This is a genomic window from Klebsiella sp. 2-CIP_Kleb., from assembly GCF_050378715.1.
In the GTDB taxonomy this organism is placed as follows: domain Bacteria; phylum Pseudomonadota; class Gammaproteobacteria; order Enterobacterales; family Enterobacteriaceae; genus Klebsiella; species Klebsiella quasipneumoniae.
Window position 1 is genome coordinate 226,688 of record NZ_JBNRLG010000004.1, and the last position, 55,729, is coordinate 282,416.

Annotated in this window: 55 protein-coding genes and 1 riboswitch (1 of these 56 only partly in view); of the genes, 30 read left to right on the top strand and 25 right to left on the bottom strand. The window is 58.5% G+C overall.

The annotated features are described in order from the left end of the window. The 5 genes from ACQUTP_RS16175 to ACQUTP_RS16195 all read right to left on the bottom strand — a co-directional run. Positions 1–677 carry the 5' portion of a sigma-54-dependent Fis family transcriptional regulator gene (locus tag ACQUTP_RS16175; RefSeq protein ID WP_004204938.1) on the bottom strand. Its footprint begins 1,207 nt before the window's first position, so the window shows 677 of its 1,884 coding nt (coding positions 1–677); its start codon is at positions 675–677; its stop codon lies beyond the left edge, outside the window. A gap of 141 nt (positions 678–818) precedes the next feature. Then, a complete protein-coding gene (locus tag ACQUTP_RS16180) occupies positions 819–1,982 on the bottom strand; it encodes a metallo-dependent hydrolase (RefSeq protein ID WP_012540369.1) in 1,164 nt (387 codons plus the stop codon). A gap of 12 nt (positions 1,983–1,994) precedes the next feature. Continuing rightward, on the bottom strand, positions 1,995–3,389 hold the full coding sequence (locus ACQUTP_RS16185; protein WP_025999215.1) for a DASS family sodium-coupled anion symporter: 1,395 nt from the start codon (positions 3,387–3,389) through the stop codon (positions 1,995–1,997). Positions 3,390–3,453: 64 nt separating this feature from the next. Further along, the gene (locus tag ACQUTP_RS16190; RefSeq protein WP_004204935.1) at positions 3,454–4,152 is read right to left on the bottom strand and encodes a dimethylmenaquinone methyltransferase; all 699 of its coding nucleotides are present in this window, start codon (positions 4,150–4,152) and stop codon (positions 3,454–3,456) included. A 10-nt stretch (positions 4,153–4,162) separates the two neighbouring features. Then, on the bottom strand, positions 4,163–5,116 hold the full coding sequence (locus tag ACQUTP_RS16195) for a hydroxyacid dehydrogenase (protein ID WP_004204934.1): 954 nt from the start codon (positions 5,114–5,116) through the stop codon (positions 4,163–4,165). 336 nt (positions 5,117–5,452) lie between these two features. On the opposite strand from ACQUTP_RS16195, the gene ACQUTP_RS16200 reads away from it, so the two are divergent. Further along, positions 5,453–5,728: a LysR family transcriptional regulator gene (locus ACQUTP_RS16200; RefSeq protein ID WP_135712122.1), complete on the top strand. Its 276-nt coding sequence runs from the start codon at positions 5,453–5,455 to the stop codon at positions 5,726–5,728. A gap of 34 nt (positions 5,729–5,762) precedes the next feature. Here ACQUTP_RS16200 and ACQUTP_RS16205 read toward each other — a convergent pair whose 3' ends face one another. From ACQUTP_RS16205 to ACQUTP_RS16240, 8 genes are all read right to left on the bottom strand, one after another. Then, positions 5,763–6,776: a magnesium transporter gene (locus ACQUTP_RS16205; protein WP_017899992.1), complete on the bottom strand. Its 1,014-nt coding sequence runs from the start codon at positions 6,774–6,776 to the stop codon at positions 5,763–5,765. 56 nt (positions 6,777–6,832) lie between these two features. Further along, positions 6,833–7,014: riboswitch (M-box (ykoK) riboswitch) on the bottom strand. A 98-nt stretch (positions 7,015–7,112) separates the two neighbouring features. Next, complete coding sequence (gene nikR, locus ACQUTP_RS16210; RefSeq protein WP_004202063.1) at positions 7,113–7,511, bottom strand: nickel-responsive transcriptional regulator NikR; 399 nt, start codon at positions 7,509–7,511, stop codon at positions 7,113–7,115. Beyond that, positions 7,499–8,290 carry a nickel import ATP-binding protein NikE gene (nikE, locus tag ACQUTP_RS16215; protein WP_135712121.1) on the bottom strand — a complete coding sequence of 264 codons (792 nt, stop codon included), beginning with the start codon at positions 8,288–8,290 and terminating at the stop codon, positions 7,499–7,501. Before nikE ends, nikR begins: the two co-directional genes overlap by 13 nt. Next, positions 8,287–9,051, bottom strand: a complete 765-nt coding sequence (nikD, locus tag ACQUTP_RS16220; protein ID WP_428902440.1) for a nickel import ATP-binding protein NikD — start codon at positions 9,049–9,051, stop codon at positions 8,287–8,289. The genes nikE and nikD overlap by 4 nt, the downstream gene beginning before the upstream one ends. Next, complete coding sequence (gene nikC, locus ACQUTP_RS16225) at positions 9,051–9,884, bottom strand: nickel ABC transporter permease subunit NikC (protein WP_004202068.1); 834 nt, start codon at positions 9,882–9,884, stop codon at positions 9,051–9,053. The genes nikD and nikC overlap by 1 nt, the downstream gene beginning before the upstream one ends. Beyond that, positions 9,881–10,825, bottom strand: coding sequence for a nickel ABC transporter permease subunit NikB (gene nikB / locus ACQUTP_RS16230; protein WP_004202070.1), 945 nt, complete (start codon positions 10,823–10,825; stop codon positions 9,881–9,883). Before nikB ends, nikC begins: the two co-directional genes overlap by 4 nt. Further along, positions 10,825–12,393, bottom strand: coding sequence for a nickel ABC transporter substrate-binding protein (gene nikA / locus ACQUTP_RS16235; RefSeq protein ID WP_032456700.1), 1,569 nt, complete (start codon positions 12,391–12,393; stop codon positions 10,825–10,827). Before nikA ends, nikB begins: the two co-directional genes overlap by 1 nt. Positions 12,394–12,530: 137 nt before the next feature. Then, the gene (locus tag ACQUTP_RS16240; protein WP_004202072.1) at positions 12,531–13,391 is read right to left on the bottom strand and encodes a LysR family transcriptional regulator; all 861 of its coding nucleotides are present in this window, start codon (positions 13,389–13,391) and stop codon (positions 12,531–12,533) included. A gap of 97 nt (positions 13,392–13,488) precedes the next feature. Between ACQUTP_RS16240 and ACQUTP_RS16245 the strand changes: the two genes are divergently transcribed. The 8 genes from ACQUTP_RS16245 to arnF all read left to right on the top strand — a co-directional run bounded on the left by ACQUTP_RS16245 (position 13,489) and on the right by arnF (position 21,767). Further along, complete coding sequence (locus ACQUTP_RS16245; RefSeq protein ID WP_012540376.1) at positions 13,489–13,995, top strand: phenolic acid decarboxylase; 507 nt, start codon at positions 13,489–13,491, stop codon at positions 13,993–13,995. A 396-nt stretch (positions 13,996–14,391) separates the two neighbouring features. Then, positions 14,392–15,531, top strand: a complete 1,140-nt coding sequence (arnB, locus tag ACQUTP_RS16250) for a UDP-4-amino-4-deoxy-L-arabinose aminotransferase (RefSeq protein ID WP_135712120.1) — start codon at positions 14,392–14,394, stop codon at positions 15,529–15,531. 1 nt (position 15,532) lies between these two features. After that, a complete protein-coding gene (gene arnC, locus ACQUTP_RS16255; protein WP_048295687.1) occupies positions 15,533–16,516 on the top strand; it encodes an undecaprenyl-phosphate 4-deoxy-4-formamido-L-arabinose transferase in 984 nt (327 codons plus the stop codon). After that, positions 16,513–18,498: a bifunctional UDP-4-amino-4-deoxy-L-arabinose formyltransferase/UDP-glucuronic acid oxidase ArnA gene (gene arnA, locus ACQUTP_RS16260; protein ID WP_049004434.1), complete on the top strand. Its 1,986-nt coding sequence runs from the start codon at positions 16,513–16,515 to the stop codon at positions 18,496–18,498. The genes arnC and arnA overlap by 4 nt, the downstream gene beginning before the upstream one ends. Further along, positions 18,495–19,397, top strand: coding sequence for a 4-deoxy-4-formamido-L-arabinose-phosphoundecaprenol deformylase (arnD, locus tag ACQUTP_RS16265; RefSeq protein ID WP_004202080.1), 903 nt, complete (start codon positions 18,495–18,497; stop codon positions 19,395–19,397). The genes arnA and arnD overlap by 4 nt, the downstream gene beginning before the upstream one ends. Further along, positions 19,397–21,052, top strand: coding sequence for a lipid IV(A) 4-amino-4-deoxy-L-arabinosyltransferase (arnT, locus tag ACQUTP_RS16270; protein ID WP_148390294.1), 1,656 nt, complete (start codon positions 19,397–19,399; stop codon positions 21,050–21,052). The genes arnD and arnT overlap by 1 nt, the downstream gene beginning before the upstream one ends. Further along, positions 21,049–21,387, top strand: a complete 339-nt coding sequence (arnE, locus tag ACQUTP_RS16275) for a 4-amino-4-deoxy-L-arabinose-phosphoundecaprenol flippase subunit ArnE (protein ID WP_004202083.1) — start codon at positions 21,049–21,051, stop codon at positions 21,385–21,387. The genes arnT and arnE overlap by 4 nt, the downstream gene beginning before the upstream one ends. Beyond that, positions 21,387–21,767, top strand: coding sequence for a 4-amino-4-deoxy-L-arabinose-phosphoundecaprenol flippase subunit ArnF (arnF, locus tag ACQUTP_RS16280; RefSeq protein ID WP_023319275.1), 381 nt, complete (start codon positions 21,387–21,389; stop codon positions 21,765–21,767). The genes arnE and arnF overlap by 1 nt, the downstream gene beginning before the upstream one ends. Here arnF and ACQUTP_RS16285 read toward each other — a convergent pair. Continuing rightward, positions 21,764–22,813: an AI-2E family transporter gene (locus ACQUTP_RS16285; RefSeq protein WP_004202085.1), complete on the bottom strand. Its 1,050-nt coding sequence runs from the start codon at positions 22,811–22,813 to the stop codon at positions 21,764–21,766. The genes arnF and ACQUTP_RS16285 overlap by 4 nt on opposite strands. A gap of 133 nt (positions 22,814–22,946) precedes the next feature. Here ACQUTP_RS16285 and ACQUTP_RS16290 point away from each other — a divergent pair, with 133 nt between their 5' ends. After that, positions 22,947–24,167: an MFS transporter gene (locus ACQUTP_RS16290; RefSeq protein WP_148390295.1), complete on the top strand. Its 1,221-nt coding sequence runs from the start codon at positions 22,947–22,949 to the stop codon at positions 24,165–24,167. Here ACQUTP_RS16290 and ACQUTP_RS16295 read toward each other — a convergent pair whose 3' ends face one another. Next, on the bottom strand, positions 24,168–24,725 hold the full coding sequence (locus tag ACQUTP_RS16295) for a DcrB family lipoprotein (protein WP_428902441.1): 558 nt from the start codon (positions 24,723–24,725) through the stop codon (positions 24,168–24,170). A 73-nt stretch (positions 24,726–24,798) separates the two neighbouring features. Next, complete coding sequence (locus ACQUTP_RS16300; protein ID WP_032456695.1) at positions 24,799–25,464, bottom strand: 7-cyano-7-deazaguanine/7-aminomethyl-7-deazaguanine transporter; 666 nt, start codon at positions 25,462–25,464, stop codon at positions 24,799–24,801. A 206-nt stretch (positions 25,465–25,670) separates the two neighbouring features. On the opposite strand from ACQUTP_RS16300, the gene tusA reads away from it, so the two are divergent. After that, positions 25,671–25,916, top strand: a complete 246-nt coding sequence (gene tusA, locus ACQUTP_RS16305; protein ID WP_002920858.1) for a sulfurtransferase TusA — start codon at positions 25,671–25,673, stop codon at positions 25,914–25,916. Positions 25,917–26,106: 190 nt separating this feature from the next. On the opposite strand, the gene zntA is transcribed toward tusA, so the two are convergent. Both zntA and ACQUTP_RS16315 read right to left on the bottom strand, forming a co-directional pair. Next, on the bottom strand, positions 26,107–28,317 hold the full coding sequence (gene zntA / locus ACQUTP_RS16310; protein WP_048325942.1) for a Zn(II)/Cd(II)/Pb(II) translocating P-type ATPase ZntA: 2,211 nt from the start codon (positions 28,315–28,317) through the stop codon (positions 26,107–26,109). 78 nt (positions 28,318–28,395) lie between these two features. After that, positions 28,396–29,022 (bottom strand): lysoplasmalogenase, encoded by a 627-nt coding sequence (locus tag ACQUTP_RS16315; protein ID WP_004202090.1) that lies wholly within the window; start codon positions 29,020–29,022, stop codon positions 28,396–28,398. Positions 29,023–29,172: 150 nt separating this feature from the next. On the opposite strand from ACQUTP_RS16315, the gene ACQUTP_RS16320 reads away from it, so the two are divergent. Continuing rightward, positions 29,173–29,523, top strand: coding sequence for a DUF2500 domain-containing protein (locus tag ACQUTP_RS16320; RefSeq protein ID WP_025999214.1), 351 nt, complete (start codon positions 29,173–29,175; stop codon positions 29,521–29,523). Positions 29,524–29,536: 13 nt separating this feature from the next. On the opposite strand, the gene ACQUTP_RS16325 is transcribed toward ACQUTP_RS16320, so the two are convergent. Together ACQUTP_RS16325 and rsmD are read right to left on the bottom strand one after the other, a co-directional pair. Then, positions 29,537–29,812: a DUF1145 family protein gene (locus ACQUTP_RS16325; RefSeq protein WP_004202092.1), complete on the bottom strand. Its 276-nt coding sequence runs from the start codon at positions 29,810–29,812 to the stop codon at positions 29,537–29,539. Further along, positions 29,802–30,398, bottom strand: a complete 597-nt coding sequence (gene rsmD / locus ACQUTP_RS16330) for a 16S rRNA (guanine(966)-N(2))-methyltransferase (protein WP_004202093.1) — start codon at positions 30,396–30,398, stop codon at positions 29,802–29,804. The genes ACQUTP_RS16325 and rsmD overlap by 11 nt, the downstream gene beginning before the upstream one ends. 182 nt (positions 30,399–30,580) lie before the next feature. Here rsmD and ftsY point away from each other — a divergent pair, with 182 nt between their 5' ends. From ftsY to rpoH, 4 genes are all read left to right on the top strand, one after another. Next, complete coding sequence (gene ftsY / locus ACQUTP_RS16335) at positions 30,581–32,104, top strand: signal recognition particle-docking protein FtsY (protein ID WP_148390302.1); 1,524 nt, start codon at positions 30,581–30,583, stop codon at positions 32,102–32,104. A 2-nt stretch (positions 32,105–32,106) separates the two neighbouring features. Next, positions 32,107–32,775, top strand: a complete 669-nt coding sequence (gene ftsE / locus ACQUTP_RS16340) for a cell division ATP-binding protein FtsE (protein WP_004202097.1) — start codon at positions 32,107–32,109, stop codon at positions 32,773–32,775. Beyond that, positions 32,768–33,823, top strand: coding sequence for a permease-like cell division protein FtsX (ftsX, locus tag ACQUTP_RS16345; RefSeq protein ID WP_002920816.1), 1,056 nt, complete (start codon positions 32,768–32,770; stop codon positions 33,821–33,823). The genes ftsE and ftsX overlap by 8 nt, the downstream gene beginning before the upstream one ends. Positions 33,824–34,091: 268 nt before the next feature. Continuing rightward, positions 34,092–34,946 (top strand): RNA polymerase sigma factor RpoH, encoded by an 855-nt coding sequence (gene rpoH, locus ACQUTP_RS16350; RefSeq protein ID WP_002920815.1) that lies wholly within the window; start codon positions 34,092–34,094, stop codon positions 34,944–34,946. 45 nt (positions 34,947–34,991) lie between these two features. On the opposite strand, the gene ACQUTP_RS16355 is transcribed toward rpoH, so the two are convergent. After that, entirely contained in the window at positions 34,992–36,515 is a 1,524-nt protein-coding gene (locus ACQUTP_RS16355; RefSeq protein WP_004202101.1) for a PLP-dependent aminotransferase family protein, read from the bottom strand. A gap of 118 nt (positions 36,516–36,633) precedes the next feature. Here ACQUTP_RS16355 and ACQUTP_RS16360 point away from each other — a divergent pair, with 118 nt between their 5' ends. The 3 genes from ACQUTP_RS16360 (at position 36,634) to livJ (ending at position 40,652) form a co-directional block, all read left to right on the top strand. After that, a complete protein-coding gene (locus tag ACQUTP_RS16360) occupies positions 36,634–37,899 on the top strand; it encodes a 4-aminobutyrate--2-oxoglutarate transaminase (protein ID WP_004202103.1) in 1,266 nt (421 codons plus the stop codon). A gap of 147 nt (positions 37,900–38,046) precedes the next feature. Beyond that, the gene (locus ACQUTP_RS16365; RefSeq protein WP_017899980.1) at positions 38,047–39,291 is read left to right on the top strand and encodes an aromatic amino acid transport family protein; all 1,245 of its coding nucleotides are present in this window, start codon (positions 38,047–38,049) and stop codon (positions 39,289–39,291) included. A gap of 257 nt (positions 39,292–39,548) precedes the next feature. Then, positions 39,549–40,652 (top strand): branched chain amino acid ABC transporter substrate-binding protein LivJ, encoded by a 1,104-nt coding sequence (livJ, locus tag ACQUTP_RS16370; RefSeq protein WP_002920812.1) that lies wholly within the window; start codon positions 39,549–39,551, stop codon positions 40,650–40,652. A gap of 324 nt (positions 40,653–40,976) precedes the next feature. Here livJ and panM read toward each other — a convergent pair whose 3' ends face one another. After that, a complete protein-coding gene (gene panM, locus ACQUTP_RS16375; RefSeq protein WP_004202106.1) occupies positions 40,977–41,360 on the bottom strand; it encodes an aspartate 1-decarboxylase autocleavage activator PanM in 384 nt (127 codons plus the stop codon). A gap of 423 nt (positions 41,361–41,783) precedes the next feature. On the opposite strand from panM, the gene livK reads away from it, so the two are divergent. The 10 genes from livK (at position 41,784) to ugpQ (ending at position 51,867) form a co-directional block, all read left to right on the top strand. Beyond that, positions 41,784–42,893, top strand: coding sequence for a high-affinity branched-chain amino acid ABC transporter substrate-binding protein LivK (gene livK / locus ACQUTP_RS16380; protein WP_002920808.1), 1,110 nt, complete (start codon positions 41,784–41,786; stop codon positions 42,891–42,893). A 61-nt stretch (positions 42,894–42,954) separates the two neighbouring features. Further along, positions 42,955–43,881: a high-affinity branched-chain amino acid ABC transporter permease LivH gene (livH, locus tag ACQUTP_RS16385; protein ID WP_002920807.1), complete on the top strand. Its 927-nt coding sequence runs from the start codon at positions 42,955–42,957 to the stop codon at positions 43,879–43,881. Then, positions 43,878–45,155 (top strand): branched chain amino acid ABC transporter permease LivM, encoded by a 1,278-nt coding sequence (gene livM, locus ACQUTP_RS16390; protein WP_135712312.1) that lies wholly within the window; start codon positions 43,878–43,880, stop codon positions 45,153–45,155. The genes livH and livM overlap by 4 nt, the downstream gene beginning before the upstream one ends. Continuing rightward, complete coding sequence (gene livG, locus ACQUTP_RS16395; protein WP_002920803.1) at positions 45,152–45,919, top strand: high-affinity branched-chain amino acid ABC transporter ATP-binding protein LivG; 768 nt, start codon at positions 45,152–45,154, stop codon at positions 45,917–45,919. The genes livM and livG overlap by 4 nt, the downstream gene beginning before the upstream one ends. 1 nt (position 45,920) lies before the next feature. Then, positions 45,921–46,634, top strand: coding sequence for a high-affinity branched-chain amino acid ABC transporter ATP-binding protein LivF (livF, locus tag ACQUTP_RS16400; protein WP_004145133.1), 714 nt, complete (start codon positions 45,921–45,923; stop codon positions 46,632–46,634). 271 nt (positions 46,635–46,905) lie between these two features. Further along, the gene (gene ugpB, locus ACQUTP_RS16405; RefSeq protein WP_004174008.1) at positions 46,906–48,222 is read left to right on the top strand and encodes a sn-glycerol-3-phosphate ABC transporter substrate-binding protein UgpB; all 1,317 of its coding nucleotides are present in this window, start codon (positions 46,906–46,908) and stop codon (positions 48,220–48,222) included. Positions 48,223–48,328: 106 nt separating this feature from the next. After that, positions 48,329–49,216 carry a sn-glycerol-3-phosphate ABC transporter permease UgpA gene (gene ugpA, locus ACQUTP_RS16410; protein WP_002920792.1) on the top strand — a complete coding sequence of 296 codons (888 nt, stop codon included), beginning with the start codon at positions 48,329–48,331 and terminating at the stop codon, positions 49,214–49,216. Next, positions 49,213–50,058, top strand: coding sequence for a sn-glycerol-3-phosphate ABC transporter permease UgpE (gene ugpE / locus ACQUTP_RS16415; RefSeq protein WP_004202115.1), 846 nt, complete (start codon positions 49,213–49,215; stop codon positions 50,056–50,058). The genes ugpA and ugpE overlap by 4 nt, the downstream gene beginning before the upstream one ends. Before the next feature lies 1 nt (position 50,059). Continuing rightward, positions 50,060–51,130 carry a sn-glycerol-3-phosphate import ATP-binding protein UgpC gene (locus ACQUTP_RS16420; RefSeq protein WP_004150074.1) on the top strand — a complete coding sequence of 357 codons (1,071 nt, stop codon included), beginning with the start codon at positions 50,060–50,062 and terminating at the stop codon, positions 51,128–51,130. Then, entirely contained in the window at positions 51,127–51,867 is a 741-nt protein-coding gene (gene ugpQ, locus ACQUTP_RS16425; RefSeq protein WP_004202117.1) for a glycerophosphodiester phosphodiesterase, read from the top strand. The genes ACQUTP_RS16420 and ugpQ overlap by 4 nt, the downstream gene beginning before the upstream one ends. A 24-nt stretch (positions 51,868–51,891) precedes the next feature. Here the strand turns inward: ugpQ and ACQUTP_RS16430 are convergent, their stop codons facing one another. After that, entirely contained in the window at positions 51,892–52,212 is a 321-nt protein-coding gene (locus ACQUTP_RS16430) for a DUF2756 family protein (RefSeq protein ID WP_004202118.1), read from the bottom strand. Between the two features lie 123 nt (positions 52,213–52,335). Between ACQUTP_RS16430 and ggt the strand changes: the two genes are divergently transcribed. After that, on the top strand, positions 52,336–54,081 hold the full coding sequence (ggt, locus tag ACQUTP_RS16435) for a gamma-glutamyltransferase (protein ID WP_135712311.1): 1,746 nt from the start codon (positions 52,336–52,338) through the stop codon (positions 54,079–54,081). A gap of 89 nt (positions 54,082–54,170) precedes the next feature. On the opposite strand, the gene yhhY is transcribed toward ggt, so the two are convergent. Together yhhY and ACQUTP_RS16445 are read right to left on the bottom strand one after the other, a co-directional pair. Beyond that, positions 54,171–54,647, bottom strand: a complete 477-nt coding sequence (yhhY, locus tag ACQUTP_RS16440; protein ID WP_163620266.1) for an N-acetyltransferase — start codon at positions 54,645–54,647, stop codon at positions 54,171–54,173. 239 nt (positions 54,648–54,886) lie between these two features. Further along, complete coding sequence (locus ACQUTP_RS16445; RefSeq protein WP_285756274.1) at positions 54,887–55,528, bottom strand: bactofilin family protein; 642 nt, start codon at positions 55,526–55,528, stop codon at positions 54,887–54,889. Between the last annotated feature and the right edge of the window lie 201 nt (positions 55,529–55,729).

The window sequence follows — 55,729 nt, forward strand, 5'->3', positions numbered from 1 at the left end:
GTCATGCCGATAGCATTGATATTAATGATTTCACCCAGTTGATCAACACACATAATGCCTTCGCGTGATTGATTCAATGCCGCATGGCTCATGACTAACTTTAAATTTTCCCGATTAATATATTTTAGTAAGCCATGAGCTTCATTAATGGCTTGTTCAATGGAATTATTGTCGGCGTCGCCTTCAATAACGTTGAGATTGTATTTCTTGGCCATTTCGGCGACAGTCAAACCACCAATGACCATATGATAACCATTTTCTGACAGATTTTTTATAACATTTTCAATGTCATGGTGATTGTAGACCTGGCAGATTTTAAACTCGTCGTTGGTCATGCTTTGGTAATGCCGCAGCGCCCGGCAAAACTGAGGGAAACCAATGGCGGCAATTTTCTGTGATTTATTCTTGGCTTCCTGCAGGATGCGGTATACGCCATGAAAATCATGGGCAATTTCGATAACCGGAATAGGGATGTTATTGCGAAGCAGGGCCGCAGTGCCGCCCCGGCTAATAATGATTCTGGTGCCGGACTGGATCATTTCATTAGCTTTGTTGAGAACGTCAGAATAACGAAATTCATAGACGGGGATTTCCAGTTTACGCTCAATAAGAACATTCATTATCCGTTGGGTAATGGTGCTGGAAACTGAGAAGATGACAATTTCATTATTCTTCATACATTATTCACTTATCGGCTCAGGATTGGCTAAAATCATTATAATTTTAAGGCGCAGATAAATAATGACGAAGGTCATAGAAGAGGGGTTTTATCATACCAGCCATACGCCTGGAAAGGCGTATGGCTGGTGGCTTGCGAATTAGAAACGCAGACGGCGATAAACAATCTGTCCGTTACAGATAGTGGCGCAGTTATCGAGGTAGCAATCACCCTCCAGGGTTTTTCCCCGGGTATCTTCAAAGGTGATCTTATCTTTGCGTAATTTCACAATGGAAATATCGGCAATAGCGTTTGCCGCCAGGGTACCAATCTGCCCCTGCATTTTCATCAGGCGAGCCGGCGTGGCGGTCACGGCGCGGATAACGTCAAAGAACGGCATGCCCATATTGAGATATTTCGACATCACATGCAGCAGGCTATAGACCTTATCAGTACGCAAGCTATTGCGCAGGGTTAAATCGGTACTGATGATATCAGGGTAGAATCCCTGCTCCATCGCCGATTGCGCCACCTTGAAATCAAAGTGGGCGACACCGTTTGAACAATCGAAGATCACCCCCCTGGACTGTGCTTCTTTGATGGCGGCATACACCTGCCCTTGTTCGTTGAGAATAGAATGACCGGTACCGTGGAAACAGTGTGCATAGATGTCACCCTCTTCAAAATAGCGGATCAGTTCATCGGCGCACAACAGGGAGTCGGTGACATGCACGCAAATCGAGGTTTCCAGTTTGCGTGCGAGGGCGACCGTGGCTAACAGCGGATCGCTGGCATACTGTTTGCCTCGGGCGATATCCTGGCTATAGCGTAATTTCAAACCCAGGATGTTGTCTCTATTGTCATTCAGCGTCTGGGCAATTTTTTCCTCGTTGTAATTGGCCGGATTGGTATTTTCAAGGTAGCCGGTGGGCCCGCCACCGAGGGTGGAGAGGCCAACATTGACCACGTTTAAATAGCTCTTAATTTTCACCATCGCCGGATGGATCACGCTATTACGAAATAGCGAATAGTTGACCCATCCGCTGCTCCCGGCATCGACCATGCTGGTGACGCCGTTTGGTAAACAGACGATATCAGGGTTAACGCTAATCGCCGTTCCGCCATGGAAAACATGGCCATGAAAATCGATGAGGCCGGGAAGAATGATACAGCCCGACGCATCAATAACGGTTTCAGCCTGCAGGTCGCTATGATGAGAAATATCAACGATGCGGTTACCCTTAATACCAATATCGGCGTTGATATAAGTACGGTTTTCAATATCGGCGATCTGGCCGTTTTTAATGACTATATCCAGTTTCATTTTATGCTCCTGTCAGATGCCGATAAGCTTCCAGTAAGGAATACCGATAAAGAAGAAGATTAACACGTTCACCACAACCATAATGGTGCCGAGCATCCAGAAGGTTTTCTGTGGCACGTAGCCGCTGGAGAACGTAAATACACCAGCCCCATTGCCATAGTGGGTCAATAAAGCGCCATAGCCTGCGGAGAAGGCCAGGGAGAGCGCGACGTACATCGGATGTGCCTGCGTGGTCATACCCAGGGTAAAAAGTACCGGATAGAAAGAGACCACAAAGGCGCTGTTTGAGACGAAGAAATAGCGGACCGCAAGGCTGATAAACACCAGCACGGCAATCGCGCTGATTTCACTCAAATGCGAGAGATCGAGATAATTTTTAATCACGTCGACCAGGTAAACATAGAAGCCCCCTTTTGACAGCGCCACCGCGCAACCGTAGAAGGCGCCGTACCAGACAAAGGTCTGCCAGGCTGATTTTTCGCTGACCACGTCATTCCAGCTCAGGACGCCGAAAAGCAGCAGACAGGCGAGGAAGGCGAGCCCTACCGGAATAAAGGCAATACCGGTGATAGACCCGGTCATCCAGCCTAACACGCCGAGAATAAAGAACACGATCAACAGCTTCTCTTCGCGTTTGACCGGGCCTAATTCATTGAGGCCTTTTTCCGCAATTTCGTTCACGTTCTCAATAACTTTGAGTTCCGGGGCATAGATTTTATACAGGATCCAGGGCGCCAGAATGAGCACCAGTCCCGCCGGGACAACGGCGGCTTTAAACCAGGTCATCCACTCAAGATTGACCTTCATAATTTCATTGGCTAATGAAACGGTGATCGAGTTGGTGGCCATCCCGGTCAGGAACAGGCTGGAGGTCCCCATCGAGACGACGTACATCAGGATAGTCAGATAGGCACCGATTTTGCGGCTACCGTCGTCGGGCTTCGAGCCAAGCGCTTCGGCGATATTCCTGAAAATGGGGTAGGTGATCCCTCCCGAACGCGACATGTTTGAACCGGTCGCCGGGGCCAGTACGGTATCGGTGACCATCATCAGATAGCCGAGCGTCAGGGTATTTTTGCCGTAGCGTTTGAGTAACAGATAAGCAATGCGTTTACCTAACCCGGTAATGACAAATGCTTTGCAAATAATAAAAGCGCTGATAATAAACCATACCATCGGGCTGCCAAATCCAGCGAATAGTGGACCGGGGTCGAGTACCAGAGAGGCGAATCCCAGAATAATCAGCATAATCACCGCGTCGGTAAACGGGCGTAAAACCAAGCCACAGAGCATGGCCAGATAAATGCCAACCATATGCCATGTCGGGGCGGCAACGCCTTCCGGATGCGGTATTATCCAAAATAAAACAGGGAAAAAGATAATCGGCAAGAGTTTTAAATAAAGCATTTTTGTTACCTTTGCTTTAAGGCCACGGCAGATAAACCACCGTGGCTTATATTATTTAATCGAATTAACGATACGTGTCGTCGATAAATTCGACGCCCGTTGCATCCAGCGATTTTTTAACCCATTGACGATTGGCGGTACCGTTTTTGGCGGCGTCCACTTTGCTGGCATCGAATTTGGCGTACTCTTTCGCTTTATCCAGCACCGTTTCTGCATCGCTCAGTGGGATGACAATGACGCCATCCGCATCGCCGACAATTAAATCGCCAGGGCAGACAGCGACGCCGCCCACGGCAATGGGGGTATTCACTTCCCCGGGTCCCATTTTGAAAGGGCCTGCCGGATTCGAGCCTGTGGCATAGAGCGGAAAATCAAGCACCGATAGGGCGTCGATATCGCGAATCGGCCCGTCCAGCACGATACCGGCAATTTTCTTCATGTGATGGGCATACGCCACCATGATTTCGCCCATCAATGCCCGCGAGCGATCCCCTTCGTTGGAGACCACGATGACGTCATTTTCTCCCGCCATATCCAGGGCGGCATGGAGCATCAAATTGTCGCCGGCGCGAGCTTTTACCGTAATGGCGAAGCCGGCCATAATCGGTTTTTGGGGTGAGGAAATACGCTTGATGCCGTTGCCTAATACCGCGATACGGTTCATGGTGTCAGCAATATTTGCCGCCGGCAGGTGCTCATATTCTTTCAGCAGGGCAATATTTCCCACCGGACGTTTTAAAAATACACGGTTACCAATAGTCATCTCTTGCTCCTTAAAAACCTGGGACCGGCCAGGACGGTTTTTTACCCGATAACACTTCGTCAATGCCGATGGCGGAATGAAGAGACGCCCTGTCGGTTGCTTCGATAGTGGCGGCACCGATATGGGGGCCGATGACGATATTGCTCAGCGCGAAAATAGGATCGTTGGCATCGAAGGGTTCTTTCTTCAAAACATCAACACCGGCGCCGGCGATAATTTGCTGGCTTAAGGCGTGATAAAGTGCGCGCTCATCGACGAGTTTGCCGCGGGCGGTATTAATGAAATAGGCGCTGGGCTTCATCATCGAGAACTGTTTTTCGCCGACGAAGTCGGTGGTTTCCGCTGTTGTTGGGCAGTGCAGCGAAACGAAATCACTCTCTTTGAAAATTCGGTCGAAATCGTCAGTCAGTTCGACACCCTCGGGGATCTGCTGCTGCGTTTTATAGGGATCATAGGCAATGACTTTCATATTAAAGCCGTGCAATGCTTTTAACGCGACGCGCGAGCCGATATTTCCTACGCCAATTAAACCCAGGGTTTTACCATCAAGTTCAACTTTCGGGGTGCGCAGTTTTGCCCAGTAATAATCTTCAAGCATTTTTTCTTCGACCAGCTTGAAATTACGTGAGCAGTGCAGCATATAAAATATGGTCAGTTCCGCAACTGACATGCTGTTGGCTATCGGGGCATTTAATACCACAACGCCATGACGTTTGGCGGACTCCAGATCTACGGTATCGTAACCTGCGCCATGGCGGGCCACCACTTTGAGCTTTTTAGCCGCTTCAAAAACGCGGTCGGACATTTTTGACAGGCGCACGATGATACCGTCGCAGTCGCCGATATCGCGGATGATATCTTCCTCTTCCATCCCGGAACCATTAATTAGCTGATAACCCCGGCTTTCCAGATACTCTCTCCCTTCGGCCATGATCTCTTGCGGGAGTAGAATTTTATACGTCATGTCAATTTCTCCAGTGTTGTTTACGTGGAGATAAATGCATGCCCTATGCCACAACTTATTTATAGTGTGATAATTTTTATAATATATTGAAATTAAAATGATTTTTATTTTGTTAATTAATGGTGAATTGTTTTTATGTTGATGAGTATCACAAATTTATATTAGGGGTTATCGTCGGTTTTTTTCATTATGAAATGGCTGGATTGCAAAATTAAATAACGGTGTTATGCATTTCACATTGTTGCTCGACAGGGCATTGGCAGCCAGTGATTGACATTTTGTTTGCGGTTAACTAAAACGATGGCGGAATGAATAAATAAAAAGGGGGTATTGACTATGAATAATGCCCAGATTGAAATGTTCAGTGTTATGGTACAAACGGGGAATATTCATCATACAGCACAACGTTTTGGTATCGATGCCGCGTCCATTACCACCAGTATTTGTGCGCTGGAAAACGAGATTGGTTTTAATCTCATCGTGCGAGGGAAAAATATCAGGAAGGTAATATTAACGGAAAAGGGAAAGGCTTTTTACAAACTCACGCCAGAGATCCTTTGTATCCTGAATGCTATCGCCACGATTCGTTGCGCCGAGAACCTGGTTGAATAAGCCCGGCGCAAATCGGCCGGGCTGTTACGTGATCTTAGTTCAACCCAAGAAAATACTGGGCGATTTTGAAATAGATAATCAGTCCGGTGCCATCGATCAGCGTGGCGATAAACGGCGCGGAAACCACCGCCGGATCGATGCCGATCCGTTTAAGCACCATCGGAATGACCGACGAGACAACTGCGCTCCACAGGGTAATGCAGACCAGCGTCAGGCTGACGATCAGCGTGATTTCCATGCCGATGCCCATCATCCAGGCGCGCAGGCAGCCCGCCAGCCCCAGCGTTAAGGCAATCAGAAACGAGGTCGACACCTCTTTGCGGATCACCCGCCCCATATCGCGCAGCCGTACTTCTCCCAGCGCCATCGAGCGCACCAGCGTCGAGGTGATCTGCGTTCCGCTGTTGCCGCCTGTGCCGATGAGCAACGGAATAAAGAAGGCCAGCGCAATGGCCGACTCCAGCGCCTCTTCGAAATGCTGCAGCACGCTGCTGGTGTAGGCTTCGGCCACGAACAGCAGCAGCAGCCACACCGAGCGTTTCTTCCACAGCGTCCAGGGGCTGATCTCGAGGTACGGTTTTTCCAGCGGCAGCGTCGCCCCCTGCAGCTGAGCGTCCTCGGTGACGTCATCCTCCAGCAGATGGGCGATCTCCTTTTCCATCAGGCAGCCGACCAGCTCGCCTTTATCGACGACGGGAACCAGCTCGAGGCCGCGCTCGTTGAGCTCGGCAATGACCTGCGGGCGTTCATCGTCAGGTTTGACGCGGAACAGGCAGCTGTCCATCAGGTAGCGGATAGACTGCCCGACATCCCCTTCCTGCAGTAGCTTTTTGACCGACAGGCTGCCGCGCAGCTTTTTACCGGCGACAACAAACACCTGGCCGGGAATATCATCGCTGGTGAGCTGCGAGATAAAGTGCTCCCGCGCCTCATGGACGCTGAGATGTTCCTGCAGCGTAATAAAGTCGGTACGCATGTACTGGGCGATGGCATCGCCGTTGAAGCCAGAGGTCGCCTGATGGGCGGCGCAGAGTTGAATGGAAGACATGATTAAAATCCCTATAAAAAATCACTCATAGGGGCGAACAAGACAGGGTTAGCGCAGGCAGATCCCTACGTCCTGGTTTTAGCACTGCATAACGTATCTGAACGGTCATGACCGCCAGAAGTTACCTTGGCAACACCTTGATTCGATGGAAGCCTGTATTTCCCTGAGTGGTCTCTCTCGATACCAACAGGGCGGTAACTTGTATTTATGCAGGAGCCTCGCCATAACGAGATCGTTAAATGAAGCTCCATTATTGGCGAAGCGGGATAATTCACAAAGCGTATAATTTATGTGGTTTATCAACTGTTGATAAACCACCTAAGAATTTTCAAATAGTTAATCATCCGCTAAACACTGCAAATGCCCATGGCGCACGCCGCGCTGGGCAATCACGTCGTCGGCAAAATGCTGTATCTCGACCATGTCTCCCTTCAGCACCGCAATCTCCAGGCAGTCGTCATGACTGATATGCACATGCAGCGTGGCGACGGAGAGATCGTGATGATGATGCTGGGTGGCCACCAGCCGGCTCGCCAGTTCGCGTTTTTCATGCTCGTAGACATATGACAGGACGGCATAACCGCGCCGCGGCTCCGACGGCGCGGGATCCTGGTTGAGGGCGTCTCGCAGAATATCGCGTACCGCCTCCGAACGATTGTGGTAGCCGCGGCGGGCGCTGAGCGCATCGAGAGCGGCCAGCAGGTCATCATCAAGGGTCAGGGTTACGCGCTGCATGGCATGGCCTCGTTAAGCAGAGTGGCAGGAAAAGGTGGCAGCACCGCCTGCTGGAGCGCCTGTCCGGCAGGGGAGCGCAGGCGCAGCGGTAGACTGACCGCTGCGGTTTCGACGATGCGTCCGTGCTCCATCACCAGCACCCGCTGGCAAAAGCGCTCCACCAGCCGCAGGTCGTGAGTGATGAACAGGCAGGCGGTGCCAAACTGGGCCTGCAGGCGTTTCAGCAGGGCGATAATCTCCGCCTGCAGCAGCAGATCGAGATTCGAGACCGCTTCATCCAGAATCAACAGCTGCGGCCGTACCGCCAGGGCGCGAGCCAGGCAGACGCGCTGCAGCTGTCCGCCGCTGAGCTGCGACGGGCGTTTATCGAGTAGCGTCGTGGAAAGGTCGACCGCCTGCAGCATCTCTTCCACCTGACGCGCGCGTTCCTCGCGCGACAAGCGCAACAGATGGCGCAGCGGCTCGCTGACGATCTCGCGCACCGTTTTGCGCGGATTCACCGCGCTGAAGGCGTCCTGAAACACCAGCTGAATATCGCGGCGGAAGGCGCCGACGGCCTCGCCCTTCAGGGCGGTCAGCGGTGTGCCGCGCCAGACAATATCGCCGTGCTGCGGCGTTTCCAGGCCCACCAGCATCCGCGCCAGGGTGCTCTTGCCGCAGCCGCTGCGCCCGAGCAGGGCCACCGTTTCGCCGGGGGCGATGGCGAGTTGGATCTCGTGCAGGACCCTGCCGTGGTGCGGGTAATTGTGGCTCACCCCGGTGACGCTGAGTAAATTCATGCTGTTTTCTCCAGTCCGTACAGCGCCAGATGCGCCGCCAACAGGCGTTGGCTCAGCGGGTGCTGTGGGGCGCTGAACAGCGTATTTACATCGCACTGTTCAACGAGGCGACCGTTCTCCATGACCGCTACGTAATCCGCCAGCCGCGCCACAACGCCCATGTCATGGGTCACCAGCAGCAGCCCCAGACCGCGGCTGGCGACGATATCCGCCAGCAGATTGAGGATCCGCGCCTGGGCGATGGCATCGAGGTCGGTGGTCGGTTCGTCGGCGATGATAAAGGGCGCGCGGCTGAGCAGGGCGAGGGCGACCATCATCCGTTGCAGCATGCCGCCGCTCATCTCAAAGGGGTAGCGTTTCAGCAGCGCCCGCGGATTATCCAGACCCACCTCTTCCATTGCCGCCAGCAGGGCGGCGTCAATTGCTTCGCGGCCCGCCGCCCGGCAGGTTTCCCGGGCGTGGGCGGCCATGGTATGCAGCGGATTAAAGGCGCTGCGTGGGTTCTGCATGATAGTGGCGATAGTCGCGCCGCGCAGCTGTTCGCCGTGCACCGGCATGCCGTCAAGCAACACCCGGCCGGCGGTCTGGTTGACGCCGGGCGGCAGCAGGCCCAGCGCGGCGGCGCAGGTGAGCGATTTCCCGCTGCCGCTGCTGCCGAGCAGCGCCAGTACCTGGCCGCGGCGCAGGGTAAGCGAGACGTCGCTGACCAGCGGGCGGTCGGCGGCAAGGGCGATCTGTTGCAGTTGGATCTTCTGCGGCATCAGTGGCTATGCTCCGCGATCAGGTGAGGATCGAGGCGATCGCGCAGCGCGTCGCCCAGCAGGTTAAAGGCCATCACGCTGATGAACAGCGCCAGCCCCGGCCAGACCATCTGCAGCGGCTGGGTCCAGATATACTGCCGGGCGTCGTTGATCATCACCCCCCATTCCGCCGTCGGCGCGCTGACGCCGAGGCCAAGGAACGACATGCCGGCCACGTGAAGCATCATATGGCCGATATCCAGTGAGGCGAGCACCAGCAGCGAGGGGATCACCGCCCCTGCCAGATGGTCGCTGAACAGCCGCCACTGGCTGGCGCCGCTCAGGCGGGCGGCGAGGATAAATTCGCGCTGGCGCAGGGAGACCACCAGATTACGCACCATTCTGGCGTACCAGGCCCAGTGCGACAGCGCAATGGCGAGGATCACGTTGGTCAGCCCGGTTCCCAACACCCCCACCATAAAGAACGACAGGATCGAGGTCGGAAAGGTCATAAACAGTTCGGCGAGGCGCATCAGGCCGCGGTCGGCGCGGCCGCCCAGCAGCCCGGCGCTGCCGCCAACCGCCAGACCGATCAGCAGCACCAGCAGCAGGCAGGCCATTACCGCCCCCAGCGAGACGCGGGTGGCGGCCAGCAGGCGCGAGAAAATATCCCGTCCAAGATGATCGGTTCCCAGCCAGTGCGCCCCCCCTGGCGGCAGCAGCCGCTGCTGCAGGTTAATCGCCGCCGGATCCCAGGGCAGCCACCAGCCGCTGCCGAGGGCGATGACCGCCAGCAGCGCGATAACCAGCAGGGCCAGTTTCACCGGCCAGCGGAAGTTTCGCAGCCATCTCATACGCTCACCTCCTCATGGCGGCGCAGGCGCGGGTCGAGCGCCGCGTTAAGCACATCCACCGCCAGGTTAGCCAGTACGAACACCGTGACCATCATCAGGGTAAAGCACTGAATCACTGGATAATCGCGATTGAAGATCGCGGAAACCGCGTAGCGGCCAACCCCCGGCCAGGCAAAGATATTTTCGATAATCATCGTGCCGCCGATCAGCTCACCAATGTGCATGCCCATGGCGGTCACCACCGGCAGGGTGGCGTTGCGCAGGATATGCCGCCGCTCCACCTGGCGCGTGCTCAACCCGCGCAGCCGCGCCCATACCACGTGACGCTGGCCGGAGACCTCCAGCATGCTGGCGCGCAGCAGCCGGGCGTTAATCGCCAGCGACATAAAGGCGATGGAGACGGCGGGCAATATCAGGTGCTGCCAGTCGCCGTATCCCATCGCCGGGAGCCACTGCAGATGCACGGAAAAGAGCATGACCAGCAGAAAGGCTAGCCAGAAGTTCGGCATCGACACGCCGAGGAAGGCAATCAGCCGTACAGCAAAATCCGGCAGGCGATCGCGATGGCGCGCCGCCCAGATCCCCAGCGGCAGCGAGGTGACGAGGATCAGCGCCAGCGCCGCGCCGGTGAGCAGCAGGGTGGCCGGCAGGAAGTGCAGCAGGTCGTCCAGCACCGGCCTCCGGGTGGCATAAGAGAGGCCGAAGTCCAGGTGCAGCGCCCGCCACAGCCAGTGCAGATACTGCATCGCCAGCGGCTGGTTGAGCCCCAGCAGTTCGCGGGTCGAGGCGACCATCTCTTCCGTGGGCGGCAAGTTCGACAGGCGCAGATAATCCAGCGCCGGGTCGCCGGTGCCGAGCCGCAGCAGCAGAAAGATGATGGCGGAGGCGGCGAGCAACAGCGGGATCAGCAGCAGCAGGCGGCGTAAAATATAGCGTAGCATTATGGTGTTACCGGTTTAATCTGGTCGAACGGGATCTCGGTGGTCACCGGCGCGAACGGGATCTCGCCGACCTCCTGGCGCGCAACCGACATCAGCGAGACATAGCTGATGGGTAGGTACACCGCGTCCTGATGCAGACGGGTCAGCACATCGTGGTACAGCCGTTTCCGCTGCGCCTCGTCGCTGGTGGTCAGCACCTCGCTAATCTCTTTATCAATCAGCGCTTTGTCGGGCAGGCCGCGCTGGGCCTGATAATCGGCATGCGAGGGCACGCGCATCGAGCTTAAAAAGGCATGCGGATCGTAGGGGGCGCCCCAGGTGCGATTGAAGATCATGCCGAACCGGCCTTCGCGCTGGCGCGCATAGATGCTGCTCTCCTCCTCGCCCACCAGGGTGACGCGGACGCCGACCTCCCGCAGATTGGCCTGAATAATTTCGGCCATCGATTTAGCCAGCGCGTCGGTGCCGATAAACGCCAGCTCAATCGCCAGCGCTTGCCCGGCTTTTTGTCGCCAGGGCTGGCCTTCCGGCTGCTGCCAGCCGGCCTGCGCCAGCAGGGCGCGGGCTTTTGCCGGATCGTAACGGCGCGGCGTCAGATCCTGCGGGGCGTAGGGGACCGAGGGCGCAAACAGGGTGTCGGCAACCTGCTGGGTGCCGTAGAGCACGCTATCGACGAGGGTCTGCTTGTCGACGGCGTAGTTGAGCGCCTCGCGAACCGCCTGCTCGCGGGTCGGGCCCTGGCTGGCGTTCAGCGCTAGCATCACCGTCTCCGTCGGGGCGGAGAGTCGAGCCACGTAGCCGGGGTGATGACGAAAGCGTTCGAAGGTATCCAGCGGTAGCAGCCCTTCGTCGCCGTAGAGCATGTCAATTTCCCCGGTTTCGAACGCTACCGCGCGGCTGGTGGCGTCAGGGATCACTTTGATGGTGATTTGCTGCAGCGCGGGTTTATTACCCCAGTACTGTTCGTTGCGTACCAGCACGTCGCGCTGATTGAGCTGCGAGCTCGCCAGTCGCCACGGCCCGGTGCCGATCGGGGCTTTGATGCCGTTGGCGGTGCCGCCATCGATAAACTGCGAGGGGGCGATAAAGCGGAATGGGCGGGGCAGGGCCAGCTCTTGTAGCAAGGGGGCGTAGGCGCTTTTCAGGGTGATCTGCAGCTCGCTGGCGCTGAGCGCCCGCACGTCGGTTATCTGATTGGCGAGCTCAAGCCAGGCGTGGCGTTGACGGTTGGCGAGCACCGCCTGGAAATTCGCCGCTGCGGCCTGGGCGTTAAAGGGTTCGCCGTTGGAGAAGGTCACATCCTCGCGCAGGGTGAACCACCAGGTTTTACCATCGTCGGAGTGACGCCAGCGGGTCGCCAGCCAGGGCTGCACGCTGCCGTCAGCCTGATACTTCACCAGCGGCTCATAGACCATGCTTTGGGCAAACATCTGGTTGGGGGTATAAAGATGCGGATTCAGCGGGCCGACGTTCACCGGCCAGGCGGTGGTGAGCGAGTGCTGCGCGGCCTGAGCCAGCAGAGGGACGCAGGCGATCAGCGCCAGCAGAGTGAGGCGGAAAATAGACAAGACGGCAATCTCAACGACAGGAAAGTATGACGATTTTAGTGATTCATCATACTTTCGGAGTAACCTGGATCAATATTGCGCCGAAAAGTATAAGTAATCCGTATGATTATGCGCAGGGGCAGGCGCCGCTTTACCCCTCAGGGCGCCCGGAACAACCCCAGCAGCGTGGCCACCTGTTCGTCGATCGGCACCAGATCCCGCTTGACGATCAGATGCAGCGGCGTCGCGCGGCGCGCGCCATGGCTGAGGGGCAGCCGCTTCAGCACGCCCTGATCGAGATGGGAACGAATGCGCTCTTCCGGCAGCCAGCCGAAGCCGACCTGATACATCACCGCATCAATGGCGGCGTCAATGGTGGAGAAAGTCCAGGCGTCACGCGTCGCCTGGCCATCGCCGGTCTGGTCGGCAATGCGCACCAGCGGCCATGGTGCCAGCGCGCTATCCTCCAGCGGACCGTCGAGCGCGGCGAGAGGATGGTCGCGGTGGGCGACGGCGATAAAATCAATATTCATCAGCCACTCTCCGCGGCCGGTAATATCCTGGCGGCGGGTCAGAACCATGACATCGGCTTCCGTTCGCGCCGCGCCCTCGTCATCCATATTTTCCAGCACTTCGGTGAGTCTGACCTGCGTCTGCGGATAACGCTGCTGAAACTGGCGCAAAATGGCGAACAGCCGTTGGCGCGGGAAAATGCTGTCGACCACCAGATCCAGACGGGTGCGCGCCCCATTGCGCAGAGTAGCGGCATGCGTCTCAACGTAGGCGAAGGCCTGTAGCAGCGGTTTGACCTGATTCAGCAGCAGTTCGCCGGCTGGGGTCAGCACCGCCCGCCGCCCGGACGGCGCCAGCAGCGCCACCCCTAAACGCTCCTGCAGCAGCGCGAGGTTATAGCTCACCGAAGACTGGCTGCGATTGGTCTCCTCCGCCGCTCTGGCAAAGCTCCCCAATTCCACTACCTTTTCGAGTAACGCCCACTGCTCCAGGGTTGTCTTGTGCATAATCAATCTAAAATTTGGATGTATTTAATCCAAACATAGCGTTATTCATTCAATTTTTAAAGACGTATGCTGTCCTCAACAACATAGAGGAGAATAAATGATGAGCACTTTCGACAAACATGACCTCAGCGGCTTTATCGGTAAACATCTGGTCTACACCTACGACAACGGCTGGAACTACGAAATTTACGTCAAAAACGGCCACACCCTCGACTACCGTATTCACAGCGGCATCGTCGGCAATCGCTGGGTGAAAGATCAGGAAGCGTACATCGTGCGGGTGGGGGAAAGTATCTACAAAATCTCATGGACCGAACCGACCGGTACCGACGTCAGCCTGATCGTCAACCTGGGCGATAAACTGTTCCACGGCACCATTTTCTTCCCGCGCTGGATCATGAATAACCCGGAAAAAACCGTCTGCTTCCAGAACGATCACATTCCTCTGATGAATTCGTACCGCGATGCCGGCCCGGCCTACCCGACGGAAGTGATTGACGAGTTTGCTACTATCACCTTCATTCGCGACTGTGGCGCGGATAATGACGAGGTTATTAATTGCCCGGCAAGTGAATTGCCAGCTGATTTTCCTGCAAATTTGTAATTAAGCAGAAATAAATGTGTGATCTGCGCTAACTTTTTGTCATCAAGCGTGACAAAGACAGCGTCATTAATTGTTATCTGGTTTAACCCCCGTTTACTTTCCGCGATAGCGTTCCTGTTTGCTTTTCCAGACAGGAACGCTTTTTTGTCAAAATTCTGCCATAAATAAAACCTATCATTCTGTTTCTTAATGATTTATTTGGCTATGCTGAGAAAAGATTAATTTCTTAATATTATCCTAAGCAAGGTCAACTACATTAATAGTGGTCGAAATACCCTGAAATGGAATGCCGCGCTGAACTCACTTCATTTTAATTTCGTTTAAGTCCGCAGGCGCAGGATATTTTATTCTAACGACCCAGGTTTGTGCGTGGGTCATCTACAGAACAGGATGATGATGAGCGATTTTTTGCCTTTTTCGCGCCCGTCGATGGGCGACGCAGAGCTGGCAGCCCTGCGTGAAGTTTTAACGTCGGGCTGGATCACCACCGGACCGAAGAATCAGGCACTTGAAGCGGCATTTTGCCAGCTGACCGGCAACCGCCACGCGATTGCCGTCAGTTCAGCGACCGGCGGGATGCATGTGACCCTGATGGCGCTGGGTATTGGCCCTGGCGATGAAGTCATTACACCGTCCCAGACCTGGGTCTCCACTCTCAATATGATCTGCCTGCTGGGCGCCACGCCGGTGATGATCGATGTCGATAACGACAATCTGATGATCACCCCTGAGGCGGTGGCAGCGGCGATCACCTCGCGTACCAAAGCGATTATTCCTGTGCACTACGCGGGGGCGCCAGCCGATATCGACGCCATTCGCGCGGTGGGCGAGCGCCATGGCATTCCGGTGATCGAAGACGCCGCCCATGCGGCGGGGACCCACTATAAGGGCCGCCACGTAGGCTGGCAGGGGACCGCGATTTTCTCGTTCCACGCGATCAAAAACATGACCTGCGCTGAAGGCGGCCTGATTGTCACCGACGACGACGAGCTGGCCTCCCGTATCCGCAGCCTGAAATTCCATGGCCTTGGCGTGGACGCCTTTGACCGCCAGACCCATGGCCGCGCGCCGCAGGCGGAGGTGATCGCTCCGGGCTTTAAATACAATCTTGCCGACATCAACGCCGCGCTGGCGCTGGTCCAGCTGGAAAAACTGCCTCACGCCAACCAGCGGCGGGCGGAAATTGCCCAGCGCTATCTGCGCGAGCTGGCGGACACGCCGTTTACGCCCCTGACCGTCCCGGCCTGGGATCACCAGCACGCCTGGCATCTGTTTATCATCCGCGTCGATGAGGCTGCCTGCGGCATCAGCCGCGACGCGTTGATGGAAAAGCTAAAGGCGATGGGTATCGGCACCGGTCTGCACTTCCGTGCGGCCCATACGCAAAAATATTACCGCGAGCGCTTCCCGGAGGTTTCCCTGCCGAATACCGAATGGAACAGCGCCCGCATCTGTTCTCTCCCGTTGTTCCCGGACATGACCGATGACGATGTCACTCGCGTCATTTCCGCACTGCGCCAGCTGTCAGGACGTTGATATGCTTACTTACCCTCCCGTGAAGAAGGTCTCGGTGGTTATTCCGGTTTATAACGAACAGGATAGCCTGCCGGAGCTGCTTCGTCGTACGGATACCGCCTGCGCCACGCTGGGGCGGCAATATGAAATTCTGCTGATCGACGATGGCAGCAGCGACGATTCCGCGCGCATGCTCACCGAAGCTGCCGAGGCGGAAGGCAGTCACGTCGTCGCCGTGCTGTTAAACCGTAACTACGGGCAGCACTCGGCGATCATGGCCGGTTTCAGCCATGTAACCGGCGATTTAATCATTACGCTTGACGCCGACCTGCAAAACCCGCCGGAAGAGATCCCGCGGCTGGTGGCGAAGGCGGATGAAGGTTACGACGTGGTGGGCACCGTTCGCCAGAACCGTCAGGACAGCATCTTCCGCAAAACCGCGTCGAAGATGATCAACCGCCTGATCCAGCGCACCACCGGCAAAGCGATGGGCGACTACGGCTGCATGCTGCGCGCTTACCGCCGCCATATCATCGACGCCATGCTCAACTGCCATGAGCGCAGCACCTTTATCCCGATCCTGGCGAATACCTTCGCCCGGCGCGCGGTGGAGATCCCGGTGATGCACGCCGAGCGCGAATTCGGCGACTCCAAATACAGCTTTATGCGCCTGATCAACCTGATGTACGACCTGGTGACCTGTCTGACCACCACGCCGCTGCGTCTGCTCAGCATTTTCGGCAGCGTGATAGCCCTGCTGGGCTTCGCCTTTGGCCTGATGCTGGTGGTGCTGCGTCTGGCCTTTGGCCCGCAGTGGGCGGCGGAAGGGGTATTTATGCTCTTCGCCGTGCTGTTTATGTTCATCGGCGCTCAGTTTATCGGGATGGGCCTGCTCGGGGAGTATATCGGACGCATCTATAACGACGTGCGCGCGCGTCCCCGCTACTTTATTCAACGTGTTGTTCGCCAGCCGGAAACGGCATCTAAAGAGGAAGATCGTTCATGAAAGCCGTAGTCTTCGCTTATCACGATATGGGCTGCACCGGTATCCAGGCTCTGCTGGATGCTGGATATGATATCGCTGCTATTTTCACCCACCCGGATAACCCTGGCGAAAACCATTTCTTTGGCTCCGTGGCGCGCCTTGCCGCCGAGCAGGGCATTCCGGTGTGGGCGCCGGAAGACGTGAACCATCCGCTGTGGATTGAGCGTATCCGCGAGATGAAGCCGGACGTGCTGTTCTCCTTCTACTACCGCAACCTGCTGGGCGATGAGATCCTCAGTCTTGCGCCGAGAGGGGCGTTTAACCTACACGGTTCGCTGCTGCCGAAATATCGCGGCCGCGCGCCGCTGAACTGGGTACTGGTCAATGGCGAAAGCGAAACCGGCGTGACGCTGCACCGGATGGTGAACCGCGCGGATGCCGGCGATATCGTCGCTCAGCAAACCGTGGCGATTGGCCCGGATGACGCCGCCCTGACGCTGCACCGCAAGCTGTGCGCTGCCGCCACTGAGCTGCTGAGCCAGGCGCTGCCCGCCATCCTCGCCGGAACCACCGATGAACGTCCTCAGGATCACAGCCAGGCGACCTATGTGGGGCGTCGCACCCCGGAAGATGGCCGCCTCGACTGGGAGCAGCCGGCGCAGACGCTGCACAATCTGGTGCGCGCGGTCTCCGATCCGTGGCCGGGGGCCTTCGGCTACGCTGGCGCGAACAAATTTATTGTCTGGAAATCCCGTGTACGCAGTGATCTACCTGCAGCCAAACCGGGCACCGTTATCTCCGTTGCACCGCTGATCGTGGCGTGCCAGGAAGGGGCGCTGGAGATTGTCACCGGCCAGACCGAACGCGGCGTGTACATGCAGGGCGCCCAGCTGGCGCAGGCGCTGGGCCTGGTGTCCGGGGCGGTGATCAGCAGCAAACCGGTGGTGGCGGTTAAGCGTCGTACCCGGGTGCTGATCCTCGGCGTCAATGGCTTTATCGGTAACCATCTGACCGAACGCCTGCTGCAGGACGACAACTATGAGATTTACGGCCTGGATATCGGCTCCGACGCCATCAGCCGTTTCCTCGACTGCCCGCGTTTTCACTTCGTGGAAGGCGATATCAGCATTCACTCCGAGTGGATCGAATATCACATTAAGAAATGCGACGTGGTGCTGCCGCTGGTAGCTATCGCCACCCCTATCGAGTACACCCGCAACCCGCTGCGCGTGTTCGAGCTGGATTTCGAAGAGAACCTGAAGATCATCCGCGATTGCGTGAAATACAATAAGCGCATCATCTTCCCGTCGACCTCTGAAGTGTACGGCATGTGCACCGACAAAAACTTCGACGAAGATACTTCTAACCTGGTGGTCGGGCCGATCAACAAACAGCGCTGGATCTACTCGGTCTCCAAGCAGCTGCTGGACCGCGTGATCTGGGCCTACGGCGATAAGAATGGCCTGAAGTTCACCCTGTTCCGTCCGTTCAACTGGATGGGGCCGCGTCTGGATAACCTCAACGCCGCGCGTATCGGCAGCTCCCGCGCCATCACCCAACTGATCCTTAACCTGGTGGAAGGCTCGCCGATCAAGCTCATCGAAGGCGGCAAGCAGAAGCGCTGCTTTACTGACATCAGCGACGGTATCGAAGCGCTGTTCCGCATCATTGAGAACAAAGACGGCCGCTGCGACGGGCAGATCATCAACATCGGCAATCCGGATAACGAAGCGAGCATCAAAGAGCTGGCGGAGATGCTGCTGGCCTGCTTCGAACGCCATCCGCTGCGCGATCGCTTCCCGCCGTTTGCCGGCTTCCGCGAAGTGGAAAGCAGCGACTACTACGGCAAGGGCTATCAGGACGTTGAGCATCGCAAACCGAGCATCCGCAACGCCAAACGCTGCCTGAACTGGGAGCCGAAGGTGGAGATGGAAGAGACCGTTGAGCATACGCTGGACTTCTTCCTGCGCACGGTAGAACTGGTGGACGCTAAACATCCATGAAACAGGTCGGCTTACGCATAGATGTCGATACTTTTCGCGGGACGCGGGACGGTGTTCCGCGGCTGCTGGACCTGCTGGGCCAGCACGGGATTCAGGCAAGCTTCTTCTTCAGCGTCGGGCCGGACAATATGGGGCGTCACCTGTGGCGCCTGGTAAAACCGAAGTTTCTGTGGAAGATGCTGCGTTCCAGAGCGGCTTCGCTGTACGGCTGGGATATTCTGCTGGCCGGCACCGCGTGGCCGGGACGCCGCATCGGCGCGGGGAACGAGGCGGTGATCCGCGCGACCGCCGAGTCTCATGAAGTGGGCCTGCACGCCTGGGACCACTACAGCTGGCAGGCGTGGAGCGGCGTCTGGCCGCAGGAACGGCTGACGCTGGAGGTCGAGCGTGGCCTGCTGGAGCTCGAGCGCATCATCGGCCGCCCGGTCACCTGTTCGGCCGTTGCCGGCTGGCGCGCCGATCAGCGGGTGGTGAAAGCCAAAGAATCCTTCGATTTTCTCTACAACAGCGACTGTCGCGGCACGCGGCCGTTTCTGCCCCAGCTCGGCAGCGGCGTCTCTGGTACGGTGCAGATCCCGGTCACGTTGCCGACCTGGGACGAGGCGGTGGGCACGGCGGTGGATATCGCCGGCTTTAACCGCTATCTCCTCGACTGCATCCATCGCGACCCTGGCGTGCCGGTCTATACCATTCACGCCGAAGTGGAAGGTATTGCCTATGCCGATCAGTTCGATGAACTGCTGACCATGGCGGCGGAAGAAGAAATTCAGTTTTGCCCACTGAGCCAGCTGCTGCCCGCTGACTTTAGCGAGCTGCCGTCCGGCAAAGTGGTTCGGGGTGAACTGGCTGGCCGGGAAGGCTGGCTCGGACGTGAACAATTACTGACTTCGGGTGTTTGATGAAAAGCATTCGCTATGGCGTCTCTCTGATTGCGCTGTTTGCGCTGTATTACCTGCTGCCGCTCAATTTCCGTTTGCTCTGGCAACCCGATGAAACACGCTATGCGGAGATCAGCCGTGAAATGCTGGCCACCGGCGACTGGGTGGTGCCGCATTTTCTCGGGCTGCGCTACTTCGAAAAGCCGATTGCCGGTTACTGGATCAACAGTGTCGGCCAGTGGCTGTTTGGCCATAATAACTTCGGCGTACGCTTCGGGTCGGTCTTCGCCATCACCATGACCGCCGTGCTGGTGGCCTGGCTGGCGTGGCGCATCTTTCGCGATAAGCGGGTAGCCGTCCTGTCGCCAGTGATTTTTCTCACCGCGATGCTGGTGTATGCGATTGGTACCTATGCGGTGCTGGACCCGATGATCACCCTGTGGCTGGCGCTGGCGATGTGCAGCTTCTGGGGCGCGACGCAGGCGCAGAGCCGCGGCGGCAAAATACTGGGTTACGTGCTGTTGGGCGTCGCCTGCGGTATGGGGGTGATGACCAAAGGTTTCCTTGCGCTGGCGGTGCCGGTGGTGGGCGTTCTGCCGTGGGTGATCGCCCGTAAACGCTGGCGTGAAGTGCTGACCTACGGTTGGCTGGCGGTGGTCGTCTGTACGCTGGTGGTGCTGCCCTGGGGGCTGGCTATCGCCCAGCGCGAGCCGGACTTCTGGCGCTACTTCTTCTGGGTCGAGCATATTCAGCGTTTCGCCGAAAAAGACGCCCAGCACAAAGCGCCGTTCTGGTACTACATCCCGTTCCTGATTGCCGGCAGCCTGCCGTGGCTGGCCCTGCTGCCAGGGGCGCTGAAGCGCGGCTGGCGTGAGCGCGATGAGGCCCGCGGCGCGCTGTATCTGCTCGGTTGGGTGGCGATGCCGCTCCTGTTCTTCAGTATTGCAAAAGGCAAACTGCCGACCTATATCCTGCCGTGCTTTGCGCCGCTGTCGATCCTGATGGCGCGCTACGCGCTGGAGGCGGCGAAGACCGGCGCGAAAGCGCTGCGCATCAATGGGATGATCAACCTGGGCTTTGGCCTGCTGGGGCTGATCGCCGTGCTGGTAGTTTCGCCCTGGGGCGTGATGCACAAGCCGGTGTGGACCAAGATTGAGCTGTATAAATGTCTGCTGGCGGCCATCGCCTTCGCCGTCTGGGCGCTGATGGGCTGGCTGGCGATGAAAGACGCTGGCCGCCGTTGGAGCCTGGCGGCGCTCTGCCCGCTCGGCCTGGCGCTGCTGGTGGGCTTCGCCATCCCGGACCGGGTTATCGACAGCAAACAGCCGCAGTTCCTCGTGGATATCGTCAGCGAATCCCTGCAGCCCAGCCGCTACGTCCTGACCAACAACGTCGGGATCGCCGGCGGCCTGGCCTGGGAGCTGAAGCGAAGCGATATTATTATGTTCGACAAACAAGGTGAGCTGAAGTACGGTCTCGACTGGCCGGACGCTCAGGGTAGCTTTGTCAGCCAGGCCGGGTTTGCCGACTGGCTGGCCGCGCATCGTCAGCAGGGGCCGGTCTCGCTGGTGCTGTTGATGGATAAAGGAGAGAGTATGCTCGACTTACCGTTACCGAAACCCGATAACGCTTACGAGCTGGGGCGGGTCGTTTTCCTTCAGTATCTGCCGCAATGAGCGTCTGGATCTGTCTGGTGTTCGCCAGCCTGCTGAGCTGCGCCGGACAGCTGTGCCAGAAACAGGCGACCCGCCCGTCCCGTCGCGGACGGCGGAGTCGCCATATACTCTTCTGGCTGGGGATGGCACTGCTATGCCTCGGCTGCGGCATGCTGCTGTGGCTGAGCGTCCTGCAGTCTATTCCGGTGAGCATCGCCTATCCGATGCTGAGCCTGAACTTCGTCTGGGTCACCCTCGCGGGCTGGGGCATCTGGCATGAGCCGGTCGCTCGCCGCCACTGGTTTGGCGTCGGGTTGATCGTCGTGGGCATTGTCATTCTGGGGACCAGCGTTTGATGGGCTTTCTCTGGGCATTATTCAGCGTCGGCCTTGTCAGCGCCGCGCAGCTGCTGCTGCGCAGCGCCATGGTGGCCTTGCCGCCGCTGACCGATATTCTGGCCTTTCTCCAGCATCTGCTGCATTTCGAGCCCGGCACCTTCGGCCTGTTTTTCGGCCTGCTGGGCTACCTGTTGTCAATGGTCTGCTGGTACTTTGCCCTCCACCGTCTACCGTTATCAAAAGCGTATGCACTGTTGAGCCTGAGCTATATCCTGGTGTGGGCTGCCGCCATCTGGCTGCCCGGCTGGCATGAGCCGTTCTACTGGCAATCGCTGCTGGGCGTGGCGATTATCGTCGCCGGCGTATTGACCATCTTCTGGCCGGTGAAACGCCGCTAGCCGGGGAGCCGGCTTTTGGGACGCCCCGGGCCGAGCAGGATCGCCAGCTTGCTGCCCCCGACGGTGGTCTCCATCCAGATTTTACAGACGCTGGTTAACGGCACCGAGAGCAGCATTCCCACCGGCCCCAGCAGCCAGCCCCAGACCAGCAGCGACAGGAACACCACCAGGGTCGACATCCCCAGCCGGTGGCCCATCATGCGCGGCTCCACCATGTTGCCCAGCACCATATGCACCACCAGAAACAGCGCCCCGACCAGCAGGCACTCGTAGATGCCGCTGAACAGCAGCGCCTGCAGCATGGGTGGGATAGCGGAGATGGCGGAGCCGATATTCGGCACATAGTTCAGCAGGAACGCCAGCACCCCCCACATCAGCGCGAACTGTACCCCCATCGCCAGCAGCCCCAGCCAGACAATCAGCCCGGTCCACAGGCTGATTAGCGTTTTCAGCGCCAGATAGTGGGTAACGCCTTTCAGCGCCCGGTGCAGCCCGGCGATATGCAGACGAGGGTTATTGAGGGCAAAACGCAGTTTGTAGGGCAGGTGGCGAACCTCAAAAAGCATAAAGATCACCGTCATCACCAGCAGCACAATGCTGGCCATCGCCCCGGAAAGCTGGGTCATCAGCGTCGTGGCCCAGGTCATCAGCCGTTCTGAATCCATACGTCGCAGCATGCGCTCCGGATTGATATGCAGGTTGAGAAAGGGGAGATACTCCTGGAGCTGGACGATCTTACGCGTCAGGGCGCGGTTGAAATCAGGCAGCATGGCGACAAAGTCATTGAGCGACGCCGCCAGCACGCCAAGCAGCGCGGTGAGCATCACCAGCATTGCCGTCACCACCAGGGTAATGGCGAACGGGCGCCGCACCCCGCGGCGAATGAACCAGGTGACCAGCGGGTTGAGGACGATAGCGAAAAACAGCGCCAGCAGCAGCTGCACCAGAATATCGGCGGCGGCGTGGATCCCGGCGAGGATAATCACCAGCGCCGCCAGCTTAAGTAAAATATGGAGCCCGGCTTTATCAGCCTGCGGAGGGGACATAGGTATTCCTTTTGTGAGTCGCGCCTGATAAGTGTAGCGGTTCGCCGACTGCCAATATTCTGAAAGGCGAGCTGCTTTTCCGCCGCCAGCGTGGTAATAGTGAAAGCTGGTTGTCGAAATCTGGTGGAACCTGATGCCCGAACCCGTCGCCGAACCGGCGCTCACTGGACTGCGCCTCAATCTGCGGATTGTCTCCGTCGTCATTTTTAACTTTGCCAGCTATCTCACCATCGGCTTGCCGCTGGCGGTGCTTCCCGGCTATGTGCTTGATGTAATGGGCTTTAGCGCTTTCTGGGCCGGCCTGGTGATTAGTCTGCAATATTTCGCCACGCTGCTCAGCCGCCCGCACGCCGGGCGCTATGCTGACCTGCTGGGGCCCAAAAAGATCGTTGTCTTCGGCCTCTGCGGCTGCTTTTTAAGCGGCCTGAGCTACCTGCTTGCCGCCTGGAGCAGCGGCTGGCCGCTGGTTAGCCTGCTGCTGCTATGCCTCGGGCGGGTCATTCTCGGCATCGGCCAGAGCTTTGCCGGCACCGGCTCGACGCTGTGGGGCGTCGGCGTTGTTGGGTCGCTGCATATCGGGCGGGTGATCTCGTGGAACGGCATTGTGACCTACGGGGCGATGGCGATGGGCGCCCCGCTCGGCGTGCTGTGCTATTCGTACATTGGCCTCAGCGGCCTGGCCGGGGTCATTATGGCGGTTGCGCTGGCGGCTATCCTCTGCGCGCTGCCCCGCGCAGCGGTGAAGGCGGCGAAAGGCAAAGCGATGTCGTTTCGCGCGGTGCTCGGGCGGGTGTGGCCCTACGGCATGGCGCTGGCCCTGGCCTCCGCCGGTTTCGGGGTTATCGCCACCTTTATCACGCTGTTTTATGAGGCCAAAGGCTGGGACGGGGCGGCCTTCGCCCTGACGCTGTTCAGCTGCGCGTTCGTTGGCGCGCGGCTGCTGTTTCCCAACGCCATTAACCGCTTCGGCGGGCTGAACGTGGCGATGCTCTGCTTTAGCGTGGAGATCATCGGCCTGCTGCTGGTCGGCTTTGCTGATACGCCGCTGCTGGCGAAAATCGGCACCTTGCTTACCGGGGCCGGGTTCTCGTTGGTCTTTCCGGCGCTGGGCGTGGTGGCGGTGAAAGCGGTGCCGCAGCACAACCAAGGGTCGGCGCTGGCCACCTATACCGTGTTTATGGATTTGTCGTTAGGCGTCACCGGGCCGCTGGCCGGCTTGCTGATGGCGTGGACCGGGATCCCGGTGATATATCTGGCGGCGGCAGGTCTGGTGATGGCGGCGCTGCTGCTGGGCTGGCGGTTAAAAAAACGGCCCCCGGGTGGCGAACCGGAGGCCGTCGCACCAGGCCAGTAATTACTGGATGGTGAGGGTGCTGATGATGCTTTCCGCTTCGGTCTGCGCCTGCTGCTGGTTGTCCGCCGGCAGGGTGACCTGCAGGGTCAGCAGTTTGTCATCCACTTTGCCGAGCAGTACGGAAGACCACGCGGTCTGCCCCTTGGCGGAGATGATGCTGTCCAGCTGCTGCAGGGTATGACCTTTGATCTCCAGCGACTTATTGCTCACCACCTGCAGCTGCGGGTCGCGGCTACGCTGCTGATCTTCCAGGCGTTTCGCCAGCACCGCCAGGTCTTCATTGGTGCTGTCGCCGACGATGACGATGACTGCTTTCTGGCCGGTGGCGTCAGAATAGACGTGCATGTTGTTCGCCTGAGTACCCAGTTTGCCGCTCTGGTCGGCCATGCCCGCAGGCAGGGTGAAGCTCAGTTTGCCATCCAGCAGGCTGATCGCCTGGCCGCTGGTGTTGCTCTCCGCTGCTGCCCCAACGGTTTGCGCTTTTGAATCGCTGTTATCGCAGGCGGCAAGCCCCATCACCAGCAGGCCAATACCGACATATTTAACCAAATTGCGCATTGACATCTTCCTTTCGATAAACGGCCACTAATGGCTCATCCGGCTATCTTAACACATCAGCCCGCGAGTACCTTTAACTCGGCTGCAATGCCGACAAATCAGATTTATCCGCCAGCCTTTTCAACAGCATATTTAACAGCACGCCGTACATCGGCAGGAAGAAAATGATGCTGATAAGCACTTTAAAGCTGTAGTCGACGAGGGCGATCTCCCCCCAGTGAGCGGCCATAAACGGATCCGGGCTGCGCCAGAAGGCGATGAAGAAGAACGCTACGGTATCGCTGATGTTGCCGAACAGCGTCGAGGCGGTGGGGGCCAGCCACCAGTGACGGCTCTGCCGCAGGCGGTTGAAGACGTGGACGTCAAGGATCTGCCCCAGCGCATAGGCCATAAAGCTGGCGATGGCGATGCGCGCGACGAAGAGATTAAAGGAGCCCAGCGCGGCGAAGCCCTGCCACTCGCCCATGTAAAACAGGGCGGAGATGGCGTAGGAGATGACCAGCGCCGGGACCATCACCGCAAAAATAATACGTCGCGCCAGCGGTGCGCCAAAAATTCGCACCGTCAGATCGGTGGCGAGGAAGATAAACGGAAAACTGAACGCGCCCCAGGTGGTATGGAAACCAAAGATGGAGATCGGCAGCTGAACCAGATAGTTGCTGGAGGTGATCACCAGCAGATGAAATAGCGAAAGCCAGACGAGCGCTTTTTTGCGCTGTACGGTAGTAAACGGATTCATATTGTGACCTTTTTATGCCCGTCATGCTTCAGGTGAATGAGCAATCGGCAGCGGAACGTTGGGGTGAGGGAACCCAATTAAAAACGGCTGCATGATACTGCGTTGCCGGCGTAATGCAATGGTTGTTTTTCGCGCAAACGTTAACCTGGCTTGCGTACTGGCGAGCAGGGGGTAAACTAGGGCCGTTTTGTTGACGTGAGACTAAAATGAGCGAACTTTTCTCCACTCCTGACCACACTCTGGATGCCCTGGGACTCCGCTGCCCGGAGCCGGTCATGATGGTGCGTAAAACCGTGCGGACGATGCCGGTGGGCGAGACGCTGCTGATTATTGCTGACGATCCGGCCACCACCCGCGATATCCCGGGATTCTGCCGCTTTATGGAGCATGAGCTGGTGGCCCAGGAAACCGAAGCCCTGCCGTACCGCTACCTGATCCGCAAAAGCCACTGAGCCTCTCCCGGATGGCGGCGCGCAGCGCCTTATCCGGGCTACCCGACGGTCCGGAACCGTAGCCCTGCTAAGCGTAGCGCGAGCAGGGAATACCCCGGATGGCGGCGCGTAGCGCCTTATCCGGGCTACCCGACGGTCTGGAACCGTAGCCCTGCTAAGCGTAGCGCGAGCAGGGAAGCCGGTATCTATGCTACAACTTCTTACGCAATAACCGCAGCGCGTTAGCCGTTACCAGCACGGTGGCGCCGGTATCCGCCAGCACCGCCAGCCACAGACCGGTCAGGCCGAGCAGGGTGGTGACAAGGAAAATCCCCTTCAGCCCTAAGGCAATCGCGATGTTCTGGCGGATATTGGCGTGAGTCGCCCGCGCCAGGGAAATCATCTGCGCCAGGCCGGTCAGACGGTTGTGGGTCAGCGCGGCGTCGGCAGTCTCCAGCGCCACGTCGGTACCGCTGCCCATGGCGATGCCGATGGTCGCCGCTTTCATCGCCGGGGCGTCGTTGATGCCGTCGCCGACCATCGCCAGCGGCGCATCGGCATTCAACGCCATCACCGCTTCGACTTTGTCCGCCGGCAGCAGGCCGGCGCGGAATTCCAGCCCCAGTTCGCTGGCGATGGCCGCCGCGGCGCGCGGGTTATCCCCGGTGAGGATCACCCCCTGCACCCCCAACTGGTGTAAGGCATCCACTGCCTGACGCGCGTCGTCGCGCAGGGTGTCGCGCAGCGCCAGGATGCCGAGAAGCGTCTCGCCGCGCATGACCAGCACCACCGTTTGCCCGGCGCTCTCCAGCTGCTGGATCTGCGCCTCATGCTCTGCCGGGGCGGCTTTGCTGGCCGCGCAGATTAAAATCCGGCTGCCGTTGACCTCGGCTTCGATACCGGAACCTGCCAGCGCCCGCTGGCCGCTGGCCAGCGGAATGCTCAGCTGGCGCCGCTGCGCTTCGCGGACGATGGCCTGCGCCAACGGATGGCTGGAGCCTTGCTCCACCGCCGCCGCCAGCGCCAGCAGCGCGTTGTCGTCATTCTCAGCCGTGGCGATGACCGAGGTCACCTGCGGCTGCCCGACGGTCAGGGTGCCGGTTTTATCGAACGCCACCTGGCGCACCTGGCCCAGCTGTTCCAGCGCCGCGCCGCCTTTGATCAGCGCCCCGCGTCGGGCGGCGACCGCCAGGCCGGAGGTGATGGCTGCCGGGGTGGAGATGACCAGCGCGCACGGGCAGCCGATCAACAGCAGCGTTAAGCCTTTATAGATCCATGGCAGCCAGGCGCTGGCGAAGAACAGCGGCGGGACAATGGCCACCAACAGGGCCACCACCATAATGGCCGGAGTGTAGATCCGGCTGAAGCGGTCGATAAAACGCTCGATCGGCGCCCGACGTTCCTCCGCCTCTTCAATCAGCTTCAGGATGCGGTCGATGGCGCTGTCGCCCGGTTCGGAGATCACGGTCAGCTGCACCAGGCGGTCGACGCTGGTGGCGCCCGCCGCTACCCGTTCTCCGGCCTGGCGCTCCACCGGCACCGACTCGCCGGTCAGGGCGCTTTCATCAAAGCTGGCAAACGGCGACAGCAGTTGTCCATCCGCCGGCAGACGCCCGCCGGCGGCCACTTCAATCACATCTCCGGGACGCAGGTCACGCTGGGCGACGGTTTCCCGCACGCCGTTGCGCAGACGGATGGCGGTGTCGGGCTTCAGCGCCATCAGCGCGCTCACGCCCTGCCGCGCGCGGCTGGCGGCCCAGCCTTCGAGACGCTCGCCGATCAGGAACAGCAGCAGGACCATCGCCGCCTCTGCGGTGGCGCCGATAAACAGCGCTCCGATGGCGGCGACGCTCATCAGCGTTTCAATGGCGAACCAGCTCCCGCTTTTGATCAGGCGCATCGCCTGGCGGGCAACCGGCCACAGGCCGACCAGGGTGGTGGCAACAAAGGCTAACTGACCGGCAGGGTGGTTGGCCTGCTCCAGCCCCCAGCTCAGGGCCATCATAATGACCAGCGTCAGCAACGGTAAATTGTCGCGCAGCCGCGAGCCCTGCGTTTTCTCTGACGCGGGGGCATCGGCATCGCGCAGCGTATAGCCTGCCTGACGTACCGCCTGCTCAACCTGGGCGCGAACGTCGCCTTCAGCGTTAACCAATAATTTTTCCGTGGCGAACAGCACCTGAACCTGACTGACGCCGGGCACCTGACGAACCGCCGTTTCCACCTTGCGGGCGCAGGCGGCGCAGTCCATGCCGGCAACCTGCCAGCTGTAGCGGGCGTCGCTAAGCGCTTCGGCAGCTGGTGCGCTCTCTACGGCGCAGGCGTGGTCTGTGCAGCAGCTCTCCGCCGGGGCGGGCGCTGGCCGCATGGTGAATGACGAGAATTGTGGGACTTTTTTATCCTGCGCGTCTGGAGTCGACATGGCACCCTCCGGTAAATGATAATTTTCTCATTAGCCGTAGGATACACTCTGGAGTCGACTCCAGAGTCAAGGACTAAATTACAGGTACAGCGCGCGCACGATGAGGAAGTGGCCGGCAAAGTAAAACGCGGCGGCAATGGCGTTATCGGCGCGGAAACGGCGACGATAGTGACTTACCAGCCACACGGCATTGCTCAGCAGCAGCAGAGCGGCGCCGGCGAAACCGGACAGCGCGGTGTCGGTAGGGCGGGCAAACCATAGCTCACCGGCCAGCCAGACCATCACCAGCGTCATGCCGATAAAGGTCAGCACCGGCATTTTCATCTCTTCCAGGCGGCTCCAGATCACCGCCATCAGCAGGGCGCCGAATACCAGCAGCACCAGCGGCAGCGGCCAGAAGAACGACAGCGTCAGCTGGCTGGCAAACCAGATGGTATACAGCAGATGCGACAGGAAGAAGGCGCCCACCGCGTACATCACCCGCTGGCGCGGCAGCAGGGTGAGGGCGTCGCCGAGCAGCGAGGCGCACAGGCCAGCCAGCACCAGGTAGCTGATGGCATTGAACATCGGCGCCTGCCAGGCCAGCAACAGCAACAGAATCAGGGTGACAGGTTTAAATACCCAGCGTCGCCAGGCCGGCCCGCGATAGGATGCATCGACATAAAGCCATGCGGAGAAACAGACAGCAATAAATGACCAAAGCATAGTAAGTCCCTGTATCTGTTATCATAAAGAAAGTTATGGATGCGTGAAGCTACCACTCAGTGTAGTGGTTTGGCGCAGCAGATGACAATGTTATTCCAGTCGCAGTATGCTGATTCCTGATATTTTTTATGGGTAACCTTAATGAGTAAAATGCCGCTCTTTTTTGTTCTGGTCGTCGCGGTGATTGTGGTGGCGGCTTCGTTTCGCTATGTGCAGCAGCGCCGCGAAAAACTGGCGAACGACGCCGCGCCGGTGTTGCAAAAGCGGGTGATCGTCAGCAATAAGCGGGAAAAAGTGATTAACGATCGGCGTTCGCGCCAACAGACGGTGACGCCTGCGGGCAGCGAGATGCGCTATGAAGCGAGCTTTCGCCCTGAGAGCGGCGGGCTGGAGGTGGTGTTTCGCCTTGACGCGCCGCAGTATCATGCGCTGAGCGTCGGCGATCGCGGGATGTTGAGTTATAAGGGCACAGCGTTCGTGGCGTTTACGCCCGATCCCTGAGCCCTTGTCAGGACTATTTCTTCAGCGTCGCCTTCAGTTTTTTCTGCCAGGCGACGAGCTCAAACACGCCGAAGATAAAAATGCGGATTTGCTCAAAGCGGCCCAGCGGCGGGGCATCTTTCGGCTGCGTCGCCTTGAGCAGCGTCAGCTGCAGACCATGCATCAGGATCATAAAAATCAGCGCGACGTTGACGAAGATATTCAGCGGCTTCGGGAAGGGCTGAAACAGATTCAATAACAGAAAGGCCCAGACGCACAGCATCAGCAGGCGGCCTAAATTAATCAGCATGGTTCTCTCCTTGGGCCTCACGTTGGTAAAGACGGTACGCGACCTGTCCGGCCACTTTTTCACGATACAGATGCCAGTTCGCCGGTACCGGCGGTAAACCGTTTTCGACTTCGCTTTCGACGTACACCAGGGCCTCATCGGCCAGCCAGCCCTGCGTTTCCAGCAGGCGCAGCGTCTCCTCCAGCAGCCCCTGACGGAACGGTGGGTCGACGAATACGATCTCATGCGGCGTGCCCGGTTGGCTCAGGAAGCTGAGGGTGTTGGTCGCGATCACCTTGCCGCGATCCGCTTTCAGGGTGGCCAGGTTTTTTTGCAACTGCTGAGCGACGCCGCGCTCCATCTCCAGTAGCGTAGTGCTGGCCGCATAGCGGGACAGCGCCTCAAGCCCCAGCGCGCCGCTGCCGGCAAAGCAGTCGAGGCAGTGCGCGTCAACGATGGACGGCGCCAGCCAGTTAAAAAGGGTTTCGCGAACCCGGTCGGTGGTCGGCCGCAGGCCCGGGCTCTCCGGCACCGGTAATTTACGGCCGCGCCATTGCCCGCCGATGATGCGGATCTGACCGCTGCCCGCGTGGTTTGGTTTTTTCATCTCTCTGCTCAAGTCTCAACTTCCGGCCTGCTATTCTAGCGATCGACGGCGGTTGACGAAACCTTAATCCGGGGGCGGTGCTGCGAGTTAAGTTAAGTGATAGACTATCCAACTAATTTCATCATTTTTTCAGCTTCTGATGAAGCTGCGCCATGAATAAACAGCGAGGAGTGTGGTCGCAAATGGCAAAAGAGAAAAAACGTGGCTTCTTTTCCTGGCTGGGCTTTGGACAGAAAGAACAGGCACAGGAAACCGAGACTGAACAAAAAGTAGAAGAACAACAAGCGGTTGCCGATGAGGCGCCGGCGGCGGCAACCCCTGCCGAGCCGAGCGCGCCGAAAGCGGACCCGGAGGCGTTTGCCGAAGAGGTCGTCGACGTCACCGAGACGGTGGTCGAAAACGAAAAGGCCCACCTTGCGGAGCCTGCCAGCGTGCAGGAAGAAAAGTGGGTGGAAACGCCTGCTCTGACCGAAGAAGCGCCTGTTGTTGAACCGGAGCCCGCGGTCAGCGAACCGCCTGAACAGCCTGCGGTGGTTGAGTCGCTGGCGGAAGAGGTTATCGCCGAACCGGTGGCGGCGGAGGTCGTGGCTGAGCAGCCTGTAGAGGATGCTGTTGCCCAGCTGCAGGAGACGGAAGCGCCGGAAGAGGACGCGCCGTTAAGCGATGAAGAGCTGGAAGCGCAGGCGCTGGCGGCCGAGGCGGCAGAAGAGGCGGCGGTGGTGGTGCCGGCGCCAGAAGACGAGGCGCCGGTGGAAGCACTGGCCCAGGAGCAGGAAAAACCGACGAAAGAAGGCTTTTTTGCCCGCCTAAAACGTAGCCTTCTGAAAACAAAAGAAAATCTCGGTTCCGGATTTATCAGCCTGTTCCGCGGTAAGAAGATCGACGACGATCTGTTTGAAGAGCTGGAAGAGCAGCTGCTGATCGCTGATGTCGGGGTGGAGACCACCCGCAAGATCATTACTAACCTCACTGAGGGTGCCAGCCGTAAGCAGCTGCGCGATGCGGAGGCGCTGTACGGCCTGCTGAAAGAAGAGATGGGTGAGATTCTCGCCAAAGTGGATGCGCCGCTGAACGTTGAAGGCAAAACGCCATTTGTTATTCTGATGGTCGGCGTGAACGGGGTGGGGAAAACCACCACCATCGGCAAGCTGGCGCGTCAGTTTGAGCAGCAGGGCAAATCGGTGATGCTGGCGGCGGGGGATACCTTCCGTGCGGCGGCGGTAGAACAGTTGCAGGTCTGGGGGCAGCGTAACAATATCCCGGTGATCGCCCAGCACACCGGCGCCGATTCCGCTTCGGTGATTTTCGACGCCATTCAGGCGGCGAAGGCGCGCCATGTTGATGTGCTGATTGCCGATACCGCCGGGCGTCTGCAGAATAAATCGCACCTGATGGAAGAGCTGAAGAAGATCGTCCGGGTGATGAAAAAGCTGGACGTCGACGCGCCGCATGAGGTGATGTTAACCATCGACGCCAGCACCGGGCAGAATGCCATTAGCCAGGCCAAACTGTTCCATGAGGCGGTAGGTTTGACCGGGATCACCCTAACCAAGCTGGATGGCACCGCCAAAGGCGGCGTGATCTTCTCGGTGGCCGACCAGTTCGGCATTCCGATTCGCTATATTGGCGTCGGCGAGCGTATTGAGGATCTGCGTCCGTTTAATGCGGGCGACTTTATTGAGGCACTTTTTGCCCGAGAGGATTAAGAATGATTCGCTTTGAACAAGTCAGCAAAGCCTATCTCGGTGGGAGACAAGCGCTGCAGGGGGTGAACTTCCACCTGCAGCCGGGCGAGATGGCGTTTCTGACCGGCCACTCCGGCGCAGGGAAAAGTACCCTGCTGAAGCTTATCTGTGGTATCGAACGGCCCAGCGCCGGCAAAATCTTCTTCAGCGGTCATGAAATCAGCCGCCTGAAGAGCCGTGAGGTGCCGTTCCTGCGCCGCCAGATCGGCATGATTTTCCAGGACCACCATTTGCTGATGGATCGCACCGTGTATGACAACGTGGCGATCCCGCTGATTATCGCCGGCGCCAGCGGCGATGACATTCGTCGCCGCGTCTCGGCGGCGCTGGACAAGGTCGGGCTGCTGGACAAAGCGAAGAACTTTCCGATTCAGCTCTCCGGCGGCGAGCAGCAGCGCGTGGGGATCGCTCGCGCGGTGGTCAACAAGCCGGCGGTACTGCTGGCGGATGAACCGACCGGTAACCTCGACGAGGCGCTCTCGGAGGGGATTTTACGTCTGTTTGAAGAGTTTAACCGCGTCGGGGTGACGGTACTGATGGCCACGCACGATCTGGGGCTTATCTCCAGCCGTCCGTACCGCGTGCTGACGCTCAGCGACGGCCATCTGCATGGAGGCATTCGGGGTGAATAAGCGCGACGCAATGAACCAAATCCGCCAGTTCGGCAGCAAGTTCGATCGCCTGCGCAACGCGGCGGGCGGCGGCGGCGGCGGGCGCAATGCGCCAAAACGGCCGAAAGCGGCGCCTAACCCGGCCTCGCGTAAGAGCAACGTGTTCAACGAGCAGGTGCGCTACGCCTGGCACGGCGCGCTCCAGGATTTAAAAAGCACACCGCTGGCCACCTTCCTGACGGTGATGGTTATCGCCATCTCGTTGACCCTGCCAAGCGTCTGCTACATGGTCTACAAAAACGTCAGCAGCGCGGCGTCACAGTACTATCCCTCGCCGCAGATCACCGTGTATCTGGAAAAAACGCTGGATGACGACGCCGCGGCGCGGGTGGTAGGTCAGCTGCAGGCGGAGCAGGGCGTCGACAAGGTGAACTATTTGTCACGTGACGAGGCATTGGGTGAATTCCGTAACTGGTCCGGCTTTGGCGGCGCCCTGGATATGCTGGAAGAGAACCCGCTGCCGGCGGTCGCCATCGTGGTGCCGAAGCTGGATTTCCAGAGCACGGAAGCGCTGAACACCCTGCGCGATCGGGTATCGCGGATCCAGGGGGTCGATGAGGTGCGGATGGACGACAGCTGGTTTGCCCGCCTCTCCTCGCTCACCGGGCTGGTGGGCCGCGTGTCGGCGATGATTGGCGTGCTGATGGTGGCGGCGGTGTTCCTGGTGATCGGCAACAGCGTGCGCCTGAGCATCTTCGCCCGCCGCGATACCATTAACGTGCAGAAACTGATCGGCGCCACCGACGGCTTTATCCTGCGTCCGTTCCTCTACGGCGGGGCGATGCTGGGCTTCTCCGGCGCGTTTTTATCGCTGATCCTGTCGGAGATTCTGGTGATGCGCCTCTCGTCGGCAGTGACCGAAGTGGCGAAGGTGTTCGGCACCCAGTTTGAGCTAAGCGGCTTAGGCTTTGACGAGTGTCTGCTGATGCTGATCGTCTGCTCGATGATTGGCTGGGTGGCCGCCTGGCTGGCGACAGTGCAACATTTACGTCACTTTACTCCCGATTAAAAAAAGCGTGATATAATCTTTCCCTGCTGCAATGAGTTCCTGTTCGCAGGGAAAGATACGCAAGCTTGTTCTCCTTTTCCTGCCCTCACTTTTTCATCGTGGTGTCACATTTTGTGCGTAATTTATTCACACCGTTGCATGGAACTTGTGGATAAAATCACTGTCTGATACTAATGTGAGTGATATTCTCGTTGCTCATGAATGCTGGCATGCTTGTTGCCTGATGGGGACAAGACCACGTCAGAAGATATCAATTGAGAGGATTTGAATGACCAAAGAAATGCAAACTTTAGCTTTAGCCCCCGTTGGTAACCTGGAATCGTATATCCGGGCCGCTAACACTTGGCCGATGCTGTCGGCTGATGAAGAGCGGGAGCTTGCTGAAAAGCTGCATTACCAGGGCGATCTGGAAGCAGCGAAAAAGCTGATTCTGTCTCACCTGCGCTTTGTTGTTCACATTGCTCGTAACTACTCGGGCTATGGCCTGCCGCAGGCGGATCTGATCCAGGAAGGCAATATCGGCCTGATGAAAGCCGTGCGTCGCTTCAACCCGGAAGTGGGTGTGCGCCTGGTCTCCTTCGCCGTGCACTGGATTAAAGCCGAAATTCACGAATACGTGCTGCGCAACTGGCGTATCGTGAAGGTCGCTACCACCAAAGCACAGCGTAAGCTGTTCTTTAACCTGCGTAAAACCAAACAGCGTTTGGGTTGGTTCAACCAGGATGAAGTGGAAATGGTGGCCCGTGAGCTGGGCGTGTCGAGCAAAGACGTCCGCGAGATGGAATCCCGTATGGCGGCCCAGGACATGACCTTCGACATGTCGTCCGACGATGAGTCCGACAGCCAGCCGATGGCGCCGGTCCTGTATCTGCAGGACAAAACGTCAAACTTTGCCGACGGCATCGAAGACGATAACTGGGAAGAGCAGGCGGCGAATAAGCTGACTGACGCGATGCAGGGCCTGGACGAGCGTAGCCAGGATATCATCCGCGCCCGCTGGCTGGACGAAGACAACAAGTCCACGCTGCAGGAGCTGGCTGACCGCTACGGCGTCTCCGCAGAGCGCGTGCGTCAGCTGGAAAAGAACGCCATGAAAAAACTGCGTGCCGCGATCGAAGCCTGATACGCTACCCCTGCCTGACGCCAGGCAACCCGATAACGCCCCGCCTCAGGTTGGGGCGTTTTGTTTTTCTGCGCCATCCATGGGCCGCAGCACCTCTGGACAGTGCGTCCGCAGGCAGCCGATCAGCACGCTGAACGCCGGCGCCATCTGCTCCTCGGGCTGGCTGGCAAATCCCATCAATAATCCTTTCTTACGCGCCGCCGTCAGGTAGTAGCGCGAGAGCGGCCGCACCAGAATGTGGCGCGCATTGGCCTCGCGGGCGATCGCCACATCGTCAGCCTCTTCCGGTAAATTGAGGATCAAATGCAGCCCGGCATTATCGCTGAAGTCCGACAGGGCGTCGGGCATACAGTGCCGCTGAATCAGCTCGGTTAAAAAGGCGCGGCGACGGCTGTAGAGCAGGCGCATGCGGCGGATATGGGCCGAGTAGTGACCAGCGGTAATAAACTCCGCCAGCGCCATCTGGATCAGCGAATGGCCGCCGCGGTAAAGCTCGGCGTGGGCGTGCTTCAGATCGCTGACCAGCGGACGGGGGATCACCACATAGCCCAGACGCAGGCCGGGATAGAGCGTTTTACTGAAGGTGCCGATATAGACCACCGGCGCGTCGGCCACCAGCCCCTGCAGGGCGGGGATGGGCTGGCCGGAAAAGCGAAACTCGCTGTCATAATCATCTTCGACGATCCAGCTCCCCTGCTGGCGGGCGAGCGCCAGCAGCCGCTGACGACGTTCAAGGCTCATCACTGCGCCCAGCGGATACTGGTGAGAGGGGGTGACAAAGATGAGCCGCGGCGCATCGTCAACCGTTTCCGGCGGACACAGGCCGTTGGCATCGACGGTCAGGGGCTCCGCCCGGACGTCGTTCATCGCCAGCAGGTGGCGAATGCCCCAGTAGGAAGGCTCCTCCACCCACGCCAGATCGCCGCTGTCGCACAGCATGCGGGTGACCAGATCGATAGCCTGGTGGATCCCCTCGGTGATAAGAATTTGATCTGCCTGACAGTGGACGCCGCGCGATACCCGCAGATAATCCACCAGCGCCTGCTGCAGCTCCGGGGTACCGCCGTTGCAGCTGTAGCTGAGCCGCTCGGGCTTTGGCCGACGGCTGATGCGCGCCTGGATCTTGCTGAACAGCGGATGGGGAAAGGCGTTAACGTCCGGTACGCCGGGAATAAACGCTCCCCACTGGCGCGGGCTGGCGCTGACCTGGCCGAGCAGGTGCTGGCCGCGGCGTGAAAGATGCGCCGTCGATGTCGCGATGCTGCTGTTTTCCCGCTCACCCTTAGCGGTCAAGGAACTTTCAGAGGCGGTTTGGGCAACGAATGTTCCGCTTCCCCTACGGGAAACCACATATCCTTCCGCCAGTAATTGTTCATAAGTTGTTAATATGGTGTTTCTTGATACGCCGAGTTCTCCCGCCAGGTCCCGCGACGGCGGCAGGCGGCTTTGCGGCGCCAGCGAACCGTCAAGGATCGCGCGGCGAAGCGCGTTGTATAAGCGTTTGTGCAGAAGAGGGTCGCGCTCTTCCTGCAGACGGACCAGCACCAGGTCACCCACCAGCGAACGCAATTGGATCCCTCAGATATTCAAAATTGGTACTCGATTATAGGGCCAACTCCTGTGTAAATAAACGACATCGTTTCTAATTTGTTGCGATAACGTGACATACACGACAGGAGATTCGCAGGTGAAAAGCTCAGAACTGAATCAACGTCGCCAGCAGGCGACGCCGCGCGGCGTAGGCGTAATGTGTAACTACTTTGTCGAGAAGGCGGAGAACGCCACGCTGTGGGATATCGAAGGCAATGAGGTGATCGATTTCGCCGCCGGTATCGCCGTGTTAAATACCGGTCACCGTCATCCGAAGGTGGTCGCCGCGGTCGCTGACCAGCTGCAGGCGTTCACCCACACCGCCTATCAGATTGTGCCGTACGAAAGCTATGTCACGCTGGCGGAACGTATCAACGATCTGGCGCCGATTGACGGGCCGGCAAAAACGGCCTTCTTCACCACCGGCGCGGAAGCGGTCGAGAACGCGGTGAAAATTGCCCGCGCTTACACCGGTCGTCCGGGGCTGATAACTTTCGGCGGCGGTTTCCACGGCCGTACCTTTATGACCATGGCCCTCACCGGTAAGGTCGCACCCTACAAAATCGGCTTCGGGCCGTTCCCGGGCTCGGTGTATCACGGTGTCTACCCGAATGCGGCGCATGGCGTGACCACCGCGGATGCGCTGAAAAGCCTGGAGCGCATTTTCAAAGCGGATATTGCGCCGGATCAGGTCGCGGCCATCATCCTCGAGCCGATCCAGGGGGAAGGCGGCTTTAACGTCGCGCCGGCCGATTTCATGCAGGCGCTGCGCGACCTGTGCGATACCCACGGCATTCTGCTGATCGCCGATGAAGTGCAGACCGGTTTCGCTCGTACCGGCAAGCTGTTCGCCATGCAGCATTATGATGTGAAACCGGATCTGATGACGATGGCGAAAAGCCTCGCCGGCGGTTTCCCGCTGTCGGGCGTCGTTGGTCGCGCCGAGGTAATGGATGCCCCAGCGCCAGGCGGACTGGGCGGGACCTATGCCGGTAACCCGCTGGCGGTGGCCGCGGCGCACGCGGTGCTGGATGTGATTGCCGAAGAGCAGCTGTGCCAGCGCGCTGAGCAGCTGGGTAGCCATCTGCAGGAAGTGCTCAACCAGGCGCGCGCCACCTGTCCGGCGATTGTCGATGTCCGCGGCCGGGGGTCGATGGTGGCAGTGGAGTTTAACGATCCGCAAACTGGCGAGCCGTCGCCGGAGTTCACCCGCCAGGTGCAACAGAAAGCGCAGGAGAACGGCCTGCTGCTGCTGAGCTGTGGCGTCTACGGCAACGTGATCCGCTTCCTCTATCCGCTGACGATTCCGGATGCCCAGTTCTCGAAAGCGCTGGATATTCTGGCGCGCGTACTGAAGAGCTAACGTCTCCCCGGCGGGCTGCGGCGGCAGGGAAGCCGAACAGAAACAGGACGCCGCAGCCGGCTGTTTATGCTCAGCGTGAGTGGTTTATCACCCTGATATCACCTTTTTTCCGGCGGTGAAAACCGCCGGAGTAAAACGGAAAGTATTATGTCTGAAAACTCCACCTTTTCTCCCGTCCTCACCGGCCGGGAACGTACGGCTGTCCCTGCAAAATCTCTGAGCTTCGTCGAAGGGGTATCGATGATTGTCGGTACCAATATTGGCGCGGGTGTCCTCTCTATCGCCTATGCGTCAAGCAAAGCGGGCTTTTTACCACTGCTGTTCTGGCTGGTGCTGGTGGGTAGTCTGACCACGGTGACCATGCTCTATGTCGCGGAATCCACGCTCCGCACGCGTAAACATCTGCAGCTCAGCGGATTATCAAAGCGCTACGTCGGCGGCTTCGGCGCGCTAATGATGTTCCTCTCCGTCTGCGTCAACAGCGTCGGGGCATTGACGGCTTATATGACCGGCAGCGGCAAGCTGCTGCACTCGCTGTTTGGCATCTCGCCGGCGCTGGGCAGCGTGCTGTTTTTCGTCCCGGCGGCAGGGGTGCTCTATCTGGGGCTGAAGGCGATCGGCCGCGGCGAGAAATTTATCAGCATCGGCATGGTGGTGATGATCTCGGTGCTGGTGATTGCCACGCTGCTGAAAGAGACCACCCGCGTGGGCTATCTGCTCGACGGCAACTGGCTGTATATGGTTCCGGTCTTCAACGTCGTGGCGTTCTGCTTCTCGGCACAGTATATCGTCCCGGAAATGGCGCGGGGCTTCGCCGACAAACCGGAAAAATTGCCTAAAGCCATTATGGTCGGCATGGCGCTGACCTTTACCCTGCTGGCGCTGGTGCCGCTGTCGGTGATCTCGCTTAACGGCCTGGAGAATATTTCGGATGTGGCCACCATCTCCTGGGGCAGGGCGCTTGGCGAATGGGCCTTCTTCTCCGCCAACCTGTTTGCGCTGTGCGCGATGTTGACCTCCTACTGGGGACTGGGCGGCAGCTTCCTGACCAATATCTTCGATCAGTTCCGCCTGGGGAATGACGAACAGCCCGCCCGTCGCCTGATGGTGCTGCTGGTGGTGGCGATCCCGCCGTTCGCGCTGGCCTACAGCGGCATGGTCTCCTTCGTCAACGCGCTCTATTTTGCCGGGGTGTTCAGCGGCGTTATTTTATCGATTATGCCGATCCTGATGCTCAAGGGCGCCCGCCAGCGTGGCGACCTGACGCCGGGCTGGACCTGTCCGGCCTGGATGACCCATCCGCTTATCCAATGCTTCATTGTGTTGTTGTATCTTTGCAGCGCCGTCTACGCGATAGCGTCCGCGGTAGGCTACCTGCCCGCTGGCTGGTAATTAGGGCCTGTTTTGCACCGCGTCCGGTTCATGCTGGCGCGGTTTTTTTATTTGTCACTTATCTGTTACATAGCCCGCAATTTAGTCGTTTCAAATTCCTCAGAATGACGGTATGTTTAGCATAGTGTGCTGCAAAAGCGCGAGCAGCCCCCGGTAGATTAGCTATCATATGCTTTTCCTATCGATATAAACAAAATAATGCGCTAACAAACAACATCACAACAAATGCAAAAACCATAATAATGGGGAGCCTCAGGATGAATATGAAGGGTAAAGCGTTACTGGCAGGATGTATTGCCTTAGTTATGAGCAGCGCGGCGCTGGCGGAAGATATCAAAATCGCGGTAGTCGGGGCGATGTCCGGCCCGGTGGCCCAGTACGGCGATCAGGAATTTACCGGCGCCGAGCAGGCGGTAGCGGATATCAATGCTAAGGGCGGCATTAAGGGCAATAAGCTGCAGATCGTAAAATATGATGACGCTTGCGACCCGAAACAGGCGGTAGCGGTCGCCAACAAAGTGGTCAACGACGGGATCAAATACGTTATCGGCCACCTGTGCTCCTCTTCCACTCAGCCGGCGTCTGATATCTATGAAGACGAAGGCATTCTGATGATCACCCCGGCAGCAACCGCGCCGGAGCTGACCGCGCGCGGCTATAAGCTGATCCTGCGCACCACCGGACTGGACTCCGACCAGGGACCAACCGCGGCGAAATACATTCTCGACAAAGTGAAGCCGCAGCGTATCGCAGTGGTGCATGACAAACAGCAGTATGGCGAAGGTTTGGCCCGTGCGGTGCAGGATGGCCTGAAAAAAGGCGGGGCGAACGTGGTCTTCTTCGACGGGATCACCGCCGGTGAGAAAGACTTCTCCACGCTGGTAGCGCGCCTGAAGAAAGAGAATATCGACTTCGTCTATTATGGCGGCTATCACCCGGAAATGGGCCAGATCCTGCGTCAGGCCCGCGCTGCCGGTCTGAAAACCCAGTTTATGGGCCCGGAAGGCGTAGCGAACGTCTCCCTGTCTAACATCGCCGGCGAGTCGGCGGAAGGTCTGCTGGTGACCAAGCCGAAGAACTACGACCAGGTGCCGGCGAACAAACCGATTGTGGATGCGATCAAGGCGAAAAAACAGGATCCGAGCGGCGCCTTCGTCTGGACCACCTACGCGGCGCTGCAGTCGCTGCAGGCGGGCCTGAATCAGTCTGACGATCCGGCGGAAATCGCTAAATACCTGAAAGGCGCGACCGTGGACACCGTGATGGGCCCGCTGTCATGGGATCAGAAAGGCGACCTGAAAGGATTCGAGTTCGGTGTCTTTACCTGGCATGCGAATGGTACGGCGACCGACGCCAAATAATTTAACCGGCGCCTTTCACGCTGCAAATGCGTTGTCTGCGACCCTCAACCCCGGTCACTTACTAATGTAAGCTCCCGGGGATTTCGGGTGTTGACGCCTTTTTGCAACACGAAATGCTGGGTTAAATGGGCGGGGCGCCTTTCACGCTGCAAATGCGTTGTCTGCGACCCTCAACCCCGGTCACTTACTAATGTAAGCTCCCGGGGATTTCGGGTCTTGACGCCTTTTTGCAACGCGAAATGCTGGGTTAAATGGGCGGGGCGCCTTTCACGCTGCAAATGCGTGGTCTGACCCCGGTTGCGCTGCGCTTACCGGGGCTACAGCTTAATGCTTTTCCCAACCGGTGTGCTGGGCGCTAAAGCCGAGTGCCTGCATAAAGGCCGCCATCACGCCGCGGTCTTCCACCCCGCGGTCGGCGACGCGCCAGCTATTGATCGTCGGGTTATCCCGTAAGGTCTCTTCCACTAAGTATTGCCCGACGCCGCGGCGGCGGGTCACTTCACGCACGCACAGATCGCTGAGCTCACCTTCGACGCCGCGCAGGGTAACGCGCACGGCGCCCAGCAGGCGCTCGTTAAAGCGGGCGGCGTAGAGACGATGGTTTTCATCAAGGGTCAGCGTCGACAGATCCTGCGACGGCCAGATTTTCCCCAGATCAATGCGATCCTGATCGCTGAAGTGCTGTAAACGGATAATGGTCAGTTTCATGGGCGGCAAGTCCAGTGCAAAACAGAGGCGCCAGTGTACCCAAAATTGCTGTCTGGCGGAGCGCTGTTTTTTGCGCATACATCAGGGGATTCGTTTTCCTGGCGTTGTTGGGGTAGCGCAATCCGTCATGGATCGAAAAATAAGCAGAATTTTAACCTAATGTGCAGCGTTTTATTCCGCCTTATGTGTCGTTATTTTATGCTGCCGCATGGACTTTTTTTTGTTTATCTTCAGCAAAATACAGAATATTATCTTTGCTTAATCGACTGAAAAATAGAGATTTTAATCTGTTTTTTAGTGAAAAGCTGCGCTAAACCATTAAACTCAATGGTAAAAATGGCGTTGTTTAATAAAAGCACAGAATGCTTTTTAACCATAAAAATACAAAACATTTACACCACATCACGAACGGGGTTCTGCAGCATGAAAAGGAACGCGAAAACCATCGTCGCGGGCATTGTCGCATTAGCGATGTCGCACGCGGCGATGGCCAAGGATATTAAGGTCGCCGTGGTCGGCGCGATGTCGGGTCCGGTGGCCCAGTGGGGCGACATGGAGTTCAATGGCGCGCGTCAGGCGATTAAAGACATCAACGCCAGCGGCGGCATTAAGGGCGACAAGCTGGTGGCCGTCGAATACGACGACGCCTGCGATCCGAAGCAAGCGGTCGCGGTAGCCAACAAAATCGTCAACGACGGTATTCAGTACGTTATCGGCCACCTGTGCTCCTCTTCCACCCAGCCGGCTTCCGATATCTATGAGGATGAAGGCATCCTGATGATCTCCCCGGGAGCGACCAACCCGGAGCTGACCCAGCGCGGATACCAGTACATCATGCGTACCGCCGGCCTCGACTCCTCGCAGGGGCCGACCGCGGCGAAATATATCGTCGAGAAAGTGAAACCGCAGCGTATCGCTATCATTCATGACAAGCAGCAGTACGGCGAAGGGCTGGCGCGTTCGGTGCAGGACAACCTGAAGAAAGCCGGCGCCAACATCGTCTTCTTTGACGGCATCACCGCGGGTGAAAAAGATTTTTCCGCCCTGCTGGCGCGCCTGAAGAAAGAGAACATCGACTTCGTCTACTACGGCGGTTACTACCCGGAAATGGGGCAGATGCTGCGCCAGGCGCGCTCCGTCGGGCTGAAAACCGTGTTTATGGGGCCGGAAGGGGTCGGCAACGCCTCGCTGTCCAATATCGCGGGCGCCGCGGCGGAAGGGATGCTGGTGACAATGCCAAAACGCTACGATCAGGACCCTGCCAACAGCGCCATCGTCAACGCGCTGAAAGCGGAGAAGAAAGATCCGAGCGGGCCGTATGTCTGGATCACTTACGCCGCGGTTCAGTCGCTGGCGCAGGCGATGGACAGAACCGGCAGCCAGCAGCCGCTGGATTTAATCAAAGATTTGAAAGCGCACGGGGCGAAAACCGTGATTGGGCCGCTGACCTGGGATGAAAAAGGCGATCTGAAGGGATTTGAGTTTGGTGTCTTCCAGTGGCACGCCGACGGCTCTTCGAGCGCGGCGAAATAAGCGCTGAAGATGAGTTATCCCTCCGCCCGCGAACCGCGGGCGGTTTGAAAAAGGTTACCTTATGTCCGAGCAGTTTCTCTATTTTCTGCAGCAGATGTTTAACGGCGTCACGCTGGGCAGTACCTATGCGCTGATCGCCATCGGCTATACGATGGTGTACGGCATTATCGGCATGATCAACTTCGCCCACGGCGAGGTCTATATGATTGGCAGCTATGTCTCCTTCATGATCATCGCCGCGCTGATGATGATGGGCATCGACACCAGCTGGCTGCTGGTCGCCGCCGGCTTCGTGGGCGCCATTGTGATTGCCAGCGCCTACGGCTGGAGCATTGAGCGCGTGGCCTATCGGCCGGTGCGTAACTCTAAACGTCTGATTGCGCTGATCTCCGCTATCGGGATGTCTATCTTCCTGCAGAACTACGTCAGCCTGACCCAGGGCTCCCGCGACGTGGCGCTGCCGAGCTTGTTTAACGGCCAGTGGGTCGTCGGCCACAGCGACAGCTTCTCTGCGACGATCACCACCATGCAGCTGGTGATCTGGGTGGTGACTTTTATCGCCATGCTGGCCCTGACGCTGTTCATTCGCTACTCGCGGATGGGGCGCGCCTGCCGCGCCTGTGCCGAAGACCTGAAAATGGCCAGCCTGCTCGGGATTAACACCGACCGCGTTATCGCCCTGACCTTTGTCATCGGCGCAGCGATGGCGGCGGTGGCCGGCGTGCTGCTGGGGCAGTTCTACGGCGTGATTAACCCCTACATCGGCTTTATGGCCGGGATGAAGGCCTTCACCGCCGCCGTGCTCGGCGGTATCGGCAGTATTCCGGGCGCGATGATCGGCGGCCTGATCCTGGGGATTGCCGAAGCGCTCTCTTCTGCCTATCTCAGCACTGAATATAAGGACGTGGTTTCCTTCGCGCTGCTGATTCTGGTGCTGTTAGTAATGCCGACCGGCATTCTGGGCCGCCCGGAGGTTGAAAAAGTATGAAACCGATGCAAATTGCAATGGCGCTGCTCTCTGCTGCGATGTTCTTCATTCTGGCGGGCGTCTTTATGGGCGTGCAGCTGGAGCTGAACGGCACCAAACTGGTGGTGGATACCGCCGCCGATATTCGCTGGCAGTGGATCTTCATCGGCACCGCGGTGGTCTTTTTCTTCCAGCTGCTGCGGCCGCTGTTCCAGAAAGCGGTTAAGAACGTCTCCGGGCCGAAGTTTATTATGCCGGCGATTGACGGCTCAACGGTGAAGCAGAAGCTGTTCCTGATCGCCCTGCTGGTCATTGCCGTGGCCTGGCCGTTTATGGTGTCGCGCGGCACGGTGGATATCGCCACCCTGACGATGATCTATATCATCCTCGGCCTCGGGCTGAACGTGGTGGTCGGGCTTTCCGGCCTGCTGGTGCTGGGCTACGGCGGGTTCTACGCCATCGGCGCCTACACTTTCGCGCTGCTGAACCACTATTACGGTCTTGGTTTCTGGACCTGTCTGCCGCTGGCCGGCCTGGTCTCCGCGGCGGCTGGCTTCCTGCTCGGTTTCCCGGTACTGCGTCTGCGCGGCGACTACCTGGCGATCGTGACCTTAGGCTTCGGCGAGATCGTGCGTATTCTGCTGCTCAACAATACCGAAATCACCGGCGGGCCGAACGGCATCAGCCAGATCCCGAAACCGACCTTCTTTGGCCTCGAATTTAGCCGTAGCGCCCGCGAAGGCGGCTGGGATACCTTCAGCAACTTCTTCGGCCTCAAATACGATCCCTCCGACCGGGTGATTTTCCTCTACCTGGTGGCGCTGCTGCTGGTGGTGCTGAGCCTGTTCGTTATCAACCGCCTGCTGCGGATGCCGCTGGGGCGGGCGTGGGAAGCGCTGCGTGAAGATGAAATCGCCTGTCGTTCGCTGGGCCTGAGCCCGACGCGCATTAAGCTGACCGCCTTTACCATCAGCGCCGCGTTTGCCGGATTTGCCGGGACGCTGTTCGCCGCGCGCCAGGGTTTCGTCAGTCCGGAATCCTTTACCTTCGCCGAGTCCGCCTTCGTACTGGCGATCGTCGTGCTGGGCGGGATGGGCTCGCAGTTCGCGGTGATCCTGGCGGCTATTCTGCTGGTGGTGTCGCGTGAGCTGATGCGTGACTTTAACGAATACAGCATGTTAATGCTCGGCGGCCTGATGGTGCTGATGATGATCTGGCGTCCGCAGGGGCTTCTGCCAATGACGCGCGTGCAGTTGAAGCTGAAAAACGGTCAGGCGAAAGGAGAGCAGGCATGAGTCAGCCATTATTATCCGTCAGCGGCCTGATGATGCGTTTCGGCGGTCTGCTGGCCGTCAACAATGTGTCGCTGGAGCTCAGAGAGCGCGAGATCGTCTCGCTGATCGGCCCCAACGGCGCCGGGAAGACCACGGTCTTTAACTGCCTGACCGGTTTCTACAAGCCTACCGGCGGCACCATTCTGCTGCGCGACCAGCATCTGGAAGGGCTGCCGGGCCAGCAGATTGCCCGGATGGGCGTGGTGCGGACCTTCCAGCACGTGCGTCTGTTCCGCGAAATGACGGTGATTGAAAACCTGCTGGTGGCGCAACATCAGCAGCTGAAAACCGGACTCTTCTCCGGTCTGCTGAAAACGCCGGCCTTCCGTCGGGCGCAGAGCGAAGCGCTGGATCGCGCGGCCACCTGGCTGGAGCGTATCGGCCTGCTGGAGCACGCTAACCGCCAGGCCAGCAACCTGGCCTATGGCGACCAGCGCCGGCTGGAGATTGCCCGCTGCATGGTGACCCAGCCGGAAATTCTGATGCTCGATGAACCCGCGGCGGGGCTGAACCCGAAAGAGACCAAAGAGCTGGACGAGCTTATCGCCGAGCTGCGTAACCATCACAACACCACCATCCTGCTTATCGAACACGATATGAAGCTGGTGATGGGCATTTCCGATCGTATCTACGTCGTGAACCAGGGGACACCGCTGGCCAACGGGACGCCGGAAGAGATTCGTAATAACCCGGACGTGATCCGCGCATACCTTGGTGAGGCATAAGATGGAAAACGCGATGTTAACTTTTGACAACGTCAGCGCCCACTACGGCAAGATTCAGGCGCTGCACAACGTCAGCCTGCATATCAAACAGGGCGAGATTGTGACGCTTATCGGCGCCAACGGCGCGGGGAAAACCACCCTGCTCGGCACGCTGTGCGGCGATCCGCGCGCCTCCAGCGGGCGCATTGTCTTTGACGGTAAGGATATTACCGACTGGCAGACGGCGAAGATCATGCGTGAGGCGGTGGCGATCGTCCCGGAAGGGCGGCGCGTCTTTTCGCGTATGACGGTGGAAGAGAACCTGGCGATGGGCGGTTTTTTTGCCGACCGCGATCAGTTCCAGACCCGCATCAAATGGGTGTATGAGTTGTTTCCGCGTCTGCACGAGCGCCGTATCCAGCGCGCCGGCACCATGTCCGGCGGCGAACAGCAGATGCTGGCGATCGGTCGCGCTCTGATGAGCCAGCCGCGTCTGCTGCTGCTGGATGAACCGTCATTAGGGCTGGCGCCGATCATTATTCAGCAGATCTTCGATACTATTGAGCAACTGCGCGAGCAGGGGATGACTATCTTCCTCGTCGAGCAGAACGCCAACCAGGCGCTGAAGCTGGCCGACCGCGGCTACGTGCTGGAGAACGGTCACGTGGTGCTGGAGGATACCGGCGACGCGCTGCTGGCCAACGAGGCGGTGCGTAGCGCCTATCTCGGCGGTTAATTCATCGCAACCCGGCGTCGTTCAGTTCGCCGGTTTGTAGCCCGGGCGAGGCGCTTGCGCCGACCCCGGGAGCCGATCGCACAACTATTATCCGTGTCTCAGCTCCCACTTTACTTCCCCCGTCCTTTCATCGGCTTGTCATCTCTCTGACCCGTTACTATCTTTTTTTTGTAATAAAAAAGTTATTTTTCTGTAATTCGAACATGTCATGTTACCCCGCGAGCATAAAACGCGTGAAATCGCGCATCCGGCACAACAAGAGAGATAACCGATGATATCGTTACGACATACAGCTTTAGGACTGGCGCTGAGCCTGGCTTTTGCCGGTCAGGCCCTGGCGGTTACCACCATCCCGTTCTGGCACTCAATGGAAGGCGAACTGGGTAAAGAAGTGGATTCTCTGGCGCAACGCTTTAACGCGGCCAATCCTGATTACAAAATCGTTCCGGTATACAAGGGCAACTATGAACAGAGCCTGAGCGCCGGTATCGCCGCCTTCCGTACCGGCAACGCGCCGGCGATCCTGCAGGTGTATGAAGTGGGCACCGCCACCATGATGGCGTCGAAAGCCATTAAGCCGGTCTACCAGGTGTTTAGCGAGGCGGGCATCAAGTTTGATGAATCGCAGTTTGTGCCGACGGTCGCCGGGTATTACACCGATTCGAAAACCGGCCATCTGCTCTCCCAGCCGTTTAACAGCTCCACCCCGGTGCTGTACTACAATAAAGACGCCTTCAAAAAAGCCGGTTTAGATCCAGAGCAGCCGCCGAAGACCTGGCAGGATCTGGCGGCCTACACCGCGAAGCTGAAAGCTGCCGGGATGAAGTGCGGCTACGCCAGCGGCTGGCAGGGCTGGATCCAGATCGAGAACTTCAGCGCCTGGCATGGTCTGCCGGTGGCGACGAAAAATAATGGCTTTGACGGCACCGACGCGGTTCTTGAGTTCAATAAGCCGGAGCAGGTGAAGCATATCGCGCTGCTCGAAGAGATGAACAAGAAGGGCGATTTCAGCTACTTCGGGCGTAAAGACGAGTCCACTGAAAAGTTCTATAACGGCGATTGTGCCATTACCACTGCCTCGTCCGGCTCGCTGGCCGATATCCGCCAGTACGCCAAATTTAACTACGGCGTCGGCATGATGCCTTACGATGCCGATGTGAAAGGCGCGCCGCAGAACGCTATCATTGGCGGGGCCAGCCTGTGGGTGATGCAGGGCAAAGACAAAGAGACCTACACCGGCGTGGCGAAGTTCCTCGACTTCCTGACCAAACCGGAAAACGCCGCCGAGTGGCACCAGAAAACCGGCTATCTGCCGATCACCACCGCGGCCTACGATCTGACCCGCCAGCAGGGCTTCTATGATAAGAACCCGGGCGCCGATATCGCCACCCGCCAGATGCTGAACAAGCCGCCGTTGCCGTTCACCAAAGGCCTGCGCCTGGGCAATATGCCGCAAATCCGCACCATCGTCGATGAAGAGCTGGAGAGCGTGTGGACCGGCAAGAAAACCCCGCAACAGGCGCTGGATTCCGCCGTTCAGCGTGGGAATCAGCTGCTGCGCCGCTTCGAACAAGCGACCAAATCGTAATCTGTAACTTGCCCGGTGGCGCTGCGCTTACCGGGCCTACGATGTGCCCTATGTAGGCCGGGTAAGGCGTAGCCGCCACCCGGCATTGTTCAGGAACCCAATCTCCATGTCATCATCCCGTCCGGTATTCCGCTCGCGCTGGCTGCCCTACGTGCTGGTCGCGCCGCAGCTGATTATCACGCTGATTTTCTTTATCTGGCCCGCGGGCGAAGCGCTGTGGTATTCGCTACAGAGCGTCGACCCCTTTGGCCTCTCCAGCCAGTTCGTCGGCCTGGATAACTTCGTTGCGCTGTTCCACGATCCGTACTATCTGGACTCATTTTGGACCACCATAAAATTCAGCGCCCTGGTGACCGTCAGCGGCCTGCTCATCTCGCTGTTTTTCGCCGCGCTGGTCGACTACGTGGTGCGCGGCAGCCGCTTCTATCAGACCCTGATGCTACTGCCGTACGCCGTGGCCCCCGCCGTGGCGGCGGTATTGTGGATCTTCCTCTTTAACCCCGGGCGCGGGCTGATCACTCACTTCCTTGGCGAGCTGGGCTACGACTGGAACCACGCGCAAAACAGCGGCCAGGCGATGTTCCTGGTGGTCTTTGCCTCGGTATGGAAGCAGATAAGCTACAACTTCCTGTTTTTCTTCGCCGCGCTGCAGTCGATCCCGCGTTCGCTGGTTGAGGCCGCCGCCATCGACGGCGCCGGACCAATCCGCCGCTTCTTCAAGCTGGCGCTGCCGCTGATTGCGCCGGTAAGTTTCTTCCTGCTGGTGGTCAACCTGGTTTACGCCTTCTTCGACACCTTCCCGGTGATCGATGCTGCCACCGCCGGCGGGCCGGTGCAGGCGACCACCACCCTGATTTACAAAATCTATCGCGAAGGTTTCGCCGGGCTCGATCTTTCCGCTTCCGCCGCGCAGTCGGTGGTGCTGATGTTCCTCGTCATTATCCTGACGGTGGTGCAGTTCCGTTACGTTGAAAGTAAGGTGCGTTACCAATGATTGAGAACCGTCGCGGGCTGACGATTTTCAGCCACACCATGCTGATTTTGGGCATCGCCGTCATTTTATTCCCGCTATATGTTGCCTTCGTGGCGGCGACGCTGGATAACCAATCGGTGTTCGAAACGCCGATGACGCTGATCCCCGGCGGACATCTGCTGGAGAACATGAAGACCATCTGGGTGAACGGCGTCGGCGTCAACAGCGCGCCGTTCTGGCTGATGATGCTCAACAGCTTCATCATGGCGTTCGCCATTACGGTGGGCAAAATCGTGGTGTCGATGCTTTCGGCGTTCGCCATCGTCTGGTTCCGCTTTCCGCTGCGTAACCTGTTCTTCTGGCTGATCTTTATCACCCTCATGCTGCCGGTCGAGGTGCGTATTTTCCCGACGGTGGAAGTGATCGCCAATCTCAACATGCTCGACAGCTACGCCGGGCTTACGCTGCCGCTAATGGCCTCGGCCACCGCCACCTTCCTGTTCCGCCAGTTCTTTATGACCCTGCCGGACGAGCTGATTGAAGCGGCGCGTATCGATGGCGCTTCGCCGATGCGCTTTTTTCGCGACATCGTGCTGCCGCTGTCGAAAACCAACCTCGCGGCGCTGTTCGTCATCACCTTTATCTACGGCTGGAACCAGTATCTGTGGCCGTTGCTGATTATTCAGGATGTGAATCTTGGCACCGCCGTCGCCGGCATCAAAGGCATGATCGCCACCGGCGAAGGCACTACCCAGTGGAATCAGGTGATGGCGGCGATGCTGCTGACCCTGATCCCGCCGGTTGTCATCGTTTTAGCCATGCAGCGCGCGTTTGTGCGTGGCCTGGTCGATAGTGAGAAATAAAATGGCTGGTTTAAAACTACAGGCAGTAAGCAAAAGCTGGGATGGCAAAACCCAGGTGATTCAACCGCTGACGCTGGACGTGGCGGACGGGGAATTTATCGTTATGGTCGGCCCGTCGGGCTGCGGGAAATCTACGCTGCTGCGGATGGTCGCCGGACTGGAGCGGGTGACCAGCGGCGATATCTGGATCGACCGCAAGCGGGTGACCGAGATGGAGCCGAAGGATCGCGGCATCGCCATGGTGTTCCAGAACTATGCCCTTTATCCGCATATGAGCGTGGAAGAGAACATGGCGTGGGGGCTGAAGATCCGCGGCATGGGTAAGGGATTGATCGCCGAGCGGGTGCAGGAGGCGGCGCGTATTCTTGAGCTGGACGGCCTGCTCAAGCGCCGCCCGCGCGAGCTCTCCGGCGGCCAGCGCCAGCGCGTGGCGATGGGCCGCGCCATCGTGCGCGACCCTGCGGTATTCCTCTTCGACGAACCGTTGTCAAACCTCGACGCCAAGCTGCGCGTGCAGATGCGTCTTGAGCTGCAGCAGCTGCATCGCCGCCTGAAAACCACCTCGTTGTACGTTACCCATGACCAGGTGGAGGCGATGACCCTCGCCCAGCGGGTGATGGTGATGAACAAAGGCGTTGCCGAGCAGATCGGCACCCCGGTCGAAGTATATGAGAAGCCGGCCAGCCGCTTTGTGGCGAGCTTTATCGGCAGCCCGGCCATGAACCTGCTGGAAGGGCGCATCAGCGATGACGGCGGTCGCTTTGAGCTGGCGGGCGGCATGCAGCTGCCGACGAATCATGAGCATCGGCGCCACGCCGGGCGTAAAATGACGCTCGGTATCCGCCCGGAGCATTTTATCTTAAGCTCGCAGGCGCAAGGCGGCATTCCGCTGCTGATGGACACCCTGGAAATTTTAGGTGCCGATAACCTCGCCCACGGGCGCTGGGGCGAACAGAAGCTGGTGGTCAGACTGCCGCACCAGCAGCGTCCGGCGGCAGGCAGCACGCTATGGCTGCATCTGCCTTTGGAACATCTGCACCTCTTTGATGGTGAAACAGGACAACGCGCATGAGTAACTGGCCTTATCCCCGTATCGTCGCCCATCGCGGCGGCGGTAAACTGGCGCCGGAGAACACCCTGGCGGCTATCGATGTTGGCGCCCGCTACGGGCATACGATGATTGAATTTGACGCCAAGCTGTCAAAGGACGGGCAGATCTTTCTGCTGCATGACGATAATCTCGAACGCACCAGCAACGGCTGGGGCGTGGCGGGGGAGCTGCCATGGGACGATCTGCTGAAGGTCGATGCTGGCAGCTGGTTCAGCCGTGAATTTAAGGGCGAGCCGCTGCCGCTGCTCTCCCAGGTGGCGGAGCGCTGCCGCCGTCACGGCATGATGGCGAATATCGAAATTAAACCGACCACTGGCCTTGGGCCGCAGACCGGCAACGTGGTGGCCCTGGCGGCACGGGAGCTGTGGGCGGGAATGACCGCGCCGCTGCTGTCGTCGTTTGAAATCGATGCCCTGGAGGCGGCGCAGGAAGCCGCTCCCGAGCTGCCGCGCGGGCTGCTGCTGGATGAGTGGCGCGATGACTGGCGGGAGTTGACCACCCGGCTGGGCTGCGTGTCCATTCACCTCAACCACAAGCTGCTGGACGCCGGGCGGGTGGCAAGCCTGAAACAGGCCGGCCTGCATATCCTGGTGTATACCGTTAACAAACCCCAGCGCGCCGCCGAGCTGCTGCGCTGGGGCGTAGACTGCATCTGCACCGATGCCATTGACGTCATCGGGCCGGATTTCCAGCCTTAATATCCACTGCGCGGCGGCTGGCCTTTACGGGTTGGTCTGCCGCAGCATCCCTCCATTATTGTTCGGCAGCACCTGCTGCGGCGGATTGATATTCCCGCCCTGTGCGGCACGCTGCTGATTGGTCTGCAGCTGGTTTTGCAGATGCTGCTGCTGGGAGCGAGTCTGATTGTTCAGATTCTGCTTCAGCATGCTCTGCTGCTGCTGTTGCTGCACCTTCATCTCATTTTGCATGCGCTGCTGGCTGGGGACCACGTAACCCGGCTGATTGGGGTTGTTATCAATATTGATTGGCTGGGCTAAAACGCCGAGCGGCATCAGCGCCGCCAGAAATAACATCGCTTTCATGGTTTTCTCCTCCCGTGCGTGGGATCACTTAAGTGTACCTCGAATCCGCCATAACAATGATTTTTTAGGAGTTATCAACCAGGCTTAAGCGGGGAATGAAACCTACCTATCAGGAGTAAGACAATGATAAAAACAACAATCTGGCGTCAGGTGGTCATCGCTGCGTTGCTGGCGGGCGGGAGTTTTACCGTTGCCGCCAGTCCGCCACCGCCGCCGCCGGTCTCTTATGGCGTAGAGGAGGATGTGTTCCACCCGGTTCGCGCCCGACAGGGGATGGTGGCCTCGGTGGATGCCCTGGCCACCCGCGTCGGTGTGGACATTCTGCGCCAGGGCGGCAACGCCGTCGATGCGGCGGTGGCGGTCGGCTACGCGCTGGCGGTCACCCATCCGCAGGCCGGGAATATCGGCGGCGGCGGTTTTATGCTGCTGCGTACGAAAGACGGCAAGACCACGGCCATCGATTTCCGCGAAATGGCGCCGGAGCAGGCTACGCGCGACATGTTCCTTGACGATCAGGGTAACCCGGACAGTAAAAAATCGCTCACCTCGCATCTCGCCTCCGGCACGCCAGGCAGCGTCGCCGGTTTCTCTCTTGCCCTGGAAAAATACGGCACCATGCCGCTGAACAAAGTGATCCGCCCGGCGATTAAGTTGGCGGAAGAGGGCTTTATCGTTAACGATGCGTTGGCGGACGATCTGAAGACCTACGGCAGCGAAGTGATCCCGCAGCACGAAAACAGCAAAGCGATCTTCTGGAAGAACGGCGAGCCGCTAAAGAAGGGCGACCGGCTGATACAGAAGAATCTGGGGAAAAGCCTCGAGCTGATTGCCGAGCACGGTCCGGATGCCTTCTATAAAGGCGCTATCGCCGACCAGATTGCTGAGGAGATGAAAAAGCACGGCGGGCTTATCACCAAAGCTGACCTCGCTAACTATAAAGCGGTGGAGCGCACGCCGATTAGCGGTGAATATCGCGGGTATGAGGTTTATTCCATGCCGCCGCCGTCTTCCGGGGGGATCCACATCGTGCAGATCCTCAATATCCTCGAAAACTTCGATCTGCAGAAATATGGCTTTGGCAGCGCCGACACCATGCAGGTGATGGCGGAGGCGGAGAAACACGCCTATGCCGACCGCTCTGAATATCTCGGCGATCCTGACTTCGTCAAAGTGCCGTGGCAGGCGCTGACCAGCAAAGCCTACGCCAAAGCGATCGCCGCTGAGATCGACGTCAATAAGGCGAAGCCTTCCAGCCAGATCCGCCCGGGCAAACTGGCGCCCTATGAAAGCAACCAGACCACCCATTTCTCGGTGGTGGATAAAGAGGGCAATGCGGTGGCGGTGACCTATACGCTGAATACCACCTTCGGTACCGGCATTGTGGCCGGCGACTCCGGCATTCTGCTGAATAACCAGATGGATGATTTCTCGGCGAAGCCCGGCGTGCCTAACGTCTATGGCCTGGTGGGCGGCGACGCCAATGCGGTGGAGCCGAAAAAACGCCCGCTGTCGTCGATGTCGCCGACCATTGTGGTGAAAGACGGCAAAACCTGGCTGGTGACGGGCAGTCCCGGGGGCAGCCGGATCATCACCACCGTACTGCAGATAGTGGTCAATACCATCGATTTCGGGATGAACGTCGCAGAAGCCACCAACGCCCCGCGTTTTCACCATCAATGGCTGCCGGATGAGCTCCGGGTGGAGAAAGGCTTTAGCCCGGATACCCTGAAGCTGCTGGAGGCGAAGGGGCAGAAAGTGGCGCTGAAAGAGGCGATGGGCAGTACCCAGAGCATTATGGTGGGGCCGGACGGGATGCTGTATGGTGCCTCCGATCCGCGTTCGCCGGATGATTTAACGGCGGGGTATTGATATGTTGCCCGGTGGCGCTGTTGCGCTTACCGGGCCAACCACGGCACGAAAGTAGGCCGGGTAAGGCGAAGCCGCCACCCGGCAATAAGCTACTTCATTCTCGCCATATAATACGCATCCACATACACACCGTTGCGCAGCGCGTAACGCTTGCCGGTGCCTTCGATCTCAAATCCGTGTTTTTTGTACACCGCAATCGCTGGCTCGTTATCGGCGAACACCGTCAACTCGATGCGGTCAACGCGCAGCCAGTTATCGCACAGGTCGATCATCTCGCGCATCAGGGCGCTGCCGATACCGCGGCCCTGATGGCCTGCTGAAACCGCCATACCAAAGGTCGCAACGTGGCTGCGACGAGGGCGCGGCTCGACATGGAGCGACAGATGCCCGGTAACCCGATCGTCCAGCGTCGCTACCAGGTGGAAGGTATGGGGTTTGGGCTGTAGCTTCTCCTGCCAGGCTTCCATGGCGGGGTAAGGGATCTGTAGCGTGTCATGATAGACCTCCGGGTGCGCCATCAGCATACGTAAAGGTTCAGCATCGCGCGGTTCGGCATGGCGTATCACTATGTCACTCATTCCCCTATCCTCTTTTTGGTGGTTGATTCCCCTTCACCATCTCTGACGGCAGCCGGGGAGTCAATGTTGTTTTTTGCAAAAAAAGATAGACAAGTGCGAATGAGAATGATTATTATTGTCCTGCATTCAGGAAGACCCCTGCGGAAAGCCTGAAAGCACGACATTGCTCACATTGCTTCCAGTATTACTTTAGCCAGCCGGGTGCTGGCTTTTTTTTTGCTGCAATCTCAGGCGCTTTGCGGCCTGGCGGACGTCACGCCGTCTTCCGCAACCAGGCCGATGAGATGACTTTTGCTTTCCGCCGCGGCCAGCACCTCGGCGCTGCCGGTGAACAGGCCCCCCTTTTTAATCGCCAGCGAGCGATAGGTGAGGGTGCCATCCAAATTGCCATGCTCCTCAATGGTGATACTGTCGCCGCGACACTGGCCCTGCACCTTGCCGTCAATAATCAGCTCCCGGCAGCTGATGTTGCCCTCCACCTGGCCTTCACGCATCACCTTAATCAGATGTTCTTTAGCCTCAATGTTGCCGGTAAGCTGGCCGTGAATGTAGACATGGCCGCTGGCGACAATATTGCCGACGAAATGCACCCCGCTGGCGATGACCGTGATCTCTTGTTTTTTACTGGCGACCGTTGGGGATTCTGGGTTATTTGCCGGAGGCGTGACCACTTCTGAAGTCTGGGGTTCCGTTTTATTTTTCTTGATAAACATCGCGTTAATCTTGTTCCGTTGGCTATGGAGGAGGAAGGCGACCAGCGCGCAGGCGGCCGCCAGGCGCGCCGGCACGATCGCATTGACAGACCAGGCGATCAGCGCGAGAAGCCAGAAAAAAAGGGCGCCGTTTAAGGCGAGATACTGTTTGTCCATTAGCAGCGGCTGGCTACTCCGTTAGTCATCAGCAACGTCCTGGTTTGCCCTCCACTTATCCGCAGTTTCGCCATTGAGATCAAGAGGTTTAGCCGGAAAGTGGTGATTTAATCACTTATTAATCAAGTAGTTATTAATAATTACGTATAAGTAGTGCACTACCTATTTTTTTGACGAATCTTCACGGAAAACGGACTGAGA

Excerpts from the sequence above, each read along its gene's own strand:
- ACQUTP_RS16180 (WP_012540369.1), bottom strand. The coding sequence starts at position 1,982 with ATGAAACTGGATATAGTCATTAAAAACGGCCAGATCGCCGATATTGAA.
- ACQUTP_RS16325 (WP_004202092.1), bottom strand. The coding sequence starts at position 29,812 with ATGCTGATTAATTTAGGCCGCCTGCTGATGCTGTGCGTCTGGGCCTTT.
- ACQUTP_RS16295 (WP_428902441.1), bottom strand. The coding sequence starts at position 24,725 with ATGCGCAATTTGGTTAAATATGTCGGTATTGGCCTGCTGGTGATGGGG.
- ugpB (WP_004174008.1), top strand. The coding sequence starts at position 46,906 with ATGATATCGTTACGACATACAGCTTTAGGACTGGCGCTGAGCCTGGCT.
- ACQUTP_RS16300 (WP_032456695.1), bottom strand. The coding sequence starts at position 25,464 with ATGAATCCGTTTACTACCGTACAGCGCAAAAAAGCGCTCGTCTGGCTT.
- arnE (WP_004202083.1), top strand. The coding sequence starts at position 21,049 with ATGAGCGTCTGGATCTGTCTGGTGTTCGCCAGCCTGCTGAGCTGCGCC.
- ACQUTP_RS16365 (WP_017899980.1), top strand. The coding sequence starts at position 38,047 with ATGTCTGAAAACTCCACCTTTTCTCCCGTCCTCACCGGCCGGGAACGT.
- livJ (WP_002920812.1), top strand. The coding sequence starts at position 39,549 with ATGAATATGAAGGGTAAAGCGTTACTGGCAGGATGTATTGCCTTAGTT.
- nikC (WP_004202068.1), bottom strand. The coding sequence starts at position 9,884 with ATGAGATGGCTGCGAAACTTCCGCTGGCCGGTGAAACTGGCCCTGCTG.
- arnA (WP_049004434.1), top strand. The coding sequence starts at position 16,513 with ATGAAAGCCGTAGTCTTCGCTTATCACGATATGGGCTGCACCGGTATC.
- ACQUTP_RS16200 (WP_135712122.1), top strand. The coding sequence starts at position 5,453 with ATGAATAATGCCCAGATTGAAATGTTCAGTGTTATGGTACAAACGGGG.
- ugpQ (WP_004202117.1), top strand. The coding sequence starts at position 51,127 with ATGAGTAACTGGCCTTATCCCCGTATCGTCGCCCATCGCGGCGGCGGT.
- arnC (WP_048295687.1), top strand. The coding sequence starts at position 15,533 with ATGCTTACTTACCCTCCCGTGAAGAAGGTCTCGGTGGTTATTCCGGTT.
- arnD (WP_004202080.1), top strand. The coding sequence starts at position 18,495 with ATGAAACAGGTCGGCTTACGCATAGATGTCGATACTTTTCGCGGGACG.
- rpoH (WP_002920815.1), top strand. The coding sequence starts at position 34,092 with ATGACCAAAGAAATGCAAACTTTAGCTTTAGCCCCCGTTGGTAACCTG.
- panM (WP_004202106.1), bottom strand. The coding sequence starts at position 41,360 with ATGAAACTGACCATTATCCGTTTACAGCACTTCAGCGATCAGGATCGC.
- ACQUTP_RS16185 (WP_025999215.1), bottom strand. The coding sequence starts at position 3,389 with ATGCTTTATTTAAAACTCTTGCCGATTATCTTTTTCCCTGTTTTATTT.
- ACQUTP_RS16320 (WP_025999214.1), top strand. The coding sequence starts at position 29,173 with ATGCCGCTCTTTTTTGTTCTGGTCGTCGCGGTGATTGTGGTGGCGGCT.
- ACQUTP_RS16445 (WP_285756274.1), bottom strand. The coding sequence starts at position 55,528 with ATGGACAAACAGTATCTCGCCTTAAACGGCGCCCTTTTTTTCTGGCTT.
- ftsY (WP_148390302.1), top strand. The coding sequence starts at position 30,581 with ATGGCAAAAGAGAAAAAACGTGGCTTCTTTTCCTGGCTGGGCTTTGGA.
- ACQUTP_RS16190 (WP_004204935.1), bottom strand. The coding sequence starts at position 4,152 with ATGACTATTGGTAACCGTGTATTTTTAAAACGTCCGGTGGGAAATATT.
- rsmD (WP_004202093.1), bottom strand. The coding sequence starts at position 30,398 with ATGAAAAAACCAAACCACGCGGGCAGCGGTCAGATCCGCATCATCGGC.
- arnF (WP_023319275.1), top strand. The coding sequence starts at position 21,387 with ATGGGCTTTCTCTGGGCATTATTCAGCGTCGGCCTTGTCAGCGCCGCG.
- ACQUTP_RS16245 (WP_012540376.1), top strand. The coding sequence starts at position 13,489 with ATGATGAGCACTTTCGACAAACATGACCTCAGCGGCTTTATCGGTAAA.
- ACQUTP_RS16290 (WP_148390295.1), top strand. The coding sequence starts at position 22,947 with ATGCCCGAACCCGTCGCCGAACCGGCGCTCACTGGACTGCGCCTCAAT.
- zntA (WP_048325942.1), bottom strand. The coding sequence starts at position 28,317 with ATGTCGACTCCAGACGCGCAGGATAAAAAAGTCCCACAATTCTCGTCA.
- arnB (WP_135712120.1), top strand. The coding sequence starts at position 14,392 with ATGAGCGATTTTTTGCCTTTTTCGCGCCCGTCGATGGGCGACGCAGAG.
- livM (WP_135712312.1), top strand. The coding sequence starts at position 43,878 with ATGAAACCGATGCAAATTGCAATGGCGCTGCTCTCTGCTGCGATGTTC.
- ACQUTP_RS16430 (WP_004202118.1), bottom strand. The coding sequence starts at position 52,212 with ATGAAAGCGATGTTATTTCTGGCGGCGCTGATGCCGCTCGGCGTTTTA.
- tusA (WP_002920858.1), top strand. The coding sequence starts at position 25,671 with ATGAGCGAACTTTTCTCCACTCCTGACCACACTCTGGATGCCCTGGGA.
- nikD (WP_428902440.1), bottom strand. The coding sequence starts at position 9,051 with ATGCCGCAGAAGATCCAACTGCAACAGATCGCCCTTGCCGCCGACCGC.
- livH (WP_002920807.1), top strand. The coding sequence starts at position 42,955 with ATGTCCGAGCAGTTTCTCTATTTTCTGCAGCAGATGTTTAACGGCGTC.
- ACQUTP_RS16205 (WP_017899992.1), bottom strand. The coding sequence starts at position 6,776 with ATGTCTTCCATTCAACTCTGCGCCGCCCATCAGGCGACCTCTGGCTTC.
- ftsE (WP_004202097.1), top strand. The coding sequence starts at position 32,107 with ATGATTCGCTTTGAACAAGTCAGCAAAGCCTATCTCGGTGGGAGACAA.
- nikE (WP_135712121.1), bottom strand. The coding sequence starts at position 8,290 with ATGAATTTACTCAGCGTCACCGGGGTGAGCCACAATTACCCGCACCAC.
- nikB (WP_004202070.1), bottom strand. The coding sequence starts at position 10,825 with ATGCTACGCTATATTTTACGCCGCCTGCTGCTGCTGATCCCGCTGTTG.
- ACQUTP_RS16285 (WP_004202085.1), bottom strand. The coding sequence starts at position 22,813 with ATGTCCCCTCCGCAGGCTGATAAAGCCGGGCTCCATATTTTACTTAAG.
- arnT (WP_148390294.1), top strand. The coding sequence starts at position 19,397 with ATGAAAAGCATTCGCTATGGCGTCTCTCTGATTGCGCTGTTTGCGCTG.
- ACQUTP_RS16315 (WP_004202090.1), bottom strand. The coding sequence starts at position 29,022 with ATGCTTTGGTCATTTATTGCTGTCTGTTTCTCCGCATGGCTTTATGTC.
- ACQUTP_RS16195 (WP_004204934.1), bottom strand. The coding sequence starts at position 5,116 with ATGACGTATAAAATTCTACTCCCGCAAGAGATCATGGCCGAAGGGAGA.
- ggt (WP_135712311.1), top strand. The coding sequence starts at position 52,336 with ATGATAAAAACAACAATCTGGCGTCAGGTGGTCATCGCTGCGTTGCTG.
- ACQUTP_RS16420 (WP_004150074.1), top strand. The coding sequence starts at position 50,060 with ATGGCTGGTTTAAAACTACAGGCAGTAAGCAAAAGCTGGGATGGCAAA.
- livG (WP_002920803.1), top strand. The coding sequence starts at position 45,152 with ATGAGTCAGCCATTATTATCCGTCAGCGGCCTGATGATGCGTTTCGGC.
- livK (WP_002920808.1), top strand. The coding sequence starts at position 41,784 with ATGAAAAGGAACGCGAAAACCATCGTCGCGGGCATTGTCGCATTAGCG.
- ACQUTP_RS16240 (WP_004202072.1), bottom strand. The coding sequence starts at position 13,391 with ATGCACAAGACAACCCTGGAGCAGTGGGCGTTACTCGAAAAGGTAGTG.
- livF (WP_004145133.1), top strand. The coding sequence starts at position 45,921 with ATGGAAAACGCGATGTTAACTTTTGACAACGTCAGCGCCCACTACGGC.
- ugpE (WP_004202115.1), top strand. The coding sequence starts at position 49,213 with ATGATTGAGAACCGTCGCGGGCTGACGATTTTCAGCCACACCATGCTG.
- ugpA (WP_002920792.1), top strand. The coding sequence starts at position 48,329 with ATGTCATCATCCCGTCCGGTATTCCGCTCGCGCTGGCTGCCCTACGTG.
- nikR (WP_004202063.1), bottom strand. The coding sequence starts at position 7,511 with ATGCAGCGCGTAACCCTGACCCTTGATGATGACCTGCTGGCCGCTCTC.